This is a genomic window from Pengzhenrongella frigida, from assembly GCF_004168625.1.
Taxonomy (GTDB): domain Bacteria; phylum Actinomycetota; class Actinomycetes; order Actinomycetales; family Cellulomonadaceae; genus Pengzhenrongella; species Pengzhenrongella frigida.
Genome location: NZ_SDWW01000018.1, coordinates 1 through 57,671 on the forward strand (window position 1 = coordinate 1; position 57,671 = coordinate 57,671).

Annotated in this window: 47 protein-coding genes (1 of these 47 running past the window's edge); 25 read left to right on the forward strand and 22 right to left on the reverse strand. The window is 71.1% G+C overall.

Annotation, left to right across the window (positions count from 1 at the left end; genetic code table 11):
• Window positions 1-123: 123 nt before the first annotated feature.
• Together EUA98_RS08955 and nhaA are read left to right on the forward strand one after the other, a co-directional pair.
• The gene (locus tag EUA98_RS08955; RefSeq protein WP_130102340.1) at window positions 124-522 is read left to right on the forward strand and encodes a YchJ family protein; all 399 of its coding nucleotides are present in this window, start codon (window positions 124-126) and stop codon (window positions 520-522) included.
• 14 nt (window positions 523-536) lie between these two features.
• Window positions 537-2,414 (forward strand): Na+/H+ antiporter NhaA, encoded by a 1,878-nt coding sequence (gene nhaA, locus EUA98_RS08960; protein WP_130102341.1) that lies wholly within the window; start codon window positions 537-539, stop codon window positions 2,412-2,414.
• Between the two features lie 9 nt (window positions 2,415-2,423).
• On the opposite strand, the gene EUA98_RS08965 is transcribed toward nhaA, so the two are convergent.
• The 5 genes from EUA98_RS08965 to EUA98_RS08985 all read right to left on the reverse strand — a co-directional run bounded on the left by EUA98_RS08965 (window position 2,424) and on the right by EUA98_RS08985 (window position 8,087).
• Entirely contained in the window at window positions 2,424-3,230 is an 807-nt protein-coding gene (locus EUA98_RS08965; RefSeq protein WP_130102342.1) for an enoyl-CoA hydratase/isomerase family protein, read from the reverse strand.
• Window positions 3,231-3,268: 38 nt separating this feature from the next.
• Window positions 3,269-4,117 (reverse strand): SDR family NAD(P)-dependent oxidoreductase, encoded by an 849-nt coding sequence (locus EUA98_RS08970; protein ID WP_130102343.1) that lies wholly within the window; start codon window positions 4,115-4,117, stop codon window positions 3,269-3,271.
• Window positions 4,118-4,174: 57 nt separating this feature from the next.
• Window positions 4,175-5,332, reverse strand: coding sequence for an acyl-CoA dehydrogenase family protein (locus EUA98_RS08975; RefSeq protein ID WP_130102344.1), 1,158 nt, complete (start codon window positions 5,330-5,332; stop codon window positions 4,175-4,177).
• A gap of 138 nt (window positions 5,333-5,470) precedes the next feature.
• Window positions 5,471-6,331 (reverse strand): helix-turn-helix domain-containing protein, encoded by an 861-nt coding sequence (locus EUA98_RS08980; protein WP_130102345.1) that lies wholly within the window; start codon window positions 6,329-6,331, stop codon window positions 5,471-5,473.
• A 67-nt stretch (window positions 6,332-6,398) separates the two neighbouring features.
• Window positions 6,399-8,087 carry a long-chain-fatty-acid--CoA ligase gene (locus EUA98_RS08985; RefSeq protein ID WP_130102346.1) on the reverse strand — a complete coding sequence of 563 codons (1,689 nt, stop codon included), beginning with the start codon at window positions 8,085-8,087 and terminating at the stop codon, window positions 6,399-6,401.
• 131 nt (window positions 8,088-8,218) lie between these two features.
• On the opposite strand from EUA98_RS08985, the gene EUA98_RS08990 reads away from it, so the two are divergent.
• A complete protein-coding gene (locus tag EUA98_RS08990; RefSeq protein WP_130102347.1) occupies window positions 8,219-9,604 on the forward strand; it encodes an alpha/beta fold hydrolase in 1,386 nt (461 codons plus the stop codon).
• Between the two features lie 125 nt (window positions 9,605-9,729).
• Here EUA98_RS08990 and EUA98_RS20245 read toward each other — a convergent pair whose 3' ends face one another.
• From EUA98_RS20245 to EUA98_RS09010, 4 genes are all read right to left on the reverse strand, one after another.
• Window positions 9,730-10,713 (reverse strand): DUF4190 domain-containing protein, encoded by a 984-nt coding sequence (locus EUA98_RS20245; RefSeq protein ID WP_242511364.1) that lies wholly within the window; start codon window positions 10,711-10,713, stop codon window positions 9,730-9,732.
• Window positions 10,714-10,996: 283 nt separating this feature from the next.
• Entirely contained in the window at window positions 10,997-11,659 is a 663-nt protein-coding gene (locus tag EUA98_RS09000) for a response regulator (protein ID WP_242511365.1), read from the reverse strand.
• 13 nt (window positions 11,660-11,672) lie between these two features.
• A complete protein-coding gene (locus EUA98_RS09005) occupies window positions 11,673-13,031 on the reverse strand; it encodes a sensor histidine kinase (RefSeq protein ID WP_130102348.1) in 1,359 nt (452 codons plus the stop codon).
• Between the two features lie 113 nt (window positions 13,032-13,144).
• Complete coding sequence (locus EUA98_RS09010) at window positions 13,145-13,720, reverse strand: phosphatase PAP2 family protein (RefSeq protein WP_207219022.1); 576 nt, start codon at window positions 13,718-13,720, stop codon at window positions 13,145-13,147.
• Window positions 13,721-13,826: 106 nt separating this feature from the next.
• Between EUA98_RS09010 and EUA98_RS09015 the strand changes: the two genes are divergently transcribed.
• Entirely contained in the window at window positions 13,827-15,122 is a 1,296-nt protein-coding gene (locus EUA98_RS09015) for a diacylglycerol/lipid kinase family protein (RefSeq protein ID WP_130102349.1), read from the forward strand.
• A gap of 32 nt (window positions 15,123-15,154) precedes the next feature.
• On the opposite strand, the gene EUA98_RS09020 is transcribed toward EUA98_RS09015, so the two are convergent.
• On the reverse strand, window positions 15,155-16,555 hold the full coding sequence (locus tag EUA98_RS09020; RefSeq protein WP_165372776.1) for a hypothetical protein: 1,401 nt from the start codon (window positions 16,553-16,555) through the stop codon (window positions 15,155-15,157).
• A 199-nt stretch (window positions 16,556-16,754) separates the two neighbouring features.
• On the opposite strand from EUA98_RS09020, the gene EUA98_RS09025 reads away from it, so the two are divergent.
• The gene (locus tag EUA98_RS09025; protein WP_165372777.1) at window positions 16,755-18,794 is read left to right on the forward strand and encodes an alpha/beta-hydrolase family protein; all 2,040 of its coding nucleotides are present in this window, start codon (window positions 16,755-16,757) and stop codon (window positions 18,792-18,794) included.
• Window positions 18,795-18,807: 13 nt separating this feature from the next.
• Here EUA98_RS09025 and EUA98_RS09030 read toward each other — a convergent pair whose 3' ends face one another.
• A complete protein-coding gene (locus tag EUA98_RS09030) occupies window positions 18,808-20,106 on the reverse strand; it encodes a chloride channel protein (RefSeq protein WP_130102352.1) in 1,299 nt (432 codons plus the stop codon).
• 248 nt (window positions 20,107-20,354) lie between these two features.
• On the opposite strand from EUA98_RS09030, the gene EUA98_RS09035 reads away from it, so the two are divergent.
• The 3 genes from EUA98_RS09035 to EUA98_RS09045 all read left to right on the forward strand — a co-directional run bounded on the left by EUA98_RS09035 (window position 20,355) and on the right by EUA98_RS09045 (window position 23,209).
• Window positions 20,355-20,798, forward strand: a complete 444-nt coding sequence (locus EUA98_RS09035) for a DUF7144 family membrane protein (protein ID WP_130102353.1) — start codon at window positions 20,355-20,357, stop codon at window positions 20,796-20,798.
• Between the two features lie 97 nt (window positions 20,799-20,895).
• The gene (locus EUA98_RS09040; protein ID WP_130102354.1) at window positions 20,896-22,251 is read left to right on the forward strand and encodes an EAL domain-containing protein; all 1,356 of its coding nucleotides are present in this window, start codon (window positions 20,896-20,898) and stop codon (window positions 22,249-22,251) included.
• A 100-nt stretch (window positions 22,252-22,351) separates the two neighbouring features.
• Entirely contained in the window at window positions 22,352-23,209 is an 858-nt protein-coding gene (locus tag EUA98_RS09045) for a formate/nitrite transporter family protein (RefSeq protein WP_130102355.1), read from the forward strand.
• Here EUA98_RS09045 and EUA98_RS09050 read toward each other — a convergent pair whose 3' ends face one another.
• Window positions 23,210-25,651, reverse strand: coding sequence for a penicillin-binding protein (locus EUA98_RS09050; RefSeq protein WP_130102356.1), 2,442 nt, complete (start codon window positions 25,649-25,651; stop codon window positions 23,210-23,212).
• A gap of 327 nt (window positions 25,652-25,978) precedes the next feature.
• Between EUA98_RS09050 and EUA98_RS09055 the strand changes: the two genes are divergently transcribed.
• Window positions 25,979-26,866: a fructose bisphosphate aldolase gene (locus tag EUA98_RS09055; RefSeq protein WP_130102357.1), complete on the forward strand. Its 888-nt coding sequence runs from the start codon at window positions 25,979-25,981 to the stop codon at window positions 26,864-26,866.
• Between the two features lie 10 nt (window positions 26,867-26,876).
• Here the strand turns inward: EUA98_RS09055 and EUA98_RS09060 are convergent, their stop codons facing one another.
• Window positions 26,877-27,296 carry a VOC family protein gene (locus EUA98_RS09060; protein WP_130102358.1) on the reverse strand — a complete coding sequence of 140 codons (420 nt, stop codon included), beginning with the start codon at window positions 27,294-27,296 and terminating at the stop codon, window positions 26,877-26,879.
• 32 nt (window positions 27,297-27,328) lie between these two features.
• On the opposite strand from EUA98_RS09060, the gene EUA98_RS09065 reads away from it, so the two are divergent.
• Window positions 27,329-27,772, forward strand: a complete 444-nt coding sequence (locus EUA98_RS09065) for a hypothetical protein (RefSeq protein ID WP_130102359.1) — start codon at window positions 27,329-27,331, stop codon at window positions 27,770-27,772.
• Between the two features lie 33 nt (window positions 27,773-27,805).
• Here the strand turns inward: EUA98_RS09065 and EUA98_RS09070 are convergent, their stop codons facing one another.
• On the reverse strand, window positions 27,806-28,426 hold the full coding sequence (locus tag EUA98_RS09070; protein ID WP_130102360.1) for a TetR/AcrR family transcriptional regulator: 621 nt from the start codon (window positions 28,424-28,426) through the stop codon (window positions 27,806-27,808).
• A gap of 137 nt (window positions 28,427-28,563) precedes the next feature.
• Between EUA98_RS09070 and EUA98_RS09075 the strand changes: the two genes are divergently transcribed.
• The 4 genes from EUA98_RS09075 (at window position 28,564) to EUA98_RS09090 (ending at window position 35,227) form a co-directional block, all read left to right on the forward strand.
• Window positions 28,564-31,281: an MMPL family transporter gene (locus tag EUA98_RS09075; RefSeq protein ID WP_130102361.1), complete on the forward strand. Its 2,718-nt coding sequence runs from the start codon at window positions 28,564-28,566 to the stop codon at window positions 31,279-31,281.
• The gene (locus EUA98_RS09080) at window positions 31,278-33,230 is read left to right on the forward strand and encodes a YhgE/Pip domain-containing protein (protein WP_165372778.1); all 1,953 of its coding nucleotides are present in this window, start codon (window positions 31,278-31,280) and stop codon (window positions 33,228-33,230) included. The genes EUA98_RS09075 and EUA98_RS09080 overlap by 4 nt, the downstream gene beginning before the upstream one ends.
• 81 nt (window positions 33,231-33,311) lie before the next feature.
• The gene (locus EUA98_RS09085; RefSeq protein WP_130102402.1) at window positions 33,312-33,971 is read left to right on the forward strand and encodes a GntR family transcriptional regulator; all 660 of its coding nucleotides are present in this window, start codon (window positions 33,312-33,314) and stop codon (window positions 33,969-33,971) included.
• Complete coding sequence (locus tag EUA98_RS09090; RefSeq protein WP_130102363.1) at window positions 33,968-35,227, forward strand: MFS transporter; 1,260 nt, start codon at window positions 33,968-33,970, stop codon at window positions 35,225-35,227. Before EUA98_RS09085 ends, EUA98_RS09090 begins: the two co-directional genes overlap by 4 nt.
• A gap of 35 nt (window positions 35,228-35,262) precedes the next feature.
• On the opposite strand, the gene EUA98_RS09095 is transcribed toward EUA98_RS09090, so the two are convergent.
• Window positions 35,263-35,964, reverse strand: a complete 702-nt coding sequence (locus EUA98_RS09095) for an esterase/lipase family protein (RefSeq protein WP_130102364.1) — start codon at window positions 35,962-35,964, stop codon at window positions 35,263-35,265.
• A 247-nt stretch (window positions 35,965-36,211) separates the two neighbouring features.
• Here EUA98_RS09095 and EUA98_RS09100 point away from each other — a divergent pair, with 247 nt between their 5' ends.
• On the forward strand, window positions 36,212-37,123 hold the full coding sequence (locus tag EUA98_RS09100; RefSeq protein ID WP_130102365.1) for an alpha/beta fold hydrolase: 912 nt from the start codon (window positions 36,212-36,214) through the stop codon (window positions 37,121-37,123).
• Window positions 37,124-37,152: 29 nt separating this feature from the next.
• Here the strand turns inward: EUA98_RS09100 and EUA98_RS09105 are convergent, their stop codons facing one another.
• From EUA98_RS09105 to EUA98_RS09125, 5 genes are all read right to left on the reverse strand, one after another.
• A complete protein-coding gene (locus tag EUA98_RS09105) occupies window positions 37,153-38,862 on the reverse strand; it encodes a SulP family inorganic anion transporter (RefSeq protein ID WP_130102366.1) in 1,710 nt (569 codons plus the stop codon).
• 61 nt (window positions 38,863-38,923) lie between these two features.
• Entirely contained in the window at window positions 38,924-39,745 is an 822-nt protein-coding gene (gene ppk2 / locus EUA98_RS09110; protein WP_130102367.1) for a polyphosphate kinase 2, read from the reverse strand.
• Between the two features lie 155 nt (window positions 39,746-39,900).
• Complete coding sequence (locus EUA98_RS09115) at window positions 39,901-40,245, reverse strand: GNAT family N-acetyltransferase (protein WP_130102368.1); 345 nt, start codon at window positions 40,243-40,245, stop codon at window positions 39,901-39,903.
• Between the two features lie 60 nt (window positions 40,246-40,305).
• Window positions 40,306-40,542, reverse strand: a complete 237-nt coding sequence (locus EUA98_RS09120) for a hypothetical protein (protein WP_130102369.1) — start codon at window positions 40,540-40,542, stop codon at window positions 40,306-40,308.
• A gap of 110 nt (window positions 40,543-40,652) precedes the next feature.
• Window positions 40,653-42,296 (reverse strand): methyl-accepting chemotaxis protein, encoded by a 1,644-nt coding sequence (locus EUA98_RS09125; RefSeq protein ID WP_130102370.1) that lies wholly within the window; start codon window positions 42,294-42,296, stop codon window positions 40,653-40,655.
• A 260-nt stretch (window positions 42,297-42,556) separates the two neighbouring features.
• Here EUA98_RS09125 and EUA98_RS09130 point away from each other — a divergent pair, with 260 nt between their 5' ends.
• From EUA98_RS09130 to EUA98_RS09165, 8 genes are all read left to right on the forward strand, one after another.
• Window positions 42,557-44,281: a bifunctional 3'-5' exonuclease/DNA polymerase gene (locus EUA98_RS09130; protein WP_130102371.1), complete on the forward strand. Its 1,725-nt coding sequence runs from the start codon at window positions 42,557-42,559 to the stop codon at window positions 44,279-44,281.
• A 102-nt stretch (window positions 44,282-44,383) separates the two neighbouring features.
• Window positions 44,384-45,697, forward strand: coding sequence for an MFS transporter (locus EUA98_RS09135; RefSeq protein WP_130102372.1), 1,314 nt, complete (start codon window positions 44,384-44,386; stop codon window positions 45,695-45,697).
• Window positions 45,694-46,665: an alpha/beta hydrolase fold domain-containing protein gene (locus tag EUA98_RS09140; RefSeq protein WP_130102373.1), complete on the forward strand. Its 972-nt coding sequence runs from the start codon at window positions 45,694-45,696 to the stop codon at window positions 46,663-46,665. Before EUA98_RS09135 ends, EUA98_RS09140 begins: the two co-directional genes overlap by 4 nt.
• Window positions 46,666-46,736: 71 nt before the next feature.
• A complete protein-coding gene (gene caiA / locus EUA98_RS09145) occupies window positions 46,737-47,870 on the forward strand; it encodes a crotonobetainyl-CoA dehydrogenase (RefSeq protein ID WP_130102374.1) in 1,134 nt (377 codons plus the stop codon).
• Window positions 47,871-47,957: 87 nt separating this feature from the next.
• Window positions 47,958-49,169 (forward strand): L-carnitine CoA-transferase, encoded by a 1,212-nt coding sequence (caiB, locus tag EUA98_RS09150; protein ID WP_130102375.1) that lies wholly within the window; start codon window positions 47,958-47,960, stop codon window positions 49,167-49,169.
• Entirely contained in the window at window positions 49,169-50,758 is a 1,590-nt protein-coding gene (gene caiC / locus EUA98_RS09155; protein WP_130102376.1) for a crotonobetaine/carnitine-CoA ligase, read from the forward strand. The genes caiB and caiC overlap by 1 nt, the downstream gene beginning before the upstream one ends.
• 52 nt (window positions 50,759-50,810) lie before the next feature.
• Entirely contained in the window at window positions 50,811-51,662 is an 852-nt protein-coding gene (locus tag EUA98_RS09160; RefSeq protein WP_130102377.1) for a MaoC/PaaZ C-terminal domain-containing protein, read from the forward strand.
• 15 nt (window positions 51,663-51,677) lie between these two features.
• Complete coding sequence (locus tag EUA98_RS09165; RefSeq protein WP_207219025.1) at window positions 51,678-53,063, forward strand: MFS transporter; 1,386 nt, start codon at window positions 51,678-51,680, stop codon at window positions 53,061-53,063.
• An 18-nt stretch (window positions 53,064-53,081) separates the two neighbouring features.
• Here the strand turns inward: EUA98_RS09165 and EUA98_RS09170 are convergent, their stop codons facing one another.
• Both EUA98_RS09170 and EUA98_RS09175 read right to left on the reverse strand, forming a co-directional pair.
• A complete protein-coding gene (locus tag EUA98_RS09170; RefSeq protein ID WP_130102378.1) occupies window positions 53,082-55,640 on the reverse strand; it encodes a helix-turn-helix transcriptional regulator in 2,559 nt (852 codons plus the stop codon).
• Window positions 55,641-55,748: 108 nt separating this feature from the next.
• Entirely contained in the window at window positions 55,749-56,396 is a 648-nt protein-coding gene (locus EUA98_RS09175; protein WP_130102379.1) for a DUF4389 domain-containing protein, read from the reverse strand.
• Between the two features lie 249 nt (window positions 56,397-56,645).
• Here EUA98_RS09175 and EUA98_RS09180 point away from each other — a divergent pair, with 249 nt between their 5' ends.
• Window positions 56,646-57,212: a Dps family protein gene (locus EUA98_RS09180; RefSeq protein ID WP_130102380.1), complete on the forward strand. Its 567-nt coding sequence runs from the start codon at window positions 56,646-56,648 to the stop codon at window positions 57,210-57,212.
• A 146-nt stretch (window positions 57,213-57,358) separates the two neighbouring features.
• On the forward strand, window positions 57,359-57,671 hold the 5' portion of the coding sequence (locus EUA98_RS09185; RefSeq protein WP_130102381.1) for a TOBE domain-containing protein. 92 nt of this gene lie beyond the right edge of the window; the window shows 313 of its 405 coding nt (coding positions 1-313); the start codon lies at window positions 57,359-57,361; the stop codon falls past the right edge of the window.

Consider the following 57,671-nt stretch of genomic DNA (forward strand, 5'->3'; position numbering starts at 1 on the left):
ATCGTTCCAGGTCAGGAGCACTTTTCACGTCATCGACACGACCTCACGCCACCGCGCCATGAAAGCGCGAGGCTAGGGCGGGGCAGCAGACGTTGATCTGCAGCGGACGTTGATACTGGTGCGGTGTCCACGACCCGGTGCCCGTGCCTGAGCGGGCAGACCTACGACGAGTGCTGCGGACGGCTGCATCGCGGGGAGTCCACCGCGCTGACGGCCGAGCTGCTGATGCGGTCGCGCTTCAGCGCCTTCGCGGTCGGCGACGCCGACTACCTGCGCCGCACGTGGCACCCGACCACGCGTCCGCGCGACCTCACGCTCGACGCCGACCTGCGCTGGTACCGGCTCGACATTCTCGCGGCGTCCCTCGGCGGCATCCTCGACACCGAAGGCACCGTCGAGTTCCGCGCGTACTACCGGGGGCCCTTCGGCCCCGGATCGCAGCACGAGGTGAGCCGATTCGTGCGCACCGGCGGCGAGTGGGTCTACCTCGACGGGGTCGGACAGCCCGCCGACCGAGCGTGACGGAGGAGCACCGCATGGCCGAGGGTCCACCGTCGTCCGGCCGGTCCGACTGGGGGTGGCGGCGCGAGACCCCGCTGGGCCGGTTCCTGCGCACGGAGAGCGGCAGCGCGGCGGTGCTGCTCGCGGCCACCCTCGCGGCCCTGGTCTGGGCGAACGTCGCGGGCGCCTCCTACCAGGCCGTGTGGCGCACCGTCCTGTCCGTGCAGGTCGGGGGCTCCGGGGTGTCGATGGACCTCGTCGCGTGGGTGAACAGCGGCCTGATGACGTTCTTCTTCTTCGTCGTGGGTCTGGAGGCGCGCCGCGAGTTCGATGTCGGTGAGCTGCGCGAGCGGCGTCGGGTCCTGCTGCCGGTGACCGCCGGGATCGCCGGCATGGCGGTGGCCGTCGTGCTGTACCTGGCCGTCAACGCCGGCGAGGCGTCGGCGGCGGGCTGGGGCGTGGCGATGTCGACGGACACCGCGTTCGCTCTCGGGATGCTCGCCCTGATCGGCCCGCGGTTCCCCGACCGGCTGCGCGCGTTCCTGCTCACGGTCGTGGTGGTCGACGACGTCATCGCTCTGCTCGTGATCGCGACCGTGTACTCCGAGGCGATCCAGGTCATCCCGCTCGTCGTGGCCGTCGCGCTCTTCGGTGGCATCGTGATCCTGAGCCGGCTGCACGTGCGCCACGGCGTGGTCTACCTCGCGCTCGGGGTGGTCACCTGGCTCGCGCTGCACGACTCGGGGGTGGACCCGATCGTGATCGGCCTGGCGATGGGGCTGCTCACCTACGCCGCCCCTGCGGGACGGGAGGACCTCGAGCGGGCCACCGACCGGTTCCGCGACTTCCGCGAGCAGCCCACCCCGGAGCTCGCCCGCTCGGCCCGCGCAGGCCTGCAGCGGGCCGTCTCGCCGAACGAACGGCTCCAGGACTCGTTCCACCCGTGGACCAGCTACGTGATCGTCCCGCTGTTCGCGCTCGCGAACGCGGGGATACCGATAGAGGGTGAGTTCCTCGCCCGTGCGTTCCGGTCGCCGATCACCCTGGGCATCATCGTCGCGTACGTCCTGGGCAAGCCGCTGGGCATCCTGGCCGGGTCCTGGCTCGTCGCCCGGGCCTCCCGCGGCCGGCTGCGTCCGCCGGTGGGTTGGGCCGCCGTGGCCGGCGGCGGCACCATCGCCGGGATCGGTTTCACCGTGAGCCTGCTCATCGCGACGCTCGCATTCAGCGGGAACGACCTCGAGGAGGCCAAGCTCGGCATCCTCACCGCAGCACTCGGCGCCGCGGGGATCACCTGGGCGCTCTTCCGCATCACCGCCGCGCTACCCGTGGCACGACGGGCGCGCGCCCTGCTCGGGACCGCGGAGCAGATCGTCGACCTCGCGGACCCGGTGCATCCGGACCTCGACCACGTCCGGGGGCCGAGCCAGGCGCCGGTGACGCTGGTCGAGTACGGGGACTTCGAGTGCCCGTACTGCGGCCAGGCCGAGCCCGTGGTCCGCGAGCTGCTCGCCGACTTCGGCGACATCCGCTACGTGTGGCGCCACCTTCCCCTCCTCGACGTGCACCCGCACGCACAGCTCGCCGCCGAGGCGTCCGAGGCCGCCGCGACCCAGGGCGCCTTCTGGGCGATGCACGACCTGCTGCTCGGCCACCAGGGTGCGCTGCTCGTCCGAGACCTGGTGGGCTACGCCGAGCAGCTCGGCCTGGACGTCGCCCGCTTCACTGCCGACCTCGCCCGGCACGCCGGTGCACCCCGGGTCGCACGGGACGTCGATGGAGCGGACCGCAGCGGTGTCTCGGGCACCCCGACGTTCTTCCTCAACGGCAGGCGCCATCACGGCGCCTTCGACCTCGCGACCCTGTCCGACGCCGTCCGGGTGGCCCGGGCCACGGCCGGGATCACGAGCTAGGCCACGCTGCTAGTACCCCTTGTACACGGGCTCGCGCTCCTGGGCTGCGGCGAGGTTCTTCTCCTGGAAGTCCGAGCTCAGCGCGCCGAGGGCGAGGTAGTCGCCCTCGATCTGGAAGTACGTGTCCATGGAGTACTCGTGCAGCCGGTTGGAGATCTGCTTGATGTGATTGACCCCGACCGGTGACTTGGCCGCGATCGCGTCGGCGAGCCGGCGGGCGACGTCGTACGCCGACTCGGCCGGGGCCACCTGGTAGACCATGCCGAGCTCGGCCGCCGCGAGCGCACTGACCGGCTCGCCGAGCATGCAGATCGCCTTGGCGCGCATCGGCCCGACAAGTCGCTGCAGGGCCCACAGCCCGCCGGTGTCCGGGGTGAGGGCGTAGTCGACGAACAGCTCGTGGAAGTACGCCGCCTCGGAGGCGATCACGATGTCGCTCGACAGCAGCAGGTTGCAGCCCCCACCGAGGCACCCGCCCTCGGCGAGCCCGATGATCGGCGTCGGGATCGTGTACATCTTCTTGATCAGGTTCGAGATCTCGAACATGACCTCGCGCGCCGCGGTGAGGTTCTTGGCGAGCTTGGTCTTGATGATGCTGAGGTCGCCCGGACCGAACGACACCGGCCCGGTCCCGCGCAGGATGATCACACGGACGTCCTCGTCCCAGTGCGCCTGGTCGAGGGCCGCACCGTACTCGTCGATGACCTGCTCGGAGAACCGGTTGAGGTTCTCGGGGCAGTCGAACGTGATGGTGGCGACGTGGCCGTCCTTCTCGTAGGTCACGACGTGGTCGTACAGCTTTTCGTAGGGGTACATGAACGTGGCGCTCCTTCAGGGCTGGGCGTGCGGGACGGTCAGCGGGCGACGAGGGTCGGACGGGTGCCGGCGACGATCGCGGCGGTCCGTCCGGTGATCGCCGGGTTGTACGCGGGGTGGGTGAGGATGTAGAACGTGCCGTTCTCCATCTCGGTGATGATGGTCTCGACGGCGGCGTCGACGGGCAGGCCCGCGGGCATGGACTTGGTGACGACCTCGAACCGACGGAGGTAGTCCTCGGTCTGGTAGTACGGGTCGTCGGCGTCGTAGGTGGCCGGATCGCGGTGGCGCAGGCAGTTGTCCAGGTCCGTCTGCACGACGGCGGGACAGATCACGTGCGCGGTCACCTTCGTGCCGGCGGCCTGCAGCTGCAGGTCGAGCACCTCGGTCATCGACAGCGAGGCGAACTTGCTGGCCACGTACGCGGGGGAGTTCTCGACCGTGAGCAGCCCAGCGATCGAGGCGGTGTTGATGATCCGGCAGGCGGTGTCCTGGGCGATCATCTTCGGCACGAACGCCTTGATGCCGTGCAGGACGCCCTTGACGTTGACGTCGAGGAGCCAGTCCCAGTCGGCGAGCGGCTGCTCCCAGATCGTGCCGACCGCGATCACGCCGGCGTTGTTGAAGAACAGGTCGACCGCACCGTAGGTCGCGAACGCCTGGCGGGCGAAGTCCTCCATGGCGGTCGGGCTGCGGACGTCGAAGACGGCCACGACGACGTCGGCCCCCTTGCTCGCCAGCTCCTGCTGCAGCGCGGTGAGGTTCGCGGCGTCGATGTCCGCGAGGGCGAGCTTCGCGCCCGCACCGGCGAACCGGCGGGCAAGCTCCTTGCCCAGGCCGTTGGCCGCGCCGGTGATCGCGACGACCTTGTTGGTGTAGTCCTGCATGACGTTCCTCCTTGAACGAAAAACTGACGGGGTCGAACGGGTGGTGGTGGGGCCGGGCTACGCGAGCTTGCGCTTGATGAGCCCCGCGATGACGTCCATCAGGGCCTCGACCGACGCGCCCCCGATCGCCATGACCTTGGCGTCGCGCCAGTAGCGCTCGACGCCGGTCTCGACGACCGTGCCGACGCCGCCGAACAGCTGGATGGCCTCCCGGGCGACGTACTCGGAGACCTCGGCTCCCTTGACCTTCAGCAGCCGGCCCTGCGCGAGGCACAGCTCGCCGCGGTCGCGTTCGGCATAGGTCGCGTAGACGAGGGCACGCAGCGACTCGATCTCCCCGTACATCCGCACGAGCTTGTGCCGGGACACCTGGAACCGGTCGAACAGTGCCTGCCCCTGCTGCTTGCGCTCCAGGCTGTACTCGAGGGCCATCGCGTACGCGCCCTCCGCGATCCCCAGGCTCACCGGGCCGCAGCTGAGGAACTCCGCCGTCGCGCTGACGAACATCGCCGGCAGGCACCCGCCGAGCGGTCCGAGGAGGCTCTCCTTCGGGATCCGGCAGCCCGTGAACGAGATCGACCCGGTCGCGGAGCCGTGCCAGCCCAGCTTGTGCTCCGGTCGGCCCACGCCCAGGCCCGCCGTGCCGGCCGGGACGAGGAACGCGCTCAGGCCGGTCTTGGTGATCGGGTCGACGGCGTCGGCGGTGACCGCGACGACGACGTACATGTCCGCGACGCCGATGTTCGAGATGAGCACCTTGCTGCCGTCGAGCACCCACTCCTCGCCGTCGAGGACGGCCCGGGTGCTGAACTCGACCTGGTTGTCGCCGCCGACCGCCTCGGTCGACCCGCACGCGAGGATCATCTCGCCGGTGGCCGCGGGCACCAGGTACTGCTTCTTCTGCTCGGGCGTGCCGAGCATCTGGATCAGGCCGCCGGCCAGCAGGCTGTGCGCGCCCATCGCCACCGTGAGCACGGGCAGCGTCTTGGCGATCTCCTCGAGGATCAGCGCCAGCGTCGTCTGATCCGCACCCGAACCCCCGTACTCGGCCGGGACGGTGACTCCCAGGAAGCCGAGCTCGCCGGCCCGCTTGAACAGGTCCACCGGGAACTCGCTGGTCCGGTCGATCTCCAGTGCTACCGGCGCGACCTCCGCCCGCACGAACTCCTTGACACTGTTGAGGATGACTTCCCGATCCTCATTGAGAAACCACATCGTCGTGCTCCCTTGCACCGTCCGGCGAACTGACCTCTCAAGGCTCGCGGACCGCCGGTGGGCGGCCGTCCGCTCCGGTGGTGAGAACGAGACGGAACATGGTCGGTTCCCGACATGGCGCGGGTCCGGGCGCGTCGGTCAGGTCTGCCGGGAGGCGCGGTACGCGCCCGGGGACATCTCGGTGGCGCGCAGGAAGAACTTGCAGAAGTTCGCCGGGTCGACGAATCCCAGCCGACTACCGACCCTCGAGACGGGCAGGTTGGTGTAGGCCAGCAGCCGGCGGGCCTCGAGGACGAGGCGGCCGTCGATCACCTGCTTCGGGCTCAGGCCGGTGGCCTCGACGCTCGCGCGTTCGAGGGTCTTGGAGGAGTACCCGAGCGCGCCCGCGTACGCCTCCACCGTGTGGATCGTCGCGAACGACCGCTCGACCATCGTCAGGAAGGCCCGCGCGACCGGGTGGGGCTCGATCGTCTGCCCGGCGAGCAGGGCCGGTGCCTGGCCGATCCGGATGAGAAAGGCGCGCAGCAGCAGCCGCAGCATCGCCTCGCCCTGGGCCAGGTGGGGACCGGTCGGCCCGAACACGAAGCGCTCGTACTCGCCCTGGAGCACGGCGAGGTGCGCGCGCACGTCGCCGAGGTCGTCGGAGCCGAGGTTCCAGGACACCGGACCGGGGCTCAACGACGTCTCGCTGCCGACGAACGCATCGGTGAAGCAGACGACGGTGCCCTCCACCGCGGGCGGCAGCTCGTGGACGTGCCCCGGACGGATCCACACCAGGGCCCCCGACTCGTGGTGGTGACGGGCGAGGTCGACCACCTGGTCCGCCGAGCCACCGGAGCACAGGATGACGATGTGGAAGTCGGCCCGCACCAGGACCCCGGGCTCGGCCCGGTCCATGCAGCCGCCGGTCGGTCGGAGCGGCGCGACGCACACCCCGAGGTCGACGCGGTTCGGGTGCACGGCAGCGAGCCTGTTGATGGTCTGCTGCGACGCCGTCATTCCTCGACGTTAGGACGCTCACCTGCGCCGACGCCGGGACCATTGGCCCCAGCCGGCCGACCCGAGGTCACAGCCGGGGGAGCACCTGCTCACGCACCTGCTTGCGCAGGATCTTGCCGAGCATCGAGCGCGGGGTGTCGTCGATCTGCACGATGCGACGCGGGACCTTGTAGGCGGCCAGGTGGTCGCGGCAGTGGGCCCGCAGCGCCTCTTCGTCGAGGGTGGCGTTGGCCTCGAGCTCGACGGCCGCGACGACCATCTCCCCACCGCGCTCGAGGGGCTTGCCGACGACGGCGGCATCGGTGACGGACGGGTGCAGGCGCAGCACAGCCTCGACCTCGGAGGGTGCGACGTTGAAGCCGCCCGTGATGATGAGCTCCTTTACCCGGTCCACGATCGTGGTGAACCCGTCCGCGTCCACCGTGACGATGTCCCCGGTGCGCAGCCAGCCGTCCGGGAGGAGGGTCTTGGCGGTCTCCTCGGGGTTGTTCCAGTAGCCCTGGAACACCTGCGGACCCTTGAGCAGCAGCTCTCCCGGCTCGCCCTGCGGGACCTCGATGGTGGGGTCGTGCTGGTCGACGACCTTCATCAGGGTCGAGGGGAAGGGCACCCCGATCGTGCCGGTGCGGCGGGTGGGGTGGAACGGGTTGCCCAGCGCGACCGGGGACGACTCGGTCATCCCGTAGCCCTCGACGAGCAGGCCGCCCGACATGGACTCCCACAGCTCCACGACCGGGTCGGGCAGGTTCATCGCGCCCGAGATGCAGAACTTGCACGAGCGGAGCGAGATCCCCTTCTCCTTCGCGGCCATCGCGGTGCGTTCGTAGATCGGCGGGACCGCGCAGTAGACGGTCGCGGGCGACTTCTTCATCGCGTCGAGGATCAGGTCGGGGTCGAACTTGGGGAACAGCACGAGCAGCGCCTGCTTGCGGATGCCGTAGGTGAGGTACAAGGTCATGCCGAAGGCGTGGAACATGGGGAGGATCGCGTAGAAGATCTCCTTGCGGTACTCCGCCCCGTGCATCCAGGCCTCACCCTGCAGGGCGTTGCTGTAGAGGTTGAAATGGGTGAGCATCGCTCCCTTGGGGCGGCCGGTGGTGCCGGAGGTGTACTGGATCGCGGCCAGGTCGTCCACGCTCGGGCGGGGGTGGGCCGGGTCCAGGCGGCCGCGGCCCAGCAGCTTCTCCCACGCGATCGTTCCGGGCGCAGCGCCGGTCATCGCGTCGCGCGACTCGCGCAGGCTGCGCACCGGCAGGTGCAGGGCAAGGCGCTTGACGGTCGGGAACGCCTTGAGCAGGTTGACCGCGACGATGTGGTCGATCTCGATGTCGGCCGGGAAGGCTCGGATGGCGGGCACGGCCTTGTCCCACGCGATCACCACACGGGCCTGGTGGTCCTCGAACTGGTGGCGCAGCTCGCGGGAGGTGTACAGCGGGTTGTGCTCCACCACGACCGCCCCCAGGCGCAGCACCGCGTAGAAGGCCACGACGTGCTGGGGACAGTTCGGCAGGAGGAGCGCCACGCGATCGCCCGCGCGCACCCCGAGGTTGCGCAGCCCCTCGGCGGCCCGGTCGATCTGGTAGCCGAGCTCGGTGTAGGTCGTCCGGCGCCCGAAGAACTCCATCGCCGGGTGGCTGCCGGCCTCCGCGACGGACTGCTCGAGCATCGCGACGAGCGACTGCGTCGGCAGCTCGATCTCGGCCGGGACACCCGGCTGGTAGTTCTTCACCCAGGGCTGCTGGTCGGTGTTCGACATGGTCATATCCTCCCGCTCTCCGTACCTCCCGGTGGTAGGACGCGCCTGCGCCGTCCCGCGCGCGGCGGCCGGCACCTGCCGCCAGACTGGTCGTGAGCACGAGCGACATCCCGAAACCCGAGGTCCAGCCCATGACTCTCGTGACCCGAGGCGCTGCGTTCCGGCACCGGTTCGGTGGAGTGCTCGCCGCGACGGCTGCCGGCGCAGCCCTCGGCCTCGTCCTCGGCCTGGCCATGCCGCGCGGTCCGATGAACTCCCTCCAGTCGTTGTCGGCCCTCACCCTCGCCGTGGGTACCGGGGTGGTCGCCGGACGGGCGTGGCGGACCCGTTGGGCGGCCCTGCTCACCCCCGCGACCTGCGCGGCCGTCTTCGAGGTCACCCGCTCGGGTGCTCCCGGGCCGAGCGTCGGCGCCATCCGCCTCGAGAGCCTCTACGGCGTCGCTGTGTTCGTCGCCGGGCGCGGTTTTGACGCGTTGGTGATCGGAGCTCCGATGGTCGTCGGTGCGTTCTGGGGTGCGGCGCTCGCCCGACGCCAGCCGGCCGGCCGAGCCTCTCCCGCGCACACGCGGGCCGCGACGGCCGTGCGCCGCGCCGCCCTGGGGCTCGCGAGCGTGGGGGTGCTGGTGATCGTCGTCGGACTCGCGCGCCCGGCGGGGACCGAGGCGATCCTCGGGTCCGACGGCGAGCCGGTGCCGGGCAGCGTCGCCGAGCTCGTGAGCGTCCCGATCGGCGGGCACGACCAGGTCATCATGCTGCGCGGCAACGACGTCGGTGCGCCCGTGCTGCTGTTCCTCGAGGGCGGCCCCGGCGGAACTGCCCTCGGGGCGATGCGGTACTCCGGGCAGGGCCTCGAGGAACACTTCGTGGTCGCGACCTGGGACCAGCGCGGAACCGGCAAGTCGGCGGTCGCGCGCGACCCGGTGGACACCCTGACGGTCGACCAGGCAGTGAGCGACACCATCGAGGTCAGCGAGTACCTGCGGGACCGGTTCCGTGCCGCCCGGATCTACGTCGTGGGCAGCTCGTGGGGGACGACCTTGGGTGTGCTGGCGGTCGCGCAGCGACCGGACCTGTTCCAGGCGTACGTCGGGACCGGGCAGATGGTCGATCAGCAGGAGACGGACACGCTGATGTACGCCGACTCCGTGGCCTACGCCGAGCGCGTCGGAGACGACCGGTTCGCGGACCAGCTGGCCGACATCGGACCGCCGCCCTACACCGACCCGCTCGCCTACCCCCTCGCCCTGTCCTCCAACCCGGACTGGGACGCCTATCCGCGCGGGGCGGACTACGACAACCGGGGTGCCTACCCGACCAGCCTGTTCGTCGCCGAGTACACGCTCACGGAGCAGGTGCGCGCGACGGCGGCCCTCGCGGACACCTTCGCGGCCCTGTACCCGCAGCTCCAGGACATCGACTTCCGCCGCGACGTGCCGCAGCTGGCGGTGCCCGTGTACCTCGTCGAAGGAGCGCACGAGGCGCCCGGGCGCGCCGTGCTGGCCCAGACCTCCCCGTAGCCCGGTCTGCGGAGGCGGCCCGCTGCCGACCCCGGACGTGGGTGCCCGGGCGTGCACCGACCCCGGCACCTGTCGATCCGGTGCCGGGGTCGTGGCGTGCTGAGCTCGGGGCGTGCCGTGCTCGGTCAGGAGGCGGCGACGAACATCTCCGTCGCGTACCAGCCGTAGGAGACGGACCAGGTGCCGCCGACGAGCGAGTCGGACGGGATCGCGAACAGCAGGTCACCCGAGGCCTCGCCGCCCTCGTACAGGTCGCCGAGGTCCGTCGCGTCGTTCTCGATCGAGGCGAAGACGGAGTCGAAGGAACGCCCATCGGCGGAGACGAACTTGACCGTCGTCTCGATCCACGGGGTCTTGGCCTCCGTGGTCAGGTTGCGAAAGGAGACGGGGAGCAGGACATAGGTCGATCCGGCCGGAGCGACCTCGTTGTACTCGTCAGCGGCGATGATCGCGGTGGCGTCCCAGGTCGGCGCCCCGACGGAGGTCTCCCACTCGACGGCACCGCTCTCGTTGACGAACTGCAACCAGTCGCCGTACGCGGCGGGGGTCGTCCGGCTGCCGGGTGCATCGTCGGCCGGAGCCTCCGGCTCGGTGAGCGAGCCCTCGGTCGGAAGGGATTCGACGACGGTGTTGAGGGTGGTGACCGCTGCCGCGCTGAGGACGATCGTCATGATGATCACGATCACGGTCGAGACCGCGGCCACGATCGAGATGATCAGACCGGCGAGCGACAGCCCGGCGCCCTCACCGCCTTCTCGCTTGATCTTCTTGGACGCCAGGATCGACAGGACCAGCCCGGCCGGCCAGAACAGGAACGCCGTGACGAGCCCCCAGATCGCGAGCGGCTCGGTCGGCCTCTTGACCGGCGGCTGGCCGCCGTACTGCAGCGGCGGCTGGCCGCCGTACTGCAGCGGCTGCTGGCCGTACTGGGGCGGCTGCTCGCCGTACTGGGGCGGCTGCTGGCCGTAGGGCGACGCCACGGGCGGCTGGCCGTACGGCGACGCGACGGGCGGCTGCTCGCCGTACTGCGGGGGGAGGGGCTGCTCGCCGTACTGCGGCGGGACGGGGGGCTGGCCGAACGGCGGGACGGGGTGCTGATCGTGGGTCACTGGAAGCTCTCTTGGTTGGGAGGCAAAGGCAATAGATACCCCCTGCCGCCCTGCATCCCGCAAGCCGGCATTGTCCTCGACGTCTGTTCATCCTACCGAATTCGCGGGGATAGAGCGGACCTCGAGAATGCGTCCTGATTGCGTCGGATATGACGGTTGCTTTGTCGGAAATATCCGACACGCGGTTGTCCGAATCCCGTGCCGCAGGAATGCGCCGGAGAATTGTCCGGGCTTCATCTGACGCGGACGGTGACCGGGCAGCCCTCCGGCGGCGAGGCGCCGATCAGCCGATACCTCGCAGCCAGGCGAGCACGGCCAGCACCCGGCGATGGTCGCCGTCGGCGGGCGGGAGGTCGAGCTTGGTCAGCACGCTCCGGATGTGCTTCTCCACGGCGCCGTCGCTCACCACGAGCTGGCGGGCGATGGCGCCGTTGGACCGGCCCTCTGCCATCAGGGCGAGCACCTCACGCTCGCGCGGGGTCAACGTGGCGAGCGGATCGGCGGTGCGGCGTCGGGCGAACAGCTGGGCGACCACCTCCGGGTCGATGACCGAGCCGCCGGCGGCCACGCGGTCGAGGGCGTCCTCGAGCGCTTCCAGGTCCTGGATCCGATCCTTGAGCAGGTAGCCGACCCCGCCTCGCCCGTCGGCCAGAAGGTCGCGCGCGTAGGACTCCTCGACGTACTGGGACAGCACGAGGATGCTCAGGTCGGGTTGATGGCTGCGTGCCTCGACCGCGGCCCGAAGACCGTCGTCGGTGAAGGTGGGCGGCATCCGCACGTCGACCACCGCGACGTCGGGCCGGTGCTCGAGGACGGCAGGCACCAGGGCGCGGGCGTCGTCGACGGCGGCCACGACGCAGTGGCCCGCCTCCTCGAGGAGGCGGACCAGGCCCTCGCGCAGCAGGACGGAGTCCTCCGCGAGGACGATCCGCAGGTGGGGGCTCATCCGTGCGCCGGCCTCAGCATGGGAGCTCGGCGCGGAGCCTGGTCGGTCCGCCCGCGGGGCTGTCCACCGTCAGGGTGCCGTCGAGGCCGGCCACCCGGTCCGACAGCCCCGCCAGCCCGTGACCCTTGGCGAGGTCCGCGCCCCCGACGCCGTCGTCCTCGACCTCCACCCGCAGCACCCGCGTGCCCGACGGCGTGGTGGTCGCGTGGATCCGGACGGAGATCGACGTGGCCGAGGCGTGCTTGGCGGTGTTCGTCAGCGCTTCGCAGACCACGAAGTACGCGGCATTCTCGATCGCGGCCGTCGGGCGTGCCCCCGCACCGAGGTCGACGTCGAGCGTGGTCGGTGAGGCGGAGCGGGCCGCGATCGCCGCCAGGGCGGCCTCGAGCCCGCGGTCGGCCAGGATCGGCGGGGCGATCCCGCGCGACAGCGCCCGCAGCTCGGCCAGGGCCTCGGCGGCCTGGATGCGTGCCTGCCCGAGCAGCTCTCGTGCGGCTGCCGGATCGCGGTCGAGCCGTCGCTCGGCGACCGAGAGGTCCATCCCCAGTCGCACCAGGCGCTGCTGGGGGCCGTCGTGGAGGTCCCGTTCGAACCGGCGCAGGGACTGCGCCTCGGCCGACGCCGCCGCGACGCGTCGGGCGGTGAGGTCCTCGACCTGCAGGGTGAGCGAGCGGCGCGAGGTCACGGTCAGCAGCGTCTGGGCCCACAGCACGTGCAGGTTCGCGCAGCCGCGGAGCACGGGCACGAGCGTCACGGCGAACAGGATGCCGAACAGGAGATTGAGCTGCGACTCGGTGATCGGCAGGTTCAGCAGCTCAACCAGCGTGACGTTCGCGTCGTCGGGGGTCGACGTCGGCAGCCACCGCGACCAGAACCAGTACGTCACGCCGCCGAGCGTGCCCGCCCACCAGGTGACGGCCACGGACCAGGTGAGGAGCGCCAGTGCCAGCAACGAGATCCCGTGCAGCACCTCGGCCCACCGGTCGCGTTCGGTCAGCAGCGCCAGCATCCCGCGCAGCCCACGGTCGCGCCGGCGAGGGCGGGGCGGTCGTGGCGGGGTCAGCGGTGAGCCGCGACGTTCGAGCCGCCACCGCTCGCCGGTGGCCAGTGCGGACGCCGCCGCCAGGGTGGCGACCGCGACGGGGATCCCGATCACGGTGATGAGCAGACCTGCGGCGAGCGACAGCCCGGTGACGAGGACCGTGAACGAGACCAGTGCCACGGGCAGGGACACCAGAAGGAAGACCGTGTCGCGGCCCAGCTGGGCGAGGACGGACGTGGCGGGCGCAGACACCGGTGCCACGGCGAGGGGGTCGGGCGCGGCCGGGCTGAGCGTCGCACCCGGAAGGGCGGCCGTGGGGTTCTGGTTCATGCTTCCGATCCTGGTCTCTGGAGGCCGGGCGATCGATCCGGTGAGCAGGCCTCCTGACGGTAGTGCCAGCCCCCCCCCGCCCCGCCCCGAGCAGCGACGGCGGATTGCCCCGACTACCGCGGATGCGGACGCTCCAGCCGGTCGAGGAGACGGCTGGCCGCGAGCGCGAGCCCGCCGCCGAGCAGCGCCCCGGCCACCACGTCCCCGGGGAAGTGCACGCCCGTGCGGACCCGGGAGTAGCCGACCAGGGCGGCCAGGCCGGTCAGCGGAACGGCCGCCGTCGGCCACTCGTGCGCGACCCCGGTGGCGAAGGCCACGGCGGCGGCCGTGTGGCCGGACGGGAACGAGGTCGACCGCGGCGTGGTCACGATCCACTCCGTGGCCCGGACGGGCTCCGGTGCCCGTTCCGGGCGGCGCCGATGCGTCAGGGGTTTGATCGCGGTGTTGGCGACCAGAGCCGTGAGGCCGAGTCCCGCCAGGCCGTGCACCGCCGACCGCCGCCCCCGGGGGCCACCCGCCAGCGCGAGGGCGGCGGCGGCCGCGAGCGAGAGCTTCGAGTAGTCCGCACCCCGCGTCAGGGCGAAGAGCGCCCGGTCGAGGAGAGGGGCGTTCGGCCTGGTGAGCGCGGCATACGCGGCCTGATCGACCTGACCGGCCGCCGACTGGACCTTGCGCATGCGCCGCTTCACGCACCGCAGACTAGTGGGCGGGCGTCCACTCCGCAGGGTGCGCGGCCTGCGGCGAGGAGGGGCGTTCCACTGGCCGCGACGATCGGGCCGTCCTACGTTTGTCGTCATGGACGCACGTCGCTGGAGCGCCGTCGGAGCGGTGGTGCTGATCGGGGCTGCGGTCGTGGCCGCAGCGGTCACGGCGGTGCAGAACTTCCCGCGCGGGATCATCCTGGTCGCCCTTCTGGCGGGTGCGGTGCTCGCGGCGTATGAAGCCGTCTGGCGCCGCGGCCGGTCCCGAACGCTGCTGCTCGGTGCGGCGGGGGTGCTGCTCGTCGCGGCGGTCGTCGCCACGTTCGTCTGGCAGTTGTGGCTGGACCTGGCGGTGGTGGGCGTGCTCCTGGCGCTGGGGCTGACGCTCGCGAGACGGGCCTTTCGTGCCTCCGTGCGGCTCGACCCGGCCGTACCGCCGCGCCACGCGGTCGTGGTGTGGAACCCCCGCTCGGGCGGCGGCAAGGCGCTCGCGGCGGGCCTGGCGGCCGAGGCGCAGGCCCGAGGCATCGAACCGATCGAGCTGCGGCCGGGGGACGATCTCGAGCGTCTCGTGCGCGACGCCGTCGCGCGCGGTGCCGATGCGCTGGCGGCTGCCGGCGGTGACGGGACCCAAGCCCTCGTCGCCCGGATCGCGGCCGAGCACGACCTGCCCTTCGCCTGCATCCCGGCCGGTACGCGCAACCACTTCGCGCTCGACCTCGGGGTGGACCGGGACGACGTCGTCGGTGCGCTGGACGCGTTCGTCGACGGCGGGGAGCGGCGGGTCGACCTCGCCGAGGTCAACGGTCGCACCTTCGTCAACAACGTGTCGCTCGGGGTGTACGCCAGCGCGGTCCAGGAGGCCGGCTACCGCGACGCGAAGCTGCGCACCCTGCTGGAGACCGCCTCCGCCTTCGGCGGCGCGGGCGGCGATGGCGAGGACCCTGACGGGGCCCAGCGCGAGCTGAGGTGGATCGGCCCGGGCGGCGAACCGCAGAGCCGCGCCGCCGTCATCCTGGTCTCGAACAACCCCTATCGGCTGGGTGAGCTCCTCGGGGCGGGCACGCGCCCGGCGATCGACCGTCACACCCTCGGCATCGCGGTGATGACGGGGCCGACCGGTCGCACGACCGACGGGAGGGCTCGGCCGCCGTGGGAGCAATGGCAGGCAGAGCAGTTCGTCATCGACTGTGCCGGGAAGGTGCCGATCGGTGTCGACGGTGAGGCGCTGGTGCTGTCCGCCCCGCTGGAGTTCACGATCCGACCGGCCGCCCTGCGGGTCCGCCTCGCCCCGCAGCACCCGGGTGCCTCACCCTCGGCCCAGCTGCCCGACGGCCCGGCCGACGGCGTCCGACGGCTGGTCTCGATCGCCGTCGGTCGCCAGCACTGACGGCCCCGGCGCAGCTCAGCCGGGCGCGATGCTCAGGCAGGTCGACCTCCGCCGTCGTCGGCCTCGGTGGACGGCCGCGCCAGCAGCTCGACGAGCGCGATCAGGAGAGCGGCGACCACCGCAACGGTGACCACCAGGGTGGGCGTCGGTGCCGCGGCCAGCACGATCACGAGGCCGGCCAGCGAGACGATCACGACGCGAAGGAACGCCCGGTGCGCATAGAGCCAGGTCCCGACCGGCCCGGTCGTCGCCCCGCGCCCTTCGGCCCACCCCCGCGCCGACCCGAAGCCACGCCCGATCGTGGCCCGCAGGCTGCGTGCAGAGTCGCTGCTCCCGCCGAAGTAGGCCGCCGCGGCGACGACCAGACCGGCGACGGCGACGGTGCGCAGCGAGATCCGGATGAAGCCGACGATCTGGTCGAACACGATCTCGGCGGCGTCGAGGCGGGCCACCTTGCCGGTGAGCGCGCCGAGGTAGAACGTGCGCCCGAAGTACAGGCCGAGCCCGAGCACGAGCATCGAGATCGCCAGCGCGAGGCCGGCGAGGACCAGGGCCCGGGAACGGCGCACCGCGGTCAGCACGCCGCCCGCGATCAGCGCGAGGCTGAGCCACGGCAGCCAGGTGCCGACGACGTCGAGCAGGTTGTAGGCGTTCTGGATCTTCACGAGCTGGGTGGTCTGCACGAGCGTGAACGAGGCGTTGATCGCGGGGATGTTCGCGGCGATCCCAAATCCGCTGTCCACGAGCTGCTGCTTGAGCTGGTCGATCATCCCGGCGAGCTGGATCGTCAGCTGGCCCTGGTCGCCGATCTGCAGGGCCTTGCCGGGGTCGCCCTGCATCACCGCCACGAGCTCCTGGTGCGCGACGCGATTGGCGTCGACCCATGCGGTCTCGAAGGCGTCGGACTCCACCACCGTGGTTGCGGCACGGTGCACGAACGACTCGATGCCGTTCGTCAGCGGCTGTTCCAGGGCGCTCAGGGCCTGGGTCACGCGCGGCGGCAGGTCCTGGTCGCCGAGAGCGCTCAGCGCATCGTTGACGAGGGTCTCGACATCGATCTGATCCATCACCTCCTGGGTCAGGCGGTTCGCGATGGCCGACTGGATCACCGGGTCGCTGGCGAGCGGGCCCACCGTGGCGACGTACCGATCGGTCTCGGTCAGCTCGCGCTGCGCCCAGTGGGCGACCACGGCGACGGGCGCCAGCAGCACCCCGAGGAGGATCAGCAGGACGGAGACGACCGCCCGCACCCGGTGCGGCCGGGCTCGCGCCGGGACCGGGACCTGTGCGCCGGTCGCGGAGGCCGCGCCGGTCGCCGAGATCGCGGCCATCCGCGAGCGCAGGGCGGCGTTCTCGCTCTCGAGCGCCCGGAGGCGTCCGGCGGGGTCCTCGGCAGCGGGCTCCTGGGCAGGGTGCGGGTCGTTCTCTGACATGGCTGGCGTCCCTCCGCGGCGGTGGCACACGTGCGTACTGGGCATGTTTCCCCGTCCGCTCCGGGTGAGCCTCACCCGGAGCGGGCGAGGTGGCGCGTGCCCGGGGTGCGGGTACAGGCCCGTGGGGCGCCCGCACCCGTGGGGCGCCCGCACGCACGTCAGGTGGCAGGCCGGTGGTCGGCGGGGCAGGCTTTCGCCCATGACGACTCACGGTCGGATCCGCACCGGTGGCCTGGACATCTCCGCCCGAGCAGGCTTCCTGCTCGGAGCCTTCGCCACCGGAGTCTCGTATCAACCCAACCTGTTGTCTCGCGCCACCCGTGATCAGGCGCTGATCACCGGGGTGGCGACGGCGACCGCCTTCGAGTGGGGGACAGCGGCGCACTCCTTCCTTCGGTCCACCGCCGACCGGCTCCCCGTCGGCGGGGAGCCCCTGAGGAATCGGGCGGTGACCGGGGCGATCGTGGACGCGTCCGCGCTCGCGGCCGGGATCGCGGTGTGCCGGGGCGCGTCCCCCCAGGAGCACGAGTCCACCCGGCGGGCTCTGGTCCGGTTGCTCGGCACCAGCACGCTCGCCGTCGCGGCCGGCGGTCTGGTCGCCGATGCGCTGGAGCTGCGCCGGGGTGCTCGCACCGGGCGGCTGGAAGCGGGGGCGGTCGCGCTGCTCGCGGGGGCCGCCGGGTACCTGTCCACCCGGCCGCGCAAGACGAGGGCGGGGTCGTTCGACCCTGACCCCGACGAGGGCGAAGGCGGGGTCGAGGACGTCCACCGCGAGGTCTCCCCGGCGAAGGCGGTCACCTCGGGCATCGTCGTGACCCTCGCCCTGGTGGGCGTGGCACGGGCGGAGTCCGTCGTCAGCGGAGCGTTCGCCCGCGGCGCCGCGATCGTGCTGGGTGGGTCGGCCCAGGACCGGCGGACCGCCGGCCGCGTGGCCACCTTCGGGGCGCTCGCGGGGGCCGGCTGGGGCGCGATCACGGCCGTGAACGCGATGCTCACGAAGCCCGGCGGAGCCGTCGAGGCGGCCCACCGCCGGCCGCCGGAGCGGGCCGAGGTGACCGGCGGCCCGGGCTCGGCGATCCCGTGGACGGACCAGTCCCGGGAGTCGGCGCGGTGGCTCTCGATGGCCCTGACCGCCGACGAGATCACCGGGGTGATGGGGGAGCCGGCCCTGCAGCCGATCCGGGTCTACGCCTCGCTCGACAGCGCCGCCGACGCGCAGGGACGTGCCGCCTTGCTGCTCGCGGAGATCGACCGCACCCGTGCCCTGGACCGGGCAGCGTTCGCGCTCTTCTCCCCGACGGGCTCCGGCTACATCAACTACGTCGCCTCCGAGACGTTCGAGTACCTCACCCGCGGGAACTGCGCCTCGGCGGGCATCCAGTACTCCGTCCTGCCGTCCGCGCTGTCCCTGACCCGGGTGGACCTGGCCACCCACCAGACCCGGATCGTCGTGAACGGCGTCGTGCAGCGACTGCTGGCGATGGCGCCGGAGCGGCGACCGAAGTTCTACCTGTTCGGGGAGAGCCTGGGCTCTCAGGTCAGCGAGGAGATCTTCCGCGGCCAGGGGATGACCGGCCCGACCGGCATCGGGCTCGATGCGGCCCTGTGGATCGGGACGCCGGCGGCGACCGAGTGGCGCCGGGAGCTGTGGGGCACCCGCTCGGTGGTGGACGTGCCCGACGTCGGGCCGGGTGCCGCGTACCTGCCCCGCGGGATCCGCGACTGGCACGGCCTGCCGGCGGCGGAGCGGACCCGGGTGCGCTACCTGCTGCTGCAGAACGGCGACGACCCGGTCCCGAAGTTCAGCTCCTACCTGCTGTGGAAGCGCCCGGACTGGATGGGCCGCGGCGGCGCGCGCCCGCCCGGGTCGCCGCGAGGGACCCGATGGATGCCGGTGACGACGTTCTTCATGACCTTCCTGGACCTGCAGAATGCGCTCTCGCCCACGCCGGGCGTGTTCGACGAGGGCGGGCACGACTATCGGCGCGAGGTCCCGCAAGCCCTGCGTGAGGTCTGGCAGCTCAAGGCGAGCGACGACCAGATGGTCGCCGTGCAAGCCGCGCTGCGCCGCCGCGAGCTGGCTTGGGAGGTCAAGCGCCGGTGGGCTGTCACCGAGGCCGTGCCCACCCCGGTACGCGCCGCCGCGCAGCTCAAGCTCGCCGAGACGGTGTCGCGGTGGACCGGCCGGACGCTCGACACCGCCGCACTGGCAGAGATCGTCGCGACCGACGCCGGCTGACCTGGGGCCGGCCTCAGGATCCAGGTGGTCCACCCGGGCGGGGTGGGCCGGCCGGCGTGGGGATCGGTGGCAGCCATTGTCCGGCGACGAACGCGACCACGACGGCGACGATCACGAGGGGCACTACCGTGTACCCGTCGCTGGTCAGCAAGACGGTGGCCAGCAGCGCCGAGGTGAACGGGAGCTTGAGCATCGAGGCGCACATCGCGCCGATCCCCATCCCGACGGCCGGGACGAGCGACAGGCCGGGCAGGTTCGCCGCCATCACGCCGAGCGCGGCTCCGATGAACATGCTGGGGAAGACCGGGCCACCGCGAAAGGCGCTCAGCGACAACGAGTACGCGAGGACCTTGCAGACGACGAGCAGGGCGAGGGCACCGATCGACCAGGTCGCGGACTGGGTGATCAGCGACCCGAGCGCGTCCTGCCCGGAGAACAGGACCTGGTCGATGCCCTTGCCGGTGACCTGGGAGAAGGCGATCGCGAGCCCGGCGACGGCGAGGCCGAGGAGGGTCGTGACCGGTACCCGGTGGGCGTGCACCGCGGGACGCACCGCCCGGGCGAGGGTGATCGTCGCCCACGCGAGGAGCGGTGCCGTGAGACCGAAGAGGATCGCCCACCCGAACATGGCGCCGGTCAGCGTGGTGAACGGGGGGAGGTCGGGAATCGCGAGCGAGAACGTGCCGAGCCCGGTCAATGAGTCGATCCCGACGAACACGAGCGACCCGATCCCGGCGGCGAGCAGCCCGGGGAGCAGCGCGACGGCCAGCATCGCGCCACCGAGACCGGCGGCCTCCATGAGCAGGAACGCTCCGAGCAGCGGCGATCCGAGCAGGGTGCTGATCGCCGCGAAGCTGCCGGCAGTCGCGATGAGGGCGATCGCGGTCGGGGGCGCGTCCTTCTTGACCACCCGCACGGCAAGCCCGCCGAGACCGCCGCCCAGGGCGATCAACGGTGCCTCCGGGCCGAGGACGGCCCCGAGGCTCAGGGTGGCCAGGGCGGCGAGGAAGACTCCGGGCAGCTCGATCGGACGTGGCGGTCCGCCGGTCGCGAAGCCGTCCGCGGGCGAGTGTCCCGAGTTGCCCGGCAGGTACCGGATGCACAGCGCGGTGAGGAACCCCGAAAGGCCCACCAAGGGCAACGCCCACCAGATCGGGGCGGTGGCGAAGCCCAGCTGGACCGGGAGGTCGGTGAACAGGTACTCCTGCAGCCACGCGACCAGGGCGAGGAACCCGTACGCGACGGCGGCGACGGGAACGCCCACGAGCGCCGCGAGCACCAGCGCTCCGACGTAGGCGCGCGATCGGACCATGGACAGGGGATCGGCGACCGCCGCCGAGTGCGGTGCGGCCCCCGTTCGCGGCGCAGGCGACGTCTGCTCAGCGGGTTGTCGACCGAGGTCTGGGTCCACAGATTCCCCCCTTGGGCTTTCCCGGTTCGCTTGTCGAACCTAGCGGCGAATCGTGAGCGGGGCACGTTGATCGCCCGCCGCGGATGAGTCTGGCCGCCCCAGGCCGACGCCACGATGGACGGGGTTGACGATCGAGGGAAGGAACGTCGATGGCTGAGACACGCAGGCAGACCCGCGGGACGTCGCGGCAGGCCGAACCTGCTCCGACCGGCTGGGTCGGGTGGATCGCATTCGCGGCCACCATGATGCTGATGCTCGGTTCGTTCCATGTGTTCCAGGGCCTCGTCGCCCTCTTCCAGGACGAGTACTACCTGGTCGGCCAGAACGGACTGGTCGTCCAGGTCGACTACACGGCCTGGGGCTGGACCCACGTGGTCCTCGGCGTCCTGGTCGTGGCGACCGGGATCGGCCTCATGGTCGGGCAGATGTGGGCGCGAGTCGTCGCGGTCGTCCTGATGGTGGTGAGCGCCATCGTGAACATCGGGTTCCTGGCTGCCTACCCCGCCTGGTCCGCGATCATGATCGCGTTGGACGTCCTGGTGATCTGGGCCGTGACGGTTCATGGTCGAGAGATGAAGTCCGTCGAGAGCTGACTTCGGGGGTTCTCCTCACATCGCGGGTCCGGGGGCCGATCGGTGGGAGCCAGGACGAGTTGCACCACGCCATGCGTTTTTCCCCGGGGGATGATCGATGCTGATTTCCGAGGTCGGTTCCGACCCCGCGGCCGACCGCGAGTTCGCTCTCCTGCTCGACCGTCGGCACGTGCAGGTGGTGTTCCAACCGCTCGTCGACCTGCACTCCGGGGAGATCGTGGGCCTCGAGGCCCTCGCGCGGGGCCCGGCCGGCACCCAGTTCGCCTCCCCGCTGACCATGTTCGCCGCCGCGCGGCGCGCCGGGCGGGTTGCTGAGCTCGACTGGGTGTGCCGTGCGGCCGCGTACCAGGCCTTCCTCGACGCGGACCTGCCGCCGGCGATGTCGCTGTTCGTGAACGTCGAACCGGAAGCGATCGCGCAGCCGTGCCCGTCGGACCTCACGGGTGTCGTCGCGCGGGCGGAGTCCGTCCTGCGGGTGTTCGTCGAGATCAACGACCACGCGCTCGCGGCCGATCCGGCCGGTGTCCTGGCCGCGGTCGTTCGCGCCCGCGACATCGGCTGGGGCGTCGCGATGGACGACGTCGGGGTCAGTCGCGCGCCGATCGCCATGCTCCCGATCGTGTGCGCGGACCTCGTCAAGCTCGACCTGCGACGCCTCGCGGACGCGAGCGTCGTGGATGCCGCCGCGGTCATCTCCAGCGTGCTGCGCCATGTCGAGGCGATCGGCGCCACGCTGCTCGTCGAGGGGATCGAGACCGAGGAGGACGCCATCTGGGCGCGCGCGCTCGGGGCGACCTATGGGCAGGGGCACCACCTCGGGGTTCCGGCGCCGCTGCTCGACCACTACCCGGCGCCGCGCGTCCCGGTGCACCTGGTGACCCCCCTCGTCGCAGATCAGCCGTTCGACTCGCCCTTCGAGCTGCTCGGTGGTCGGAGCTACCAGCGGATGGACCTCGACGTGCTGACCCGCCTGATAGCGGTGATGGCACTGAGCCCGCGTTCCCTCGGGACGTGGCCCGCCTACCTCGTCGGGATGAGCCGGGACGCGGAGCTCCCCGCGAGGTTGACCGACCACATCGCCGTGATGCACTCGAGCGCCCTGCTCTGGGTGGTGTTCGGCACCGCCATGGCGGCCGAGCCGGTCCCCGGCGTCCACGGTGTTCGCCTGCACCTCGACGACCCCCTCGCGGACGAGCGGTTCTTCATCGTGCTCAGCGACCAGGCCCCGACCGCGGTGTTCGCGCGGCTCTGCCCGGACGGCCTGTACGACGTGGTCGTCACGCAGGACCGCGACCTGGTGCACGCCGTCGCGTACCACCTGATCCGGCGCATGCCACGACCGGGCGGCCCGAACTTCGCGTTGCCCGTCCACAGACGCGAACCCACGGCCGACGACGCCGACTCCACCGTGGCCAAGCGCGGCTGGCGCGGGCGCCTGTCGGCCAAGGGCTGATCGACGGCGGGTCGGCGCCGCGCCGCCGCGCCGCCGCGCCGGATCCCGAATGGGGTGGAGGTCACCCCAACCGTGGCGCAGTCGTGGAAATGTAGGCGTCATGGCTCCCGACCCGCGTGAACTGTTTCCCGGCAAGCAGTTCATCAGCACGATCCTCGGGGCGCTCGAGACCAAGACTGCGATGTCGGGGGAGCTCACGCGGCGATACCTGCAGCGCGCCGGGATGGCGGGCGTGATCATCGGGCTCTTCTACGGTACGAACTATGCGGTCATCGCGGCGTTCGACGAGGTGACCTTCGTCGGCGGAGATCTGCATTCCCTCGGCCGGATCGCGGGTGCGCTGGTCTTCGGCTGGGCCCTGGTGTTCATCTATTACTCGAAGTCCGAGCTCCTCACCTCGAACATGATGATCATCTCGATCGGTGCGTACCACCGTCGGACCACGTGGGGAAAGTCGCTGCGCCTGCTGGGACTGTGCCTCCTGGGCAACTTCCTCGGCGGGCTCTTCATCGCGGTGCTCGTCCGGTTCAGCACCCTCATCGACGGCGGCGCGCTCCTGGTGATGGAGGCGTCGGTCGACCACAAGCTCGAGTTCATCACCGCCGGCGCCGCAGGGTGGACCGACCTGTTGATCCGCGCGATCCTCTGCAACTTCATGATCAACATCGCCATGCTGCTGGTCTACAACGGGTTGATCAAGGATGACCTCACCAAGAGCCTCGTGATGATCATGTCGGTGTTCATCTTCGCGTTCCTCGGGCTCGAGCACTCGGTGGCCAACACCGTGCTGTTCACGATCGTCGGCCTCAAGGAGGGCATCGACGTCGGCCTGGCCGCAGCGAACGTGGCCATCGCCCTGGTCGGCAACTTCATCGGCGGCGGTCTCCTGATCGGGTTCTACTACGCCTATGTCAACGACGACACCCGGTACCTGCGGGAGAAGCCGCAGGCGGACTGATCAGTTCCCGTCCCTGCCGTCACCGCCGCCGGGGCCGGGGCCGGGGTCCGAGTGCGGGTCGATCGCCGGCGCGGGGGGCGCCTCGGGCGACGGTGGCGGAGCGGGCGGCTGCCCGTTCGACAGGGTGAGAGTCACGGTGGAGCCGTACGGGACGCTCGCCCCGGCGCGCGGCGACGTCGACACCACGGTCCCGGCAGGCGAGTCCGCCGCAACCTGTTCGCCCGCGACCACCGTCTCGAAGCCGGCCGCGCTCAGGATCGCTCGGGCGCTGGTTTCGGACCGGCCGACCACGTTGGGGACGGCCTTCTGGGCGCCGAAGATCTCATCGGTGCCCGCCGGCGCGAAGTCCTGGACCGGCATGCCCTCGATCGCCTGCTCCATGAAGCGCTTCCAGGTCGGTCCGGCGATCGACGAGCCGAACACGTTGCGGTAGTACTTCCCCTTGATCGTCACCCGTTGGACCGGGATCATGCCTTCCGCGTGGCCGACCCAGACGGCGGTCGCCAGCTGCGGGGTGTAGCCGACGAACCAGGTGTGCTCGTTCTCGGACGTCGTGCCGGTCTTGCCCGCGGACGGCCGGTCCAGTGCGCCGACGGATCTGCCGGTGCCCTCGAACACGTGACCGAGGGCGAAGTTCATGGCGGCCGCGATCCGCGGTTCGATCGCCTGACGGCAGTTGCTCGCCGGGACAGCGAGCTCGTTGCCGTTCGGATCTGTCACCCGCGTGATGGCGATCGGCTCGCAGAAGGTGCCGTTCGTCGCGAAGGCGGCGAACGCGGCGGCCATCGTCAGGGGAGCGAGCGACTCGCTCCCGAGGACGTTCGGCGCAAAGACGCCCATGTCCTTGCCGGTGGCCTGGTGGATCCCGACCGACTTGGCCCCCTGCATGATCGCGCAGAGGTCGAGCCTGCTGGCCATCCGGACGAAACCGGAGTTCACCGAGTTCTTGGTCGCGTCGAGCACGGTCATGACACCGGCGGGGCCCTCCGCGTTCCCGAACGTCCACGGCTTGCCGGTGAGCCTCGTGCACGGCGCGCGGAACGCGCTCATCGGGTACGACATCTGCCGTGCGTCGATGACCTCGCTGAGGTTGTGACCTTCCTTGAGCCACTCCATGAGCGTGAACGGCTTGAAGGTGGAACCGGGAGAGAACCCGGTCGATCCGCCGAACGCCGCGTCGGCGTTGTAGTTGACCGACGTCTCTCGGTCACCGGCGGTCTTCGTGCTGTTGAAGCTCCGGTTCTGGGCCATCGCGAGGATCTTGCCGGTGCCGGGCTCGACCACGGAGATCGCGGAGGCGACCCCAGACGGGTCGTCCACGGGGATGCCGGCCTTTACCTGGTCGTCGGCGATCTGCTGCATCCGCGGGTCGAGGGTCGTGGTGATGGTCAGGCCGCCGCGGTAGAGCAGCTCCGCGCGCTCCTCCTTCGTCTCGCCGAAGGCCTCGTTCTTGGTGATCACCTTGGTGACGTAGTCGCAGAAGTACCCCGAGCCTGCGAAGGCGCTGCCGGCCATGCACCCCAGGCTGGTCTTCTGGATGCTGAGGTAGCCGCCGTCGGCCACGCTGGCGACCGGGACGAGGATGCCGGCGTCGTACTCGGCCTGGGTGATGATCTTCTGGCCGAGCATGAGCCCGAGGACGACGTTGCGCCGGCCCTGGGACAGGTCCGGGTTGACGACCGGGTCGTAGCGGGTCGGGCTCTTGGTGACCGCGGCGAGGGTGGCGGCCTCGAGGTAGTTGAGGTCCGCGGCGGACTTGGTGAAGTAGAGCTGGGCGGCGGCCTCGACCCCGTAGACCGAGGCGCCGAACTGCGCGATGTTCAGGTAGCGCCCGAGGATCTCGTCCTTGGTGTACTTCTGCTCGAGCGCGATGGCGAGCTTCGCCTCGCGCAGCTTGCGGCTCAGGCCCGCCGCGCCGGCGATCTCACGCGCCGCGGCGATCCCGGCGTTGTCGTTGTTGCGGGCCGCGGCTTCGATGAGCACGTTCTTCACGTACTGCTGGGTGAGGGTGGACGCGCCCTGCAGGTCCGAGGTGAGGGCATTCTTCAACGCTGCGCGGACCATCGCGGTGGAGTCGATTCCGCCGTGCTCGTAGAAGCGCTTGTCCTCGGTCGCCACGACCGCCTGCGCCATGATCGGTGCGATCCGGTCGAGCGGGACGACGATCCGGTTCTCGAGGTAGAAGGTCGCAAGCACGGTGGTTCCGTCGTTGGCGAGCACCACGGACTTCTGCGACAGCGGCTGTTCTTTCAATTCGGTCGGCAGGTCGGAGAAGACGGACGTCGTCGCCCCCGCGACGACGCTCATGCCCGCGACCGCTGGCATGAGAAGGCCCGCGGCCAGCACGCCACCGAGACCCGCGATCAGGAGGAACGCGAGGAGAAGGGCGAGCACCTGGACCGCGGTGGCCTGGCGCCCGCGGGCTTTCGCGGGGGGAGCCATGGTGTCCAGATTAGGGCGTTTCGCCACTGGTCGCCCGGCAGGGAAGCCCGAAAATACTGCCTCAGAACGTCCGTCGCCGCGCCGTTCGTCTCATCCGCCGGGGGTGATCTGCCGGCATTTCTTCAGGGCCCACCGTGCGGGCCTCGTCCGGGGTAAAACAATGCCCCTCCGCCTCCCCGCAATAGCGGGGCCACCCGGCCGGTTCCCCGCGGACGACGGCGCCGTTGACAGCGCGCACGAGCGGGCGCCGAGGAGTAGAGGTAGAACCAAGGAAACACGCGGGCGGCGGCGCCGCGCTCGTGGACCAACGACACGGGGAAGTGGATCGTGAGCAACGAGCAGCGCGAGCAGGTCAGGAGCGGGAGAGGGTTCATCGCTGCTCTGGACCAGAGTGGTGGCAGCACCCCGCGGGCGTTGAAGCTGTACGGGCTCGACGAGTCCACATACTCGAGCGAGAGCGAGATGTTCGCGCTCATCCATGAGATGCGCAGCCGGATCATCACCAGTCCGGCGTTCACCGGCGACCGGATCGTGGGCTCGATCCTCTTCGAGATGACGATGGACCGTCAGATCGGCGGCACGGGTGCGGCGGAGTACCTGTGGGAGGAGAAGCGCGTCGTCCCCTTCCTGAAGGTCGACAAGGGGCTCGCCGAAGAGGTCGACGGCGCCCGGGTCATGAAGCCCATCCCGGACCTTGGTGCCCTGCTCTCCCGCGCGAGGTCTCATGGTGTGTTCGGCACCAAGATGCGCTCGGTCATCAGGCTCGCCGACCCGGCTGGGGTGTCCGCCGTGGTGGGTCAGCAGTTCGCGGTAGGGAAGGAGATCATCGGCGCCGGGCTGGTGCCGATCATCGAACCCGAGATCGACATCCACAGTCCCCAGAAAGCCGCGGCCGAGGAGCTGCTCAAGCCCGCGATCCTCGCTGAGCTCGGACGGCTCGACGCGGATCAGGTCATCATGCTCAAGCTCACCCTGCCGGACGAGGCAGACCTCTATGCCGACCTGGTGGAGCATCCCCGGGTGCTACGGGTGGCTGCCCTGTCCGGCGGGTACACCCGCGAGGACGCCACAGCGCGCCTCGCTCAGAACCACGGCGTGATCGCGAGCTTCAGCCGGGCCCTGACCGAGGGCCTGACCGCCCAGCAGAGCCAGGCCGAGTTCGACGCGGCCCTCGAGCTCGCGATCGCCAGCATCTATGCGGCGTCGATCACCTGACCGTCCGACGTCAGGTGTCGTGGAGCCACGGGGTGAAGCAGATCCCGACCAGGAGACCGTCCGGGGTCTGCAGCCGGGCGATGATCTGGTGCCAGGGTTCGGTGCGGGCGGGGTGCAGCAGCTGGTAGCCCTTGTCCACGAGCTCGCCGGCCGCCGCCTCGACGTCGTCGACCTCGAACTCGATGCACGCCTGCGGCACCGGGTGCGAGTCGGGCCACTGCGGCTGACCGAAGCAGGCCGTCGCCGCCTCCGTCAGCGGCCAGACACCGAAGTGCTTCACCCCGGCGAGGCCTTCGAAGAAGACGTACTGGGAGTCGACCGCGGTGATGGCCGAGCGGAGGGGGAGCCCCAGGGTGTCGCGGAACAGGCGACGGTCCTGGGTGGGGTGGCCGGTGATGACCGTGAAGCTCGCAACGAAACGGACGTCCATGCGGCCCAAGCCTAGGCCGTAGCCTTCTCGGCATGAGCACCCTTGATGAGGTCGGCGAGCGGGATGCCTGGCGATGCTGGCTGTGCGACGAGCCGGTCGACCCCGACGCCTCCGTCAACGCCGACCGCGGTCCCAGCATCGATGGCGGCGCCGCACCCAAGGGCAAGAAGGCGACCCCGGGCGCGGAGCGACTCGCGCACCGGGCCTGCAACACGCGCAAGGGTGCGGTCACGCCCGTGGTGGCCTGGTCGCCCGACCTGTTCGTCGTGGAGCCGGCACCGATCGTGTCGACCGTCGAACGGCTGACCCGCAAGGGTGGGCGGGAGCTGGTGGCGCGCTGTCCCAGCCGGGCGGACGCCGAGGACGCCGGCGCCTGGCTGGTGGACCGGCTGTCCCGGTTCGCGCCGGGGCTGGCCGTCACGACGCAGGTCGAGCCGGGCGGCGGGCAGTTCCTGCTGATGCTGCGCGCCGGCTGAGCGCTGATTGAGCTCCGGTTGAGCGCCGCGCGGTCAGACCGGCTCGGACAGGCCGAGCAGCACCCCGGGGATCGTCTCGCCCAGCACCTGGTCGGCGGGTAGCCCGGCCGGATCGGTGATCGTCCGGACGGCGACGCTCCGCAGGTACAGCGAGCACAGGATCTCCGTGAGCTGCCCGATCGGCATGGTCGGACGACGGCCGAGCCGGCGCAGCGCCTCGGTGATCACCTCGGCGACCTCCTGCTCGAACCGGTTGCGGTGCGCCAGGTACTGCCGTCCGGCATCCGGATGGCGCAGCGCGGCCAGCAGGTACTCGGTCTGGATGAGGTACCAGGTCCGCGCGTGCGGCCGGATGCGGTCGAGGATGGTGCCGATGCCGCTCAGGTCGAGCTCGGGGGCCAGTTCGACGCCGTCGCGCACGAGGCCGACCATCTGCTCCGACAGCTGCTCGAACAGGGCGTAGAACAGGTCGTCCTTGGTGGAGAAGTTCGAGTAGAAGGCGCCCCGGGTGAACCCGGCGGCCGCGGCGAGGTCGTCGACGGTGGCGGCGCCCAGGCCCTTCTCGGCGAACACCTCGGCGGCGGCGTCGAGCAGGCGCGCCCGGGTGGCCGTGCGACGGCGGCTGGGGGCGGGGGCGGGGGTGGCGATGGTCATGGCGGAGTCCAGGGTAGCGATGCGGAGAACCCCCGAGCGCGAACTCGCGGATACAGAAACGTATTGGATACGTTAGTGTACGGAAGTCGTCCCACGAGTTTGGGCGACGCATGCCGTCGCACGTCGGGAGCCCGTGAATGTCCTCGCAGCTGTATCGACTCGGCCGGGCCATGGCGCGGTACTGCCGGTCCGTGCTCATCGTCTGGGTCCTGCTCCTGACCGCCCTGGGCGGCGCGGTCGTGGTCAGCGGGGGAGAGCTCGAGGACAGCCTCTCGATCCCGGGGACCGAGGCGCAGGACGGTCTCGACGTGCTCGCGCAGCGCTTCCCCCAGGTGGCCGGCACGAGCGGGCAGCTGCTGTTCGTCGCGCCGGCCGGTGAGTCGATCGCCGAGCACACCGACCAGGTCACCGCGGTCCTGGATGCGGTCCGCGAGGTGCCCGACGTCGTGGCGGTCACCGACCCGTTCGACCCCGCGAACGCGCTCGACGTGTCCGCCGACGGCGCGCACGCGATCGCCACCGTCCAGCTGAGCGCGCGGCTCGGGGACCTGGACCCGGCGACGGTGCCGGCGCTCGAGACGGCCGCCGTGCCGGTCGGTTCGGACCTCGAGGTGCACATCGGCGGGGCGGTCTTCACGCAGACCAGCGTGCACATCTCCCCGTCCGAGGGGCTCGGGCTGGTGGTCGCGCTGCTGGTCCTGGTGATCACGTTCGGCTCGCTGCTCGCCGCGGGGCTGCCCCTGCTCACCGCCGTGCTCGGGATCGCGGTGGCGATGACGGCCGTGCTCACGATCGCCGCCGCCACGCCGGTGAGCAGCACCGCGCCCACCCTCGCGCTGATGATCGGGCTCGCGGTCGGGATCGACTATGCGCTGTTCGTGCTCTCGCGCCACCGCAGCCAGCTGGCGACCGGGATGGACGTCATCGAGTCCATCGCCCGCTCCGTGGCCACCGCCGGGAGCGCCGTCGTCTTCGCCGGGGCGACGGTGATCATCGCGCTGTGCGGCCTGTTCGTGGTGCAGATCCCGTTCCTCACCGTCATGGGCCTGACGGCCGCCCTCGCCGTCGCGATCGCGGTCCTGGTCGCCCTCACGGCCCTGCCCGCCCTGCTGGCCGCGTCCGGGGAGCGGCTGCGGCCGCGACCGGGATCGCGCGCGGCGGCCCGGGCCCTGGTCGAGCAGAGCGGCGACGAGCCGACGCAAGGGGGCAGGGTGCGGCACACCCTGGGCGCCCGGTGGGTCGCCCTGGTCACCCGCGTGCCGGTGCTCACGGTCGTGCTCGTGGTGGTGGGACTGCTGGCGATGGCCATCCCGGCGAAGGACCTCGAGCTGGGCCTGCCGGACAACGGCACGGCCGACGTCGGCACCCCCCAGCGCGAGACCTACGACCTGGTGGCCGACGCCTTCGGGGCGGGCTACAACACCCCGCTGCTCGTCACCGTCGACATCATCCGGACCACCGACCCGGTCGGCGTCATGGCGGACCTCGCCGACGACCTGCGCGGCCTGGACGGGGTGGCCGCGGTGGGTCTGGCGACCCCGAACGAGACCGCCGACCTGGGCATCGTCCAGGTGATCCCCGAGACCGGTCAGGCCGACCCGGCCACGGCCGCGCTGGTGGCGGAGATCCGCGGTCAGCGCGACGTGCTCGAGGAGCGCTACGGGATCACCGATCTGCGGGTCACCGGTCAGGTGGCCGTGACGATCGACGTCTCGGACCGGCTGGCCGACGCCCTGCTGCCGTTCGGCCTCTTCGTCGTCGGGCTCTCCCTGCTGCTGCTCACCGTCGTCTTCCGCTCCATCGCCGTTCCGCTCAAGGCCACCATCGGCTACGTGTTCTCCGTGCTGGCGGCGTTCGGCGCGGTCGCCGCGGTCTTCGAATGGGGGTGGGCGGCAGACCTGCTCAACGTGTCCAAGGTGGGGCCGGTCATCTCGTTCCTGCCGATCATCCTCATGGGTGTGCTCTTCGGCCTCGCGATGGACTACGAGGTCTTCCTCGTCTCGCGGATGCGTGAGGCCTACGTGCACGGATCGACCGCCCAGCGGGCCGTGCGGAGCGGCTTCCGGGCCAGCGCCCGGGTCGTCACGGCGGCCGCGATCATCATGATCAGCGTCTTCGCCGCCTTCGTCCCCACCGCCACCTCGACCGTCAAGCCCATCGCGCTCGGCCTCGCAGTCGGCGTGTTCGTCGATGCCTTCCTCGTGCGGATGACCCTGGTGCCGGCCGTGCTCGCGCTGCTCGGCGATCGCGCCTGGGCCCTGCCCGGGTGGCTGGACCGCCGTCTGCCGTCGCTCGACGTCGAGGGGGCGGCCCTCGAGCACCACCTCGCGCACGAGGCCTGGGTGCGCACCCACGGCGAGGCGGACGTCCGGCTGGACGAGGTCACCGTGCACGACGACGCAGGCGCCGTCGTGGTCGGGCCGGTCAGTGCCGTGGCCCGCCGGGGGCAGATCCTGGTGGTCGCCGAGGCCGACCCCGTCGCCCGGCGGGCGTTGCTCGCCGTCGTGGCGGGCCGGCTCGCCCCGAGCTCCGGCACGCTCGTCGTGCTCGGCCGGGTGCTGCCCGACGAGGCGGCCGCGGTGCGGGCGCGGGTGCCGTACCTCGCCGGCCCCGGTGCCCCGGCGCTGTCCTCGGTGCACGGACGCAGGCTCGTCGTCGTCGACGACGTGGCGGAGGACGAGACCGGCGGGCCGACCGGCACCACCTGGGCCGAGCTGGTCGCGCTCGCCCGTGCCGGCACGACCGTCGTCGTCGGCTGCGCCGGGCGGACCGCAGCCCTCTCCCAGGTGCCGGCCTATCTCGTGGTCGCACCCCGGCGACCACACCCGTCCGTCCTCGAGGAGGTGGCGCCGTGAAGCGCCCGATCACCCGTGCCGCCGCCGTCCTGCTCCTGCCGACCGTCTGCGGTGTGCTGGCCCTGTGGTCCCTGAGCGGGCGGGCCGACAACCTCGCCCTGCTGCCGGCCGCCGTCGTCAACCTGGACCAGATCGTCACCTCGTCCGAGGGCGACGACGAGCAGACCATCGCCGCCGGTCGCCTGCTCGCCGGGGCCCTGACCTCGCCGCAGACGCCGGCCGAGGAGACGCTGGACTGGCAGCTCACCGATGCCGGGGATGCCGAGAAGGGACTCACCGACGGCACCTACCAGGCGGTCCTGACGATCCCGGCCGACTTCTCCGCCACGATCGCCGCACTGTCGAAGGCGGGCCGGGGCGAGGGCACCGCCGAGCCCGCCACGATCCAGGTCCGGAGCAACGACTCCGCCAGCGTCCTGGTCGGGCTGCTCACCGACCAGGTCGCGGACGCGGCCGCGGCGAGCGTGGGCCGCCAGATCACCACCGGCTTCCTCGTCTCCACGTTCGACGGTTTCAGCGAGCTGAGCGTCGGGCTCGGCGAGGCCGCGGACGGTGGGGCACAGCTGCGGGACGGCACGACGGCCCTCGCCGCGGGAGCGGGCACCCTCGCGGCCGGCGCGGGGGAGCTCGCGGTCGGGACGGGCGAGGTCGCCGCCGGGGCGATCGACCTCGCCGCCGGGGCCGACGACCTGGCCGCCGGCGCCCGGCGGGTATCCGGCGGAGCCGCGGACCTGGCTGCCGGAGTGACCACGCTCGGGACCCAGGCCGCCACCTTGCCGCAGAGCACCCAGACCCTCGCCACCGGCGCCACCCAGGTCGCCGGCGGCCTCGGCGAGCTCGCGACCGGCCTGGCGGCGCTGGCCGAGCAGTGCTCGCTCGTGACGCCGTCCGCGGAGTTCTGCGGCCAGCTGGGCAGCGCTGCGTCGTCCGCCGGGTCGCTGGTCGCGGGGGCCGACCAGGTCGCAGCCGGTACCGGGAGCCTCGCCGCCGCAGCACCTGCCCTGCGGGACGGCATCGGCACCCTGGGTGCCGGTGCGACCGCGTTGGCCCAGGGAGCGGCATCGGTGCATGCGGGCGCGGGCGCCTTGGCCACCGGCGTCGGCACCCTGGCCGACGGTGCGGGGCAGGCGGCCGACGGGGCCGCCGCGTTGAGCACCGGGGCGACGGGACTCGCGACCGGCGCCACTGACCTGACGGTCGGGGCGCAGGATCTTGCCGCCGGACTGAGCGACGCCGCCGGCGGGGTGCCCGACCTCACGGGGGCGGACGGCGCGGTGCTCGCCGACGTCGTCGTGCAGCCCGTCGTCGCGCAGTCCTCGCGGATCAACGCCTCGCCCGGTGGGGCGACGGACTCCGCCCCCCTGGTGGTCGCGCTGGTGCTGTGGCTCGGGGCGTTCGCCAGCCTGCTCGTCCTGGAGGCGCTGCCCGCCCGGAAGCTCGCGGCGCCGTCCTCCGCGGCCGGGGTCGCGCTGCTCGGCTGGCGCCGGTCCGCGGTCTGGGGGCTGGTGCAGGCGGCCGTGCTCGGGGCGAGCCTGCCGCTGCTGGGGATCTCGCTGGTGTCGCCGGTGGCTGCCGTCGGTCTGACGGCGCTCGCGGCGGTCGTGTTCGCGGCGATCAACCAGGCGCTGGTCGCCCTCTGGGGACGCACCGGGTGGGTGGTGTCCATCGCGCTGCTCGGCGCGCAGGTCGCTGCGCTCGGCGGCATCGTGCCGATCGAGACCGCACCGGCGGTCTTCCGCGCCCTCAACGGGGTCCTCCCGGTCCCGCTCGTCGTCGACGGGCTGGCCCACCTCACCCTCGGTGGGCAGGTCGGCTCGCTCTCGACCGTGGTCGCCAGCCTGCTCGGATGGCTCGTGGTCTCGCTCGGCGTGAGCACCCTCGTGGCCCGAGGCCGGCAGCAGACCTCGGTGGCGCGGCTGCGGCGCGACCTGGTCGCCGTCCCCGCCTGACCGTCCCCGCCTGACCCGTCGCGGCCGCGGCCACGGCTGTCCGGTGAGGGCCGCGGGGCACCATAGACTCATGTTGTGTCTATGTTGCCCACGAGTCCCTCCGCCGCCGACGTCGCCTACCGCTACGTCAAGGAACTGGTCCTCGACGACCGTCTGCCGGGCGGCAGCATGATCAGCGAGGGGCAGATCGCCGGTCAGCTCACGGTGAGTCGGACCCCTGTCCGTGAGGCCTTCCTTCGGCTGGAGGCCGAGGGATGGCTGCGCCTGTACCCGAAACGCGGCGCGGTCATCGTGCCGATCGCCGCGGGGGAGGCGCGCGCCGTCGTCGATGCGCGGCTGCTGCTCGAGGTGCACGCCGTCGAGTCGCTGGCCACCGCCGACGACCGTGCGCGGCTGCGCGCCGCGCTCGAGTCCTCGATCGCCCGGCAGAGCGCGGCCCTCGACGACGGCGACCTCGAGGCCTACTCCCGACACGACACGGAGTTCCATCTCGCGATCGTGGCGGCAGGCGGCAACGCGCTGCTCACGAGCTTCTGCGTGTCGTTGCGCGAGCGTCAGCACCGGATGACGGCACGGTCGCTGTGGCGCGACGTCGAGCGCGCCCGGGGCTTCGTGCGCGGACATGCCGAGCTCGCCGTCCTGGTCGGCGCCGGGGACGTCCCGGGTTTCGGCGCCGCGCTGCGACGCCATCTGCGCGACGCCCACCTGGTCGAGCGCGCGGCCGACGCGGCGACGCTGTGACGCGTGGCCGGTGGCGGAGCCCGGGCGGGACGCGCGCGAGGTGGTGGGCCGCGCCCTGGCTCGCCGTCGGCAGCTCGATCTTCGCGATCGCCTGGGGCGGCAACGAGTTCACGCCCCTGCTCGTCCTGTACCGCGACGTCAGCCATTTCTCGGCGGTCACCGTCAACCTGCTTCTCGGCGCGTACGTGCTCGGCATCGTGCCCGCGCTGCTGGTCGGGGGGCCGCTGTCCGATCGCTACGGCCGGCGCCCGCTGATGCTGCCCGCGGCACCGCTCAGCCTGGCCGGGTCGCTCGTGCTCGCCTTCTGCGCTCCGTGGCCGCTCGCCCTCTGCCTGGGGCGGGTGCTGTGCGGGCTCGCCCTCGGTCTGGTGATGGCGGTCGGCACGACCTGGATCATGGAGCTCTCCGCGGGGGAGTGCGACTCCGGTGCGGGTGCTCGACGCGCGTCGCTGTCCCTCACCCTCGGCTTTCTCGCCGGCGCCGGGGTGGCCGGCGTGCTCGCGCAGTGGGGCCCCTGGCCCACCGAGACCGCCTATCTGGTCCACGTGGCGCTCACGGTCGTCACCGGGCTGTGGCTCCTGCGTGCCCCGGAGACCCGTCGCAGCGAACCCGCGCGGCTGGGCGGCACGCTTCGTGCCGACCTCCGGGTGCCGTCCGTGGCGCACCGGCGCTTCCGGCGCGTCGTCGTCCCGCTCGCGCCGTGGGTGTTCGGGTGCGCCGGCAGCGCGTACGCGGTGCTGCCCGGTCTCATGCGCGCCCACACCGGCGGCCTGCCCATCGCCTTCTCCGCTCTGCTGACGGTCCTCACCCTCGGGTGCGGGGTCGGGATCCAGGTGCTCGGGCGGGCCATCGACACGTCCCGGAGCGCTCGGGCGTCGGTGCTGGCGCTCGTGATCATCGTCGCCGGCATGGGTCTCGGGTCAGCGGCGGCGGCGGAGCTGACGCTGGCGCTGGCACTCGCGGCTGCCGCGGTGCTCGGCCTGGGCTACGGCCTCGCGCTCGTCGCGGGGCTGAACGAGGTCCGGCGCATCGCCGGCCCCGACGACCTCGCCGGGTTGACCGCCGTCTACTACTCGTTCGCCTATCTCGGCTTCTTCATCCCGGCGGTGCTCGCGCTCCTGGCCCCGCGCTGGAGCTACCCGGAGATGTTCGGTGCGGGATTCGTCATCGCCGTCGGCTGCCTCGTCGTGGTCGGCTCTGGATGGCGCGCGCACCTGCCGACGGTCGCCATCGGGTCGACGGCGGTCGCTCGATAGGTCCCGGACCGGCCGTGGGGTACCGGCCGCGCCGGTCATCCCCGATCGGCTCGGGCCAGCGCGTCGAGGATCACCGGGACGAGCTCGGGATCGCCCAGGGCCCGGAAGTGCCCAGGCGTCCTGAGCTGGACGTCTGCGGCGCCGGCGAGGCTGCTGCCGCCGGGGATGTGGGGATCGAACCGGCTGGAGACCGAGGTGATGCGCGCGTTCACCGCATCGTCGGCCGAGAGGGCGGCGAGGGTCGGGTCGGTCGGCGCGAACGCCTGCACGGCCGGGAGCGGGATCCAGCGCGCGTACCGCGACCCCGCGAAGGGCGTGTTGACGGCGACCAGGGCCCGGATCCGGTGGTCCGGGTCGAGATGGACCATCGCGTACCTGCCGATCAGGCCGCCCTTGCTGTGCGCGACGAGGACCACGCCGGTGAGATCGTGCCGGACGAGGTCGGCCGCGACCACCCGCGCCATGTCGGGGATCGGGCCGGTGTTGAAGCCGAGAGCGGGGACGAGATGAACCGGGCACCCGCAGCGGTGCAGCCGGTTCGCCAGCGGTCGCATGAACTGCCAGCTCTCGAACACCCCGGGGATGAGGACGACCGTCGGGTTCGGGGGAGAGCCGGCGCTCGCCGGCGGGTCGAGCTCTCCGACGGCGCGCCAGCGCGTGACGGCCACCAGCTGCCAGCGCACGACGTACGCGTAGTCCATCGCCCACCATGCCGCTCGGCGCAGCCAGGTCGTCATTGCGGCGTCCCCCTCCGTGCGGCCTCGGTGCGGCGTCGACCGGCGCCAACCTACCCAAGCTCCGTGGTCCGCGCTCCCGGGGAGGTCCGTGCTCCGCGCAGAGCGGGCCCGGACGGGTGCCGACCCATCCGATCAGGATGAGGCGATCGGCGCGGCACCGGGCTTGCCTGGGGTGCAGAGTCCACGAGTCGCGGCCCGGCCCGGGCAACCCGCAGTCGGCGCCGGACAGGCACCGAGGAGACCCACCATGACGTCGCGCCGCCAGGGGCCAGCAGGTCGTCCGTCCCGCCTGCGCAAGTCCGCGCCGCCGCCGGCCGCCGCTGCCGGGGATGCTCCGGTCGCTGATGCCGACGGCTGGACCGACCAGCACGTGACGGTCGACGGCCGGAGGGTCTTCTACCGTCGCGGCCCGGCGGTCGAGGGCATCCCGATCGTGCACGTTCACGGGTTTGCGATCTCGGGCTCCTACCTCATGCCGACCGCGCGCAGGCTGGCTCACCTGGGGCCGACGGTCGTACCGGATCTGCCCGGGTACGGTCGCAGCGAGCGCTGGCAGCACACCCTCGGCATCCCCGCGCTGGCGCACGCCCTGGAGGCGATCCTCGACGCCCTGGGGTTGGCCAAGGTCGTCTTGATCGGCAACTCGATGGGCTGCGCGGTGAGTCTCGAGGTCGCGCACGCCGCGCCGGAGCGGGTGCACCGCCTCGTGCTCGTGTCGCCCGCCGGGGGCATGTACAACCAACCGTTCGGGCGCGCGTTGCGTCAGCTCGCGGTCGACGGGACGCGTGAGAACCCCCGGATGGCTCGGGTCGCGGTGCCCGACTACGTGCGCTTCGGCCCGGTGAGCGCGCTGAACCTGTTCGGCGAGCTCACCCGGTTCCCCGCGCTCGAACGCCTGCTGCGCACCCCCGTTCCGACCCTCGCGGTGCTCGGCGACCGGGACCCGCTCATGCCGCCCCCGCACCGGGTCAGGGAGGTCAAGGCCCTCGCACCGGAGCACGTGACGGTGGCGCTCATCGAGGGCGCGGCCCACGCGATCAACTTCAGCCATCCCGGCGAGCTGTCCAACGTCATCGAGGAATGGCTCGAGGGTCGTGACATCGTCGACGACCCGGACCAGCCCGGTCACGCCCGGGCCCTGCGGTTCGAGCAGGACTGACCGGGAGCAGCGGAAGGGTGGCCCGACGGTCACGACCCCGGCGGTGGAGCGCTCCAGTGTCCGGGGGCCTGCGCGCGGAACGCCTCGACGGCGGCCTCGAGGGTGGGGAAGAAGCGGTCCGGGGCGGGCGGCCGCGCCAGGCCGTATCGCTCCAGCTTCGACCGGACGGGGTCCTTGAGCTCGGCGAAGACCAGGACGACGCCCGCCGTCGCCAGCAGCGCATCAAGCTCTTCGAGCACGTCCGCCGCGGTGGTGTCGACGTCGGTGATCGGCTCAGCCGCGACGACGATCCACCGGGGGCGAGGATCCGTCGAGGCGAGCCTGCGAACCTCGTCGCGAAAGGTGCGCGCGTTCGCGAAGAACAGCGGGGCGTCGAACCGGTACAGCACGAGCCCGTCGAGCTGCTGTGCCTGCGGGTAGCTCGTCACGTCGTGGTATCCCGGCAGGCCGGCCACCCGGCCGAGGCGGGTCTGGTACGGCCACCAGGCCCGCCGGAACACGTTCAGGATGGACAGGGCGACCGCGACCGCGATGCCGGGCAGGACGCCGAGCAGGGCGACGCCGCCGAAGGCCGCCAACGAGATCGAGAACTCGATCCGCCGTTGGTGCCACAGCCGGACCGTGCCGGCGATGTCCGCGAGCGACAGGGCGGCCGCGATGACGACCGCTGCCAGCGTGGGCTGCGGGAGGTTCTGGAGCAGACCGGGCAGGAACAGCAGGATGACGGCGATCGCCGCGCCGCCGACCAGCCCGGTCAGCTGGCTCTTCGCGCCGGACTGCTCGGCGACCGCGGTTCGTGAGCCGCTGGTGCTGACCGGGAAGCCCTGGAAGAAGCCGGCCGCGATGTTCGCCGCGCCGATGCCGATCATCTCCTGGTTCGCCCGGATCTCCTGCCCGCTGCGGGCGGCGAAGGCCGAGGCGGTCGAGATCGTGTCCGTGAGCGACACCAGGGCGATCCCGAATGCTCCGGCGGCGAGGAGGGCCAGATCGGCGGCCGACACCTGGGGAAGGGTGAAGGCCGGGAATCCTTGGGGGAGCATGCCGATCAGGTCGACCCCGCGCTCACCCAGCGCGAGGGCCGACGCGGCGGCGATGGAGAGCACCACCGCCGCGAGCACCGCCGGCACCTTCGGGAGCCAGCGCTGCAGGACGAGGATGATGACCAGGCCCGCGAACCCGACCGCCAGCGCGGGCACGACCGTCTCGCCGGTCGCGACCCCGTCGATGAACCCGACCAGCTCGGGGATCAGGCTGTCCGCATCGACGGAGAAGCCGAAGAGCTTCGGGAGCTGCCCGACGAGGATCGTCAGCGCGAGCCCGTTCATGTAGCCGATGCGGGTCGGCTTGGACAGCAGGTCGGCGATCAGCCCGAGCTTGGCGGTGCCGGCCAGCACCATGAACGCACCGACGAAGATCGCCAGCATCGAGGCCAAGGCGACCGCCCGAGCCGGGTCCCCACCGGCGCCCGCCAGCGGCAGGATGGTCGCCGCGATCATCGGGCCGAGCGACGAGTCCGGACCCAGCACGAGGATGCGAGACGGGCCGAAGACCGCATAGCCGATCAGGCAGAGGATCGAGGTGTACAGCCCGGTGACCGCCGGCAGGCCGGCGAGCTCTGCGTAGGCCATCCCCTGGGGGACCAGCAGCGCGGTCAGGACCAGGCCGGCGACGAGGTCCTTGGGCAGCCAGGCACGTTCGTAGGTGCGCAGCGTGACGATGCCGGGAACCACCGAGGACATCAGGTCCGCCTCGGCGTCCCGGTCGCGTCACCCGGCGAACCGCGCGAGAACACGCAGCGCCCTAGAACGGGGTGGGGATGCGGTGCAGCGGGAAGACCGGTTCTCGGTAGCCACCGGGCTTCTGTCGTTTGGGCAGGCTGGTCGCGGGTTCCGGCGCGGCGGTGTACGGCACCTGGCTGAGGAGGTGGCTGATGATGTTGAGCCGACCGCGCTTCTTGTCGTCGGTGTCCGCGATGTACCAGGGGGCCCAGGCCGTGTCCGAGGCGAGCAGCATCGCGTCCCGCGCCCGCGAGTAGTCGTACCAGCGGCTGTAGGACTTCAGGTCCATGGCCGAGAGCTTCCAGGTCTTGCGTGGATCGTGGATGCGATTCTCGATCCGGCGCGTCTGCTCGTCTGGCCCGACCTCGAGCCAGTACTTGATCAGCAGGATCCCCGAGTCGACCATCGCCTTCTCGACGCCCGGGACCGCGTCGAGGAACTTGCTCGTCTGTTCCGGGGTGCAGAACCCCATGACGCGCTCGACGCCGGCGCGGTTGTACCAGCTGCGGTCGAAGATGACGACCTCGCCGGCCGCAGGAAGGTGGGGAACGTACCGCTGGATGTACATCTGCGACTTCTCGCGCTCGGTCGGGGTCGGCAGCGCGACGACGTGGAACACGCGGGGGCTCACCCGCTCGGTGATGCGCTTGATCGTGCCGCCCTTGCCGGCCGTGTCCCGGCCCTCGAAGACGATGCACACCTTCGCGCCGGACGACTTGACCCACTCCTGCATCGCCACCAGCTCGCCCTGGAGAACGGCCAGCTCTCGTTCGTACGCCTTGCGCTTCATCTTCGCCGGGGGCTCCGGTGCTGCTGCCAGGTCGTCTGACGTCGCTTTTGCCATGCCGATCACCTCGAGTTGACGCGGCCGCGGGAGTCTTGCCGGACAGGGACCGATCAACTCCTATCACCGCAGCGGCCGGCAGGCGACCCCAGGCGAACGCGCCGGCCGGCGGTGGCACGTCCTACCCCACGGCCGGCGGTCCTCCGGCCCCTCCGTCAGTCCTCGGGCACCGCGGCCAGGTGCGCGGGCTCGACCTCGACGGTGTGCCCGGCGAGATCGGGGTTCCGGCCGATGTAACCGCGGATGTAGCTGCAGACCGGGACGATCTTCATCCCTGCGGACACGGTGTCCTGCAACGCGAACGCGGCGAGCATCGACGCCAGGCCGCGACCGCCGTACTCCTCGTCGACCGAGGTGTGGAAGAAGATGCGCTGGGGTCCGGACTCGGCGTCGAAGGCGACGTATTGCGTCTGGCCGATGACCCGCCCGTCGTCAACGAGCTCGTAGCGCTGGGCGACGGCATTGTCGCGGGCGGTGATGGTGGCGGAGGCGGCGTCCATGATTCTCCCGAGTGTCGATGACGCCGCGAGCGTGGCGCACGCGGCGGTACGCCACGGTACTCAGTCTCCGACGCGCTGCTGACGCGCCAGCGATGCGTCCACCTGGTCGGGCGCCACGAACTCGCACGAGTCCGGGTGCCCGTGCGGCAACGTGCACATCCGCCCGGTCGGCAGATGCAGCTGGGCGCACACACCGGCGTGGCGTCTGCCCTCATCGACCGACACGTTGTGTGCGGCGCTCAGGTTCTGCGCCGTGACCGAAGCGCCGTAGACCAGCCGCGCGGCGTTGGGTTCCATGGGTCGTCACCTTTTTCGGAGTTCTCCCTCTGCGAGAGCCCTCCTTCCAGAACCAGGTGAAACGCTACCCGCCGGACCGCCCCCACGGGTGGTCTTCGCCTTCGGGGGCGTCAGTAGGTGAACGCCGCGATGCGAGCGCGGAGGTCGGCTGACATCCGCGCGAGCTCGGTCACCGACTCGCCCATCTGTCCCATCACCTCGCTCGAGGTCGCCGCGGTCTGGGCGACCTGCGTGATGTTCGACGCGATCTCGCCGGACCCCGACGCCGCCTCCGCGACCGAGCGCGACATCTCGTTCGTCGTGGCGGTCTGCTCCTCGACCGCCGACGCGATCGTCAGCTGATAGTCGTTGATCGAGGCGATGATCCCGCTGATCTCCGCGATCGCGGCCACCGCGCCGGTGGTGTCCACCTGGATGGCCTCGACCCGGCGGGTGATCTCCTCCGTTGCACGCGCGGTCTCTCGGGCGAGCTCCTTGACCTCGCCCGCCACCACCGCGAAGCCCTTGCCCGCCTCACCCGCGCGGGCCGCCTCGATCGTCGCGTTCAGCGCGAGCAGGTTCGTCTGCTCCGCGATGCTGGTGATCGCCTTGACGACGTTGCCGATCTCGGCCGACGACAGCCCGAGCTTGGCGACCAGGTCGTTGGTCGACGACGCCACCCCGGTCGCCCGGTTCGCCACCTTCGCCGCGTCGTTCGCGTTCTGCGCGATCTCCCGGATGGACGCGCCCATCTGCTCGGCGCCCGCGGCGACCGTCTGGACGTTCCTGCTGACCTGATCAGCGGCTGCGGCCACGACCCCGGCCTGGGTACTCGTCTGCTGGGTCCCCGCAGCCACCCGTGTGTTCGCCGCAGCCAGCTCCTCCGCTGCTGCCGCCACGGTCTGCGCCGTCTCGCCGACACCGGTGAAGGCCGCCCGCAAGGCGCGCTGCGCGACCTCGAGCGCGTGGGCCATCTGCCCGATCTCGTCCGTGCCGCGCACCTGGGCCGGAACGGTCAGATCGCCGGACGACATCGCGTCGAGCGCCAGCGTCACCCCCTTCAGCCGCCGCCGAAGGGCCTGCGCGATCATCAGGCCGAGCGTGACCACGACGACCAGCGCGACCCCGAGGACGATGACGAGCAGCCGGATCGTCGAGGTGGAGCTCGTGTGCGCACCGGCAACGACGGTGCCGGCGTAGTCCGTGATCTCGGCGTTGAGCGAGTCCAGGTCGTTGACGTACTTGTTGATCAGCGGCTGGCTCGCGATGTCCAGCAACGACTCGTACGCCCGGGGGACATCCGCCACCGCGGCGGGCACCAGCTTCGTGTCTCGGGCGGTGATCCACGCCTGGTAGTCCACCAGGAACGGCTCCCAGCTCGGGAAGGACGCGCCCACGCTCGCGGCGAACGCGTCCATGTGGGTCTGCATCGCGGCGTCGTTGTCCGCCTGCTTGGACAACCAGGTCTCTTCGGTCACGTCGCCCTGGATCGCCGCGAGCTGGGCGACGATCATCCGTGCCTTGAGCTGGGTCTGGTGGATCTGCCCGAGGTTGTTCGCCACGTCGCTCTGGACGAGCGCGATCTCGTCCGTGTTCGCCACGACGGCTTGCAGGGAGACGATCGCGAGCACCCCGGTGCCGACAGCGGCGACCGCCAGCACGGCGATCAGCGAGAGGATCTTGGCCCGGACGGACTGGTCGACGATCCAGCCGATGACGCCTGGCCGGCGCACGAACGGGTCGACGGCAGCGTCAAACGTCACGTTCTCAGACATGGCTGGTCCTCGTGGTTCTCGAGAGGTGGGCACAGCGCCGCGGCGCGTGCGGGAATCGACGTCGACCCGGATCGAAGCGTGCGAGGTGGTGCGCCAGGTCGGCACTGCCGAGGCGCTCGTGGGCGCGCGAGGACGCGCTGGCGATCCCTGTGGTGTCGTCCATCGCAGCCCCCTGCTCCGAGTCCCCTGATGTCCCCTTGATCGGCAGGGCGGACGCGGTCGTGAGAGGAACGTGTGGGTGGTGTCGACGACAATGCAACGTGCCCTTCCTCGTGCTCACCGACGACCCCGTACGCCCGGACGGCGGCGTCGTCGTCCAGGACGTCACGGACGAGGGTGTGGCCGGCGAGCGGACCGCGATCGACCGGAGCGGGCTGCCCGGGCTGGTGGCCGCGCGGGAGCAGGCTCGGCCGCGTTGGGTGTGGGACGACACCGCCCGCTGGTACCCGCGGCTGCTTGCTGCCGGGGTGCGCGTCGAGCGGTGCCACGACCTGCGGCTGTGTCACGCCATCGTGCGTCGCAGTGCGGCGTGCGAGGGTTCCGCGCTCTCGCTCGCTCCGCCGAGCCAGTGGGACGAACCTCAGCGGGGCGAGCCGGAGCGGGCCGCGCTCACCTTGTTCGACGACCCGGCAGGACCGGCACGCGGAGCGCGGCTCGTCGATGACCTGGCCGAGCTCGGGCGGCAGCTGGCCGCCGTCGCCGGGGCCGCGTCGTCGGGCCGACTGCGACTGTTGCTCGCCGCCGAGTCGACCGGGGCGCTGATCGCCGCGGAGATGCAGCACGACGGGATGCCGTGGAGCACGACGGTGCACGACGCGTTTCTCACCCGAGCGCTCGGGGCGCGCCCGCGCGGGGGCGGTCGGCCACCGCGGCTCGAGGCCCTGGCCCAGGAGGTCCGCGCGTCGCTGGGGCACCCGTCGGTCAACCTCGACTCACCGCCCGAGCTCTTGCGTGCGATGCGGTCGGCCGGCCTGGACGTCACCTCGACGCGGACCTGGGAGATCCGCACCCTCGAGCACCCGGTGGTGGCCCCGCTCCTGGAGTACAAGAAGCTCGCGCGCCTGCTCAGCGCGAACGGCTGGTCCTGGATGAACACCTGGGTCAGCGATGGGCGGTTCCGGCCCCAGTACGTTCCCGGCGGGGTGGTGACCGGGCGGTGGGCCACCAGCGGTGGCGGGGCGCTGCAGCTGCCGGCCAGCGTCCGGTCGGCCGTGCGCGCCGATCCGGGGTGGCGCCTGGTGGTGGCCGACGCCGCGCAGCTCGAGCCGCGGGTGCTCGCCGCGATGTCCGGTGACCAGCACATGGCCGCGGCGGGCCGACGGGCCGACCTGTACCAGGGGGTCGTCGACGCGGGGATCGTGGCGACCAGGCAGGAGGCGAAGTACGCGATGCTGGGCGCGATCTACGGCGCCACGACCGGCCCGAGCGCGGTCCTGATGCCGCAGCTGACCCGCGCCTTCCCGCACGCGGTCAAGCTCGTCGAGGACGCGGCCCGCGCGGGGGAGCGCGGTGAGATCGTCTCCACGTGGCTGGGACGGTCGTCGCCGCTGCCCGGCCAGCTCTGGCAGGACGTCGTGCAGCGTGCCGCAGGCGAGGACGCCCGGCCGGACGACGCCCGTGCGGCGCGCGGTCGGCGCCGGGAATGGGGGCGGTTCACCCGCAACTTCGTCGTCCAGGGCACCGCAGCGGAATGGGCCCTGTGCTGGATGGCCGCGCTGCGCCGCAGGCTCAGGGCCCTCGACGGAGGCCCCCACCTGGTGTTCTTCCTGCACGACGAGGTCATGGTGCACGCCCCTGCCGCCGTCGCCGACGAGGTGGCCACCGCGGTGCGCGAGGCCGCAGCCGAAGCGGGGCGGCTGCTCTTCGGTGACTCGCCCGTCGACTTCGCGCTCGAGGTCGCCGTCGTGGACTCCTACGACCAGGCCGGCAAGGAGTACCCGGCGACGCCACTGCCTGTACTCACCTTCGGGCCGGCCCGTACCTAGGCGGACTTCCGTTGGGACGTCGGTCCCAGCGGTCGGCCCAGCGGGCGGCTGATCCTTGGGCGCGGCTCCAGCGTAGGAGCGTGCAATCCCAAGGAGGGGCAAATGCGACGTGTCGTGACTGACGAGAAGAATCCCGCGGACCTGTCAAAGGCTCGGCGGTGGTTCCTCCTCATTCTGGTCAGTATCGGTAGCTCGATCATCTACACGCCGGCGTATCTGAAGAGCGTGTTCTACGACCCGCTGATGGATTCTCTGGACCTGACCAACGCACAGCTGGGTGCGCTGCTCTCCGCGTACGCCATCACGGCGACCATCTGCTACCTCCCCTCGGGCATCATCGCCGACAAGGTGCGCGTCCGGACGCTCGCCTCGGTGGGATTCATCAGCACCGCGTTGCTGACCTTCGTCTATGCGGCCCTGCCCTCGTACGGCACGTTGGTCGTGGTCTTCATCGGCATGGGCATCACCACGATCCTCATCTGGTGGGGAATTCGCTACAAGCTGGTGAGGCTGATCTCCGAGGAAGCGGAGTATGCGAAGAACATCGGGCTGAGCTACGGGTTCTACGGTGCCGCCGGTCTGGTGGTCGGTTTCGTCAACCTCGGAATCGTGAACGCCTTCGCGGACAATGTTGACACCGCCGTGACGGTGCTGCTCGCATTCCTTGGTGCATTGATCCTGGTGCTCGGCATTCTCTCGCTGATCTTCATCCCGAAGTTCGAGAACGAGCTGGCGGGTGGCGGCGAGTCCTTCAAGATCTCGGACTCCCTCGCGGCGCTCAAGAGCCCCGTCGTGTGGATCAGCGCCATGACCATGTTCTTCGTCTACTTCTACTACACCGGCGTGACCTACACGACGCCGTACCTGACGGACGTCTTCTCGGCGTCGTTGGTGATCGTCTCGGTGGTCGGCATCGTGCGCACCTACGGCGTGACCCTGCTGGCCGGGCCCGCGTTCGGTGGTCTGGCGCACAAGGCGCACTCGCCGGCACGCGTGATCTGGATCGGCTCGATCGCCACCGCGGTCGCGCTGGTCGTCCTCGCGGTCATGCCGGTGAACTCCGGGATGATCATGGTCGCGGCTGGGATCGCGGTGCTCCTCGGCTTCATCGCCAACGGAGTCTTCGGCATCGTGTCGTCGCAGCTCACGGAGGGCAAGGTCCCGCTCGGGATGTTCGGCGCTGCGACCGGCATCCTGTCCGTGGTCGGCTTCCTTCCGGACACGTTCTCCAGCGCCTGGTTCGGCGGGATGATCGACAACGAGGGAAACGCGGCCTACCCGAAGATCTTCCTGATCCTGGCGGTGAGCGGAGTTCTCGCGGCGGGGTCGTCGGTCCTGCTGCGCTGGTACATCAAGCGGTACCCGGCGACCGACCCCGAGCTCGAGCGGGTCCAGGCGGCGAGCGTCGCAGCATGAAGACCCCGGACGTCCTGGCGCGCGTGACCGTGCAGATGCGGGCTGTGCTCGACCGGCAGACCGCGCTGTCGGACGACGCGTTCGAGACCGACGTGGCCCTCGAGGAGATGCGCCGGCGCTACGCGCTGGAGCGGGTCTTCTGGAACGAGGGCGGGCCGGTGATGGTCGCGACCGTCGATGACCTCGTGCCAGGACCGTCCGGGAACATCCCGATCCGGGCTCATCGTCCGTCGGGCGCGAGCGGCCGACCGTGCATCGTCTACCTCCATGGCGGCGGGTTCGTCGTGGGCAACCTGGACACGCACGACCGGATCATGCGCACGCTCGCGGAGCGCACCGGTTCCGTGGTGGTCGGGGTGGACTACAGCCTCTCGCCCGAGGCCAAGTTCCCGATGGCCGTGCGCGAGTGCGCGGCGGTCGTCCAGCACCTGAGGGCGGCCGGCGCCGCGCTGGGCATCGACGGGAACCACATCTCGTTGGCCGGCGACTCCGGTGGAGCAAACCTGTGCCTGGCGACGACCCTCTACCTGCGAGACGAGGCCCCCGGCCAGGCCATCCGGTGCCTGATCCTCTACTACGGGATGTTCGGTCTGCGGGACTCCCTCTCCCAGCGGCTCTTCGGTGGGGAGTGGGACGGTCTTGCCCGGGCCGATCTCGACTACTACCTGCGCTGCTACACGACCGGGCCGCTCGATCTCGAGAGCCCGTACCTCGACTGCCTGTCCGCGGACCTGTCCGCGGGTGTGCCTCCCTGCTACATCGCGGCGTCGGGTCTCGACCCGTTGCGTGACGACAGCCTGGCGCTGTCGGCGTTGCTCCAGGAGGCGGACGTGCCGCACCGCCTGCGGGTCTTCCAGGGAGTGCTGCACGGCTTCCTGCATCACTCGCGGATGCTCCCCGAAGCCGGTGAGGCGCTCGCGGACGGTGCGGACTTCTACTGCGGCCTGCTCGCCGCGACCGCGCGCTAGCGACCCGCTGCGCTGTGCGCCCGTGCGCCCGCAGCACCCCAGAACCACACGACACAACGAAGGGCAACACAATGGATTTCAGCCTCGACGAGGACCAGCAGCTCATGGTCCAGACGGTCGCTGAGCTCATGGCTCAGGAGAATTGGGAAGCGTACTTCCAGCAGTGCGAGGAGGCCCACCAGTACCCGGAGCGGTTCGTCGCGCAGCTCGCCGCCCTCGGTGTCGACTCCATCCTGCTGCCGGAGGACCGCGGCGGCATGGGGTCCGGGTGGGTCACCCTCGCCGCGGTGTGGGCGGAGCTCGGTCGGCTGGGTGCGCCCACGTACGTGCTGTACCAGCTCCCGGCCTGGGACACGATCCTGCGGGAGGGCACCGCGGAGCAGATCGACAAGATCATGGCCTACCAGGGCACCGGCAAGCAGGTCTGGAACTCGGCGATGACGGAGCCCGGCGCGGGCTCGGGCCTGGGTGCGCTGCAGACCACCTACACCCGGCGCGACGGCAAGGTCTACCTCACCGGCCACAAGACGTTCATCACGTCGAGCGCGCACGTGCCCTACCTCGTGGTCATGTCGCGCGACTCCGCGAACCCCGACACCTTCACCGAGTGGCTCGTGGACATGAGCCTGCCCGGGATCACCAAGGAGCCGCTCGAGAAGCTGGGGCTGCGCATGGACAGCTGCTGCGAGATCTACTTCGACGAGGTGGAGCTCGCGGAGACCGACCTGTTCGGCACCGAGGGCCGGGGCTTCGCCCGCGGGGTCGACGACTTCGACTTCGAGCGGTTCCTCGTCGCGTGCTCCGACTACGGGATGGCGTACTGCGCGTTCGAGGACGCCGCGCGCTATGCGAACCAGCGCGAGCAGGGCGGCGAGAAGATCGCCCGCTACCAGCTCACCCAGGAGAAGTTCTGCAACATGCAGATCCGGCTCACGAACATGCGCAACATGCTCTTCGAGATCGCGTGGAAGTTCGACAACGGGCTCATGGGCCGGGGCGACTGCTCGATGGCCAAGTACTACTGCGCTCGGGCGTCCTTCGAGGTCGTGGACGATGCTCTGCAGGTCTTCGCCGGGATCGGCATCACGGGCAACCACCGGGTCGCACGGTTCTGGCGCGACCTCCGCGTGGACCGGGTCTCCGGCGGCACCGACGAGATGATGATCCTCACCTCCGGCCGGGCTGTCCTCAAGGCATACCGCTGACGGCGCGAAGAGCCCGATAGACACGGCGCGCAGCGCGCGATGAACACGGCAGCGACGAGCCCGATGAACACGAGGGAAGAAGCGAAGATGGCGAACGAGTCAGCGGTCCCGGCCTTCGGTGTGCTGGAGGGCGTGAAGGTCGTGTACTCGGCGGTGGAGATCGCCGCGCCGACGGCGGCCGCCCTCATGGCCGAGTGGGGCGCGGATGTCGTGTGGATCGAGAACGCCCGCACGGGGGACTCGATGCGGGACACCGCCTACGTCAAGGAGATGGAGCGCCGCAACCAGCGCAGCATCGCGTTCAACCCGTTCTCCGAGGACGGCCGCGAGGTGCTGTTCCGGCTCATCGAGGGTGCCGACATCTTCATCGAGTCGAGCAAGGGCCCGACCTACGCGCGGCGCGGCATCACGGACGAGGTGCTGTGGGAGCACAACCCCAAGCTCGTCATCGTCCACGTGTCCGGGTTCGGTCAGACCGGGGTGGAGGACCGGATCCAGCGCGCGGCCTACGACCTGACGGTCCAGGCGTACAGCGGCTACCTGTCCCAGAACGGGACACCGGATCAGCCCATGGCCCCCGCACCGTACGTCGGGGACTACTTCACGTCGCTCATGGTGGTCGGATCGGCGCTCGCGGCGCTGCAGAAGGCGCAGCGCAGCGGGGTGGGGGAGAGCGTCGACGTCGCGATGTACGAGGTGATGCTCCGCGTCGGGGCCTACTACATGATGGACTACCTCAACGAGGGCATCACCTACCCCCGCGCCGGCGCGCGGCACCAGAACCTCTGCGCGATCGGCGAGTACAAGTGCCGCGACGGTTTCCTCGGGCTCTGCGCCTACGGGGTCAAGCAGAACAAGTACCTGCTCGAGCGCATCGGCCTCGGTCACCTGTGGGGGACCGAGGACTACCCGGAGGACACCAGCGCGCTGTGGTTGAACGGGCCGCAGGCTGAGCTCATCGAGCGCAAGCTCGACGAGTTCCTCCTGACCCAGGACGCCGCGGAGGTCGAGAAGGAGTTCTCCGCGGTCGGCATCGCGGCGAACGCGATCCTCGACTTCGATGCGCTCACGCACGAGGAGCACGTGCAGCAGCGTGAGGTCTTCGTCGAGTGGCAGACGCAGGCCGGGGTCCCGGTCAAGGGCGTCGGCATCTTCCCCAAGTTCAGCAGGAACCCCGGCCAGATCTGGCGACCCATGCCGACCCTCGGCATGGACACGGACGTCGTCCTCGCCGAGGCCGGCTACACGGCCGAGCAGATCGCGGAGCTGGCCGAGCGTGGCACGGTCAGGCGGGACTGATGGAGGTCGGGCTCGGGCGAGGCGCCGAGGACAAGGCGGACCCCGTGGGGAACCGCACCCTGCGGGACCTGTGGGACGACCTGGGTGCGCAGTGCGGTGAGCGCACGTTCCTGGTCTTCGAGGACCGTGCCGGGGTCGTCGTCGAGTACACGTACGCACAGTTCAACGCGTTGATCACCCGATCGGCCAACCTCTTCCGGTCGCTCGGTGTCGGGCGGGGCGACGCCGTCGCCGTGCACCTGCGCAACAGCCCCGAGCTGCTCATGTGCATGTTCGGTCTGACCGCGATCGGCGCGGTGATGGTGCCGCTGCACCCGAGCAGCACGCGCGCGGAGTGCGCCGACATCATCTCCCGGGTCGGTGTGCTCGCGGTGGTGTTCGAGGCGGACTCCCTGGCCCTCTACGGTGCCGGCGGTCCCGGCACCGACCACATCGCCGTCCCGCACGCGCTGCTCGCCCGGAGCCGGGAGCCCGTGCCGGGAACGATCTCGTTCGAGACGGCGCGTGACGCGCAGCCGGACCGCCGGACGGAGTCGTTGCCGCTGGGCAGCGATGACGTCGCCGGAATTGTCTTCACCTCCGGGACGACCGCGCGGTCCAAGGGCGTGGTTCTCACGCACGCCAACCTGCTGTTCTCCGGCATCTTCGTCCAGTGGCAGGCGAACCTCACGTCCGGGGACCGGCTGCTCACGACCATGCCCGCCTGCCACGTGAACTTCCAGCTCAACGCGCTCATGCCGGTGCTCCATACCGGCGCGACGTTGATCATGCTGGAGCGGTACAGCGCCAGGTCGTTCTGGCGGCAGGTGTGCCACCACGAGGCGACGGTGGTCCAGAGCATCGCCATGATCGTACGGACGATGCTGCTGCAGCCGCCGGGGGACTGGGAGGCGGACAACCGGGTCCGTGAGGTCCTGTACTACCTGCCGATCACGGACGAGGAGAAGGTTCGCTTCGAGAAGCGCTTCGCGACCCGCATCCTCAACTCGTACGGCACGAGCGAGACGCTCGTCGGAGTGATCACCGACCCACCCGTCGGCGAACGCCGCTGGCCGTCCATCGGGCGGATCGGCCGGGGCTACGAGGCCAGGATCGCCGACGACGACGGTCGCGAGGTGCCCCCGGGCGTCGTGGGCGAGATCCAGGTGCGCGGTGTCCCCGGCCGCACGCTCATGAAGGAGTACTTCCACGATCCCGCGGCGACCGCGGCGGCAGCCGCCGGTGACGGGTGGATGCACAGCGGTGACCTCGGCTACGTCGACGCGGAGGGCTGGTTCACCTTCGTGGAACGGCGCACGCACCTGATCAAGCGCGCGGGGGAGACCATCTCCCCGGCCGAGGTCGAGGCCGTCCTCACCGACTGCCCGGGTGTCTGCGAAGCGGCGGTGATCGGCGTCCCCGATCCGATCCACGACGAGGCCGTCAAGGCGTTCGTCGTGCTGGCCCCGGGCGCCGCGCTGACGGCGCAGGACGCGCAGGACTACTGCCGGACCCGGCTCGCCGGGTTCAAGGTGCCCACCGTCGTGGAGATCGTGCCAGCCCTGCCGCACACCAGCAGCTACAAGGTCGAGAAGAGCCGCCTTGGGTGAGGCGCCGGCGAACGCGGTCAGGACGGCACGAGAACAAGTGAGAGGTACGGCAATGGCGATCAACACGGAGATGGTCGGGCAGACGTTCGGCCCGTTCGAGCGTGAGTACGACTACAAGGACCTGATCCTGTTCGCGCTCGGCTGCGGCTGCGGCGCCGATGGCCGGACGGATCTGGAGTACGTGTACGAGAAGGACCTCAAGGTCCTGCCGATGTTCGGCGCGATGCCGATCGTGGACAGCGAGGTCACCAAGACGATCGACTACGGGTACAACTACGCGGGCTCGCTCCACTGGGGCTTCGACCTCACGTTCCACCGGCCGATCACGAAGCTGTCCGGCAAGCTGAGCACCTCCGTGCTGCTCAAGGGCCTCTTCGACCGCGGCGAGGGGCGTGGCCTGCTCGCGCAGCACGTCGGTGACACGTACGACGAGGAGGGCAACCTGCTCTTCACCAACGAGAGCTGGGACTGCCTGATCTACGACGGCGGCTGGGGCGGTCCGGCCGCACCGAAGGACGTCGTCGAGATCCCCGACCGGGAGCCCGACTTCGAGGTCGAGGAGCGGGTCCCGGAGAACCAGGCCCTGATCTACCGGCTCTCGGGCGACTTCCACCCCCAGCACGTCGACTGGGACTACGCCCGCGCCAATGGGCAGATGAAGCCGATCCTGCACGCGGTGAGCTTCGCCGGCGTGGCGAGCCGGCACTTCATCCAGAGCGTCATCCCCGGCGAGCCCGAGCGCCTGACCCGGTTCAAGACCCGGATCACCGCCTCCGTGCTGCCCGGTGCGACGCTGAAGACCCAGATGTGGGTCATGGGCGAGGGTGTGGTGCACTTCCGTGTGATCGACGCGTTCGCCCAGGCCAAGCCGTACCTGAACTTCGGCATCATCGAATGGTCCTGAACGCGGTGAGCTCTCGTGGCTGAGCGGGTGCTGCTCGACGACGTCGAGATGACGCCCTTCCTCAAGAAGGTGACGCTGTTCTCCAGCGGCGGTCCGTTCCTGGACGGCTACGTTCTGGCGATCATCGGGGTCGCGATCGACCAGATGGTGCGCAACGACGAGCTGGCGCTCGACGGCGGGTGGATCTCGGCGATCAGCGCCGCGGCCCTGGTCGGGCTGTTCCTCGGGACGTCGATCGGCGGCTACATCACCGACCGCATCGGCCGCAAGCGCATGTTCCTCATCGACGTGGTGGCGATCCTGCTGCTCTCGCTGGGCACGGCCTTCGTCACGACACCGCTGATGCTGGTGGTGATGCGATTCGGGATCGGTCTGGTGATCGGCGCGGACTATCCCATCGCCACCTCGATGGTCGCCGAGTTCACCCCGCGTCGATACCGCGCGATCTCGATGGGCTTCATCGCCGCGATCTGGTACGTCGGCGCGAACGCCGCGTACATCGTCGGGTACCTCCTGGCCGACGTCGATGGTGGCTGGCGCTGGATGCTCGGCAGCGCCGTCGTCCCGTGCCTGGTCATCCTGATCGGCCGGTGGGGGATCCCGGAGTCGCCGCGTTGGCTGGCGAGCAAGAACAGGATCGCCGAGGCCGAGGCGATCCTTCGGCAGATGTTCGGTGCGCACGTCGAGCTCGAGCCCGGACCGTCGACCAAGACCCGGTACCGCGCGCTGTTCGAGCCGCGGAACCTGTCGAAGGTGGTGTTCGTCGGGACGATCTGGCTGTGCCAGGCGGTGCCGATGTTTGCCATCTACACCTTCGGTCCGCGCATCATGGCGGCCTTCGGCCTGAGCGAGGGGCGCTTGAGCGTGCTCGGCGAGGTGCTCATCGGCACCTTCTTCATGATCGGCTGCATCCCGGCCATGTTCTGGGCCAACTCCATGGGTCGGCGTCGGCTGCTCATCGGCAGCTTCGCCATCATGACTCTCGCCCTGGCCGTCCTCGGCGCCCTGCCGGTGGCCGGCACGTGGGTCGTGATCGTCTGCTTCGCCGTCTATGCGTTCTTCTCCGGCGGGCCCGGCAACCTGCAGTGGCTCTACCCCAACGAGCTGTTCCCGACCGACATCCGGGCGTCTGCGGTCGGCGCCGCCATGGCGCTCAGCCGCATCGGCACCGTCGTCGCCATGTACGTGCTCCCGGGATTCCTCAGCACCCACGGCACGCGGGCGACGATGGTCGCCGGAGCGGTGATCTCCGCGGTCGGTCTGCTCGTCGCCATCCCGTTGGCTCCGGAGACTCGTGGCCTCACCCTGGGCGAGTCGAGCCAGCTCCGCCTCGGACGGCGCGAGCCAGCCGGCGACCAGCACCCGTCCCCGGCCCGGCGCGCGCCCGCGGGACTGCGCTGAGGCGCGCGGCGGGACCCGTCAGTCGACGGCGCAGGAGAGCCAGGTCTGGGCGGCGTGGGCGAGGCTCTCCCGGTTCTTGACGCCCACCTTCCGGCAGGCGCTGAAGATGTGGTTCTCGACCGTGCGGACGCTCAGGACCTTCAGGGTCGCGATCTCCTGCGAGCTCATCCCGCGCGCGACCAGGATCGCCATCTCCCGCTCGCGAGCGGTCAGGCAGACGGCCTTGTCAAACGGCCGGAACAGTCCGCACAGGTCCCGACCGCGCAGACCTGCCGTGTGCCAGGCGGTGTCGGCATGCGCGGCCGCCGCGGTGACGTCACCCGCGGTGAGCATCCGCACGGACCGGGCCACGGCGGTGCGCACGGCGTAGAGCCGCATCCCCGCGGCGAGCAACCGGGGCTCGAGCTCGGCCAACCGATCCGGGTCCGACGAGGCGATCGCCACGGCGTAGTCCCCGAGATGTGACAGGAGCGGCGAGTCGCAGCGGGCCGCGGCGTCGGCGAGCCGAGCCGCCCAGACGGCGTCGGGTCGACGCTCGACCGCGGAGACGCCCGCGATGATGCCGGCGGGGATGAAGCCGTGCTCCAGCCGCTCCTCGGCGAGCGCCCAGAGCTCGTCGGCGGACGCAGCCGGGTCCTTTCCTCGCAGCTCGGCCGAGATGCCGTCGGACGTCATGCCGGGGTGAGGTCCTCGACCGTGCCCGTACGCGCTCGACTGCAGCGCGAGGGAGTGGGCATACGCCGTCCGGCCCTGCCAGGCAGCGGCATCCGCGGCGAGCCAGAGCAGGCCTGTCTGGACATGGGTCCGGTGGGCGGGCATGGGGGCGAGCGCCAGGACGAACGACATCAGTGCGTCCAGCTCGAGGAGGCGGCCCTGGAGCGCCAGGCCCAGGCCGGCCACGTACGCGTGAGCCTCGACCCCACCGGGGTCGAGGTGGCCCGTGCTGCGCCCGACCCGGGCGCGGGCAGCCGTCACCGCACCCTCGAGGTCGCACATGTAGAGCAGGGCGAGCTCGCGGGTCGCCTCGGCCGACTCCTCGAGTGCGGGGAACGGGGTGGTGAACCCCTCGAGCAGCGTGAGTGCTGCGGGTGCTTGACCGGCCGCGACGAGAGCCTCGGCGCGGGCGACCACGACGCTGTCCGTCGACAGCTGGTCCTCGTCGTGCGCCGCGGGCGCGAGCAGGGCGGCCGTCGGCACCGAGCCGGTGACGAGCTCGAGGTGCGCCTCGGTCGCGCGGAGCAGCCCGTCGAAGCCCTGGAGCGCGGATCGCCGGTCGTGCAGCAATGCGCGTGCGGCGTCGACCCTGCCGAGCACGAGGCCCTCATAGAGGGCGTGCCACGTGACGAACAGGGCGAGTGCCCGCGGGTCCGCCCCGGGAACGACGGTCGCCGCCAGGACCGCCTCGACCTCGTGCGGGCGCGCCCTGGAGACCAGGAGAGCCCGGATGAGCGGGACGGCGTTCGACGGGCTGGCGTCCGCTTCCCACTCGCGCTGTCGAGCCTGCACCTCGTCCCGCCAGTGCCCCGCGAAGCGTCGGCTCAGGATCGGGTCGGTCCCCGGCAGGTGCAGCGACCGGGGCGCGAGGACCGGACCCCGCGAGTCCTCCACGCCGGCCGGGGCGAGCTGGCCGCAGACCAGCATCCGGCGCGTCATCGACCCCTCGTGCGTGAAGTACTCGGCGACCAGCGGTGGGAAGACGCCCACCACGGTGTCGTGTCGCTCGCGGACGACCCGGAGCAGGCCGACGTCGTCGAGCCGGGCCAGGGTCTCCGGCGCGATGGCGTGGAGGGCAGCCTCCATCGTCGGGGTTCCGGCGGACGACACCAGGGCGATCGCCTCGAGGCTCGCCTCGTCGAGATCTGTCAGGAACTGCTCCGCCGCGGGTGCGAGGGCTGTGGTCCAGAGGTCCCCCCGGGCGACCCAGATCCCGCCGCGCGGCGCCAGGCGCGAGGCGCGCCGTCCCGTGGCGACCATGGCCGACACCAGACCGGGCAGCCCGCCGGACTTCGCCGCGATCCGCGCCACCGCGGTGGGGTCGACGGGGCCACCGAGCAGAACGTGCACCAGGCGGTGCACCTCGTCGAAGCGCAGGGGAGGGAGGGCGACGCGCACCGCGGGGCGCAGCTCGTTGGTCAGGCCTGGCGCGTCGGACCGTCCGCGCGCAGCGGGCAGCGTCGCCGCCACGATCGGGATACGCAGTCGCAGGCGGACCGCGGCGAGGGCGCCGACGGTGGTCGCGTCGAGATCGTCCGCGTCGTCGACCACCAGGACGGCGGGCCCCGACGACAACAGGTCTTCGAGCTCGTCGACAGCGGAGGTCAACGACTGCAGGCCCGACGACAGTGCGAGGTTGATGCCCGTGACGGCGAGCGCACTCAGCGGCCGGTCGCGTAGGGCCCGGACGCCGGCGATGCGGGTGATCGAGAATCCCTCGGATGCGAGCTGCTCGCTCACGCGCGTCAGGACGGCGGAGCGCCCGGAGGAGCGCATGCCCACGACCTCGACGCTCGTCCCCGCCCGCAGGTAGCCGGCGATCTCGTTGGTGATGTCCGTGCGGAGCGGGCCTTCGTCGGTCACCTTGGCACGGTAGCCGGGGGATCGAGGTTCGATCCGGGACGTTTGGAGGCAGCGGACCCGGTCCGCGCGAGTAGCCCCGACCGGTTGGCTCAGTCGAGGGAGCAGGGGTCAGTCGAGGGAGAAGGGCGGGTAGCGGTCGGTCACCAGGAGGAACGCGTATGCCTCGACACGCAGCCACCAGCGGGCGACGCCGACCACGAAGTCGAACAGTCCCCGCGGATAGCGCCCGGTGAACAGGATCGCGAACCACGCGATGATGATCGCGAAGAAGGCGCCCACGGACAGCAGGATGAGGACCACGAGGTGGGGGATGGCGAGCAGCCACTTCACCAGCGGGAGCCAGCGGTTGAGGTCGTGCTCGACGTCGGGGTAGTCGATCTCGAGGTGCACGCTCTGCTCCTCGACGGTCGAGGGGTAGTTGTCGGTGAGCAGCGCGACGTACGCACCGATGCGCGTGCCGAACCGGGCGAGCTCCCGGGCGAAGTCGAACCACCAGCGCGGGTAGCGCTGCCGGAAGAGGATCATCAGCAGGGTCGCGGCGAACAGGCCGGCGGCGATGCCGCCGCTCGAGGTGCGCACCACCTCACCGGCCGAGTCGTAGACGGTCTCGGTCGTGCCGGCCGTGAGGACGGCGCTGACGATGGCGATCGGGATGACCAGGAAGATGCGGAACAGGGTGGTCACCCGGTCGTGCTGGTCCACGTAGTCGACCTGGAGGCGTGCGGGGTAGTCCCAGGCCGCGGGCTGTGCCGTCATGTGAGCTCCAAGATCAGATGGCGGCCCGCCGTGGCCTGACAGGGCTCTCCCCACACTCTGTCACTGCAACTGGGACGCGTCGCTGCGACCGGGGCAGGCGAGGGGTCGCGGGCCATGCCTCCCGGGCAACAGCCGGCCGAGCGAGTGCGTGCCCTCCGGTTGCGAGGAGCGAGGACGGTGCCTAGATTCGGCGCCGTCCACGTCTGGGGAACTCTGTCGATTCCCGCACTGCACCTGGAAGGAAGTCCCATGGCCCGCGCCACGCATCTGCCGAAGTTCACCGTCCCCTCGCTGTCCCTGGAGGAGGGCTCCCAGGTCGCGAAGGTGCTCCAGGAGCGCCTGAACGCCCTGAACGATCTCGCCCTGACCCTCAAGCACATCCACTGGAACGTCGTGGGGCCCCACTTCATCGCCGTGCACGAGATGTTGGATCCGCAGGTCGACGCCGTCCGGATGATGGTCGATGCGACCGCGGAACGCATCGCGACCCTCGGCGTGGCACCGCACGGCACGCCGGGTGCCCTGGTCGCCGAGCGCACGTGGGACGACTACTCCATCGGGCGAGCGGGCGCCATCGAGCACCTGGGGGCGCTCGACGAGGTGTACGAGGGTGTGATCACCGCGCACCGGAAGGCGGCCGCGGACACCGAGGAGAGCGACTCGGTCACCAACGATCTCCTGATCGGGCACCTGCACGAGCTGGAGCTGTTCCAGTGGTTCGTTCGCGCGCACCTCGAGTCCTCGAGCGGAGCGCTGAGCACGGACGGCGCCACGACGGAACGGGGTGCGGCGCGCAAGGCCGGCGCAGCCAGCTAGCACTAGCAGGGAACCAGAGGCCGTCGGCACCGGGGCCTACCCCGGTGCCGACGGCCTCGCCGCATCTACGGTGCATGGTGCAACGCTTCCCCGTATTCGCGCCTCCAACGCTCCCCGGACTCCGCGGGTGCGGGTAGGGTGCTGGCATGGCCCTGATCCGGATCCTGCAGGCCGCCGCGCTGCTCGGCGTCAGCGACGACACGGTTCGCCGGTGGGTGGACGTCGGCCGGCTGGAGAGCACCGCCGACGCCGCCGGGCGCCAGGCGATCGACGGGGCGGTGCTCGCCCGGTTCGCCGAGGAGCTCGCCGCCGAGAGCCCGCTCCGGTCTCCGCGGATCAACCGCCAGTCGGCCCGCAACCACTTCACCGGGCTGGTGACCAAGGTCGTTCGGGACACGGTGATGGCCCAGGTCGAGATCCAGGCCGGACCGTTCCGGGTGGTCTCCCTGATGAGCCGCG

Bases quoted from the DNA above. Each gene is read 5' to 3' on its own strand.
- nhaA (WP_130102341.1), top strand. From the start codon at position 537: ATGGCCGAGGGTCCACCGTCGTCCGGCCGGTCCGACTGGGGGTGGCGG.
- EUA98_RS08965 (WP_130102342.1), bottom strand. From the start codon at position 3,230: ATGTACCCCTACGAAAAGCTGTACGACCACGTCGTGACCTACGAGAAG.
- EUA98_RS08970 (WP_130102343.1), bottom strand. From the start codon at position 4,117: ATGCAGGACTACACCAACAAGGTCGTCGCGATCACCGGCGCGGCCAAC.
- EUA98_RS08975 (WP_130102344.1), bottom strand. From the start codon at position 5,332: ATGTGGTTTCTCAATGAGGATCGGGAAGTCATCCTCAACAGTGTCAAG.
- EUA98_RS08980 (WP_130102345.1), bottom strand. From the start codon at position 6,331: ATGACGGCGTCGCAGCAGACCATCAACAGGCTCGCTGCCGTGCACCCG.
- EUA98_RS08985 (WP_130102346.1), bottom strand. From the start codon at position 8,087: ATGTCGAACACCGACCAGCAGCCCTGGGTGAAGAACTACCAGCCGGGT.
- EUA98_RS08990 (WP_130102347.1), top strand. From the start codon at position 8,219: ATGACTCTCGTGACCCGAGGCGCTGCGTTCCGGCACCGGTTCGGTGGA.
- EUA98_RS09000 (WP_242511365.1), bottom strand. From the start codon at position 11,659: ATGAGCCCCCACCTGCGGATCGTCCTCGCGGAGGACTCCGTCCTGCTG.
- EUA98_RS09005 (WP_130102348.1), bottom strand. From the start codon at position 13,031: ATGAACCAGAACCCCACGGCCGCCCTTCCGGGTGCGACGCTCAGCCCG.
- EUA98_RS09015 (WP_130102349.1), top strand. From the start codon at position 13,827: ATGGACGCACGTCGCTGGAGCGCCGTCGGAGCGGTGGTGCTGATCGGG.
- EUA98_RS09020 (WP_165372776.1), bottom strand. From the start codon at position 16,555: ATGTCAGAGAACGACCCGCACCCTGCCCAGGAGCCCGCTGCCGAGGAC.
- EUA98_RS09025 (WP_165372777.1), top strand. From the start codon at position 16,755: ATGACGACTCACGGTCGGATCCGCACCGGTGGCCTGGACATCTCCGCC.
- EUA98_RS09030 (WP_130102352.1), bottom strand. From the start codon at position 20,106: ATGGTCCGATCGCGCGCCTACGTCGGAGCGCTGGTGCTCGCGGCGCTC.
- EUA98_RS09035 (WP_130102353.1), top strand. From the start codon at position 20,355: ATGGCTGAGACACGCAGGCAGACCCGCGGGACGTCGCGGCAGGCCGAA.
- EUA98_RS09040 (WP_130102354.1), top strand. From the start codon at position 20,896: ATGCTGATTTCCGAGGTCGGTTCCGACCCCGCGGCCGACCGCGAGTTC.
- EUA98_RS09045 (WP_130102355.1), top strand. From the start codon at position 22,352: ATGGCTCCCGACCCGCGTGAACTGTTTCCCGGCAAGCAGTTCATCAGC.
- EUA98_RS09050 (WP_130102356.1), bottom strand. From the start codon at position 25,651: ATGGCTCCCCCCGCGAAAGCCCGCGGGCGCCAGGCCACCGCGGTCCAG.
- EUA98_RS09060 (WP_130102358.1), bottom strand. From the start codon at position 27,296: ATGGACGTCCGTTTCGTTGCGAGCTTCACGGTCATCACCGGCCACCCC.
- EUA98_RS09065 (WP_130102359.1), top strand. From the start codon at position 27,329: ATGAGCACCCTTGATGAGGTCGGCGAGCGGGATGCCTGGCGATGCTGG.
- EUA98_RS09070 (WP_130102360.1), bottom strand. From the start codon at position 28,426: ATGACCATCGCCACCCCCGCCCCCGCCCCCAGCCGCCGTCGCACGGCC.
- EUA98_RS09075 (WP_130102361.1), top strand. From the start codon at position 28,564: ATGTCCTCGCAGCTGTATCGACTCGGCCGGGCCATGGCGCGGTACTGC.
- EUA98_RS09085 (WP_130102402.1), top strand. From the start codon at position 33,312: ATGTTGCCCACGAGTCCCTCCGCCGCCGACGTCGCCTACCGCTACGTC.
- EUA98_RS09095 (WP_130102364.1), bottom strand. From the start codon at position 35,964: ATGACGACCTGGCTGCGCCGAGCGGCATGGTGGGCGATGGACTACGCG.
- EUA98_RS09100 (WP_130102365.1), top strand. From the start codon at position 36,212: ATGACGTCGCGCCGCCAGGGGCCAGCAGGTCGTCCGTCCCGCCTGCGC.
- EUA98_RS09105 (WP_130102366.1), bottom strand. From the start codon at position 38,862: ATGTCCTCGGTGGTTCCCGGCATCGTCACGCTGCGCACCTACGAACGT.
- ppk2 (WP_130102367.1), bottom strand. From the start codon at position 39,745: ATGGCAAAAGCGACGTCAGACGACCTGGCAGCAGCACCGGAGCCCCCG.
- EUA98_RS09115 (WP_130102368.1), bottom strand. From the start codon at position 40,245: ATGGACGCCGCCTCCGCCACCATCACCGCCCGCGACAATGCCGTCGCC.
- EUA98_RS09120 (WP_130102369.1), bottom strand. From the start codon at position 40,542: ATGGAACCCAACGCCGCGCGGCTGGTCTACGGCGCTTCGGTCACGGCG.
- EUA98_RS09125 (WP_130102370.1), bottom strand. From the start codon at position 42,296: ATGTCTGAGAACGTGACGTTTGACGCTGCCGTCGACCCGTTCGTGCGC.
- EUA98_RS09135 (WP_130102372.1), top strand. From the start codon at position 44,384: ATGCGACGTGTCGTGACTGACGAGAAGAATCCCGCGGACCTGTCAAAG.
- EUA98_RS09140 (WP_130102373.1), top strand. From the start codon at position 45,694: ATGAAGACCCCGGACGTCCTGGCGCGCGTGACCGTGCAGATGCGGGCT.
- caiA (WP_130102374.1), top strand. From the start codon at position 46,737: ATGGATTTCAGCCTCGACGAGGACCAGCAGCTCATGGTCCAGACGGTC.
- caiB (WP_130102375.1), top strand. From the start codon at position 47,958: ATGGCGAACGAGTCAGCGGTCCCGGCCTTCGGTGTGCTGGAGGGCGTG.
- caiC (WP_130102376.1), top strand. From the start codon at position 49,169: ATGGAGGTCGGGCTCGGGCGAGGCGCCGAGGACAAGGCGGACCCCGTG.
- EUA98_RS09160 (WP_130102377.1), top strand. From the start codon at position 50,811: ATGGCGATCAACACGGAGATGGTCGGGCAGACGTTCGGCCCGTTCGAG.
- EUA98_RS09175 (WP_130102379.1), bottom strand. From the start codon at position 56,396: ATGACGGCACAGCCCGCGGCCTGGGACTACCCCGCACGCCTCCAGGTC.
- EUA98_RS09180 (WP_130102380.1), top strand. From the start codon at position 56,646: ATGGCCCGCGCCACGCATCTGCCGAAGTTCACCGTCCCCTCGCTGTCC.